The sequence below is a fragment of the Dorea sp. AM13-35 genome (assembly GCF_003473885.1).
GTDB lineage: Bacteria > Bacillota > Clostridia > Lachnospirales > Lachnospiraceae > Dorea_D > Dorea_D hominis.
Genome location: NZ_QUCZ01000010.1, coordinates 57,672 through 114,690, shown reverse-complemented (window position 1 = coordinate 114,690; position 57,019 = coordinate 57,672). Strand labels below are relative to the sequence as shown.

General features: G+C 38.8%; 46 protein-coding genes (1 of these 46 running past the window's edge). All 46 read right to left on the bottom strand.

Annotated elements, in window-relative coordinates; translation table 11 throughout:
• Positions 1-361 precede the first annotated feature (361 nt).
• Complete coding sequence (locus tag DW152_RS11765; protein ID WP_118288696.1) at positions 362-1,843, bottom strand: ATP-binding protein; 1,482 nt, start codon at positions 1,841-1,843, stop codon at positions 362-364.
• A gap of 53 nt (positions 1,844-1,896) precedes the next feature.
• Positions 1,897-2,247, bottom strand: a complete 351-nt coding sequence (locus DW152_RS11760) for an arsenate reductase family protein (protein ID WP_118288698.1) — start codon at positions 2,245-2,247, stop codon at positions 1,897-1,899.
• 3,434 nt (positions 2,248-5,681) lie between these two features.
• Complete coding sequence (locus tag DW152_RS11755; protein ID WP_118288695.1) at positions 5,682-6,890, bottom strand: Wadjet anti-phage system protein JetD domain-containing protein; 1,209 nt, start codon at positions 6,888-6,890, stop codon at positions 5,682-5,684.
• 40 nt (positions 6,891-6,930) lie between these two features.
• Positions 6,931-10,245 carry an ATP-binding protein gene (locus tag DW152_RS11750; RefSeq protein ID WP_118288694.1) on the bottom strand — a complete coding sequence of 1,105 codons (3,315 nt, stop codon included), beginning with the start codon at positions 10,243-10,245 and terminating at the stop codon, positions 6,931-6,933.
• Entirely contained in the window at positions 10,238-10,819 is a 582-nt protein-coding gene (locus DW152_RS11745) for a DUF4194 domain-containing protein (RefSeq protein ID WP_118288693.1), read from the bottom strand. Before DW152_RS11745 ends, DW152_RS11750 begins: the two co-directional genes overlap by 8 nt.
• 2 nt (positions 10,820-10,821) lie before the next feature.
• Complete coding sequence (locus tag DW152_RS11740) at positions 10,822-12,231, bottom strand: Wadjet anti-phage system protein JetA family protein (RefSeq protein ID WP_118288692.1); 1,410 nt, start codon at positions 12,229-12,231, stop codon at positions 10,822-10,824.
• Positions 12,232-12,260: 29 nt separating this feature from the next.
• Complete coding sequence (locus tag DW152_RS11735) at positions 12,261-14,069, bottom strand: P-loop NTPase fold protein (RefSeq protein WP_118288691.1); 1,809 nt, start codon at positions 14,067-14,069, stop codon at positions 12,261-12,263.
• A 37-nt stretch (positions 14,070-14,106) separates the two neighbouring features.
• A complete protein-coding gene (locus tag DW152_RS11730) occupies positions 14,107-16,224 on the bottom strand; it encodes an N-6 DNA methylase (RefSeq protein ID WP_118288690.1) in 2,118 nt (705 codons plus the stop codon).
• A gap of 1 nt (position 16,225) precedes the next feature.
• On the bottom strand, positions 16,226-17,509 hold the full coding sequence (locus DW152_RS11725) for a type I restriction-modification enzyme R subunit C-terminal domain-containing protein (protein ID WP_243059932.1): 1,284 nt from the start codon (positions 17,507-17,509) through the stop codon (positions 16,226-16,228).
• 403 nt (positions 17,510-17,912) lie between these two features.
• Positions 17,913-18,656, bottom strand: a complete 744-nt coding sequence (locus tag DW152_RS11720) for a hypothetical protein (protein WP_006426953.1) — start codon at positions 18,654-18,656, stop codon at positions 17,913-17,915.
• A 140-nt stretch (positions 18,657-18,796) separates the two neighbouring features.
• On the bottom strand, positions 18,797-19,180 hold the full coding sequence (locus DW152_RS11715; RefSeq protein WP_015513361.1) for a DUF6262 family protein: 384 nt from the start codon (positions 19,178-19,180) through the stop codon (positions 18,797-18,799).
• Positions 19,155-20,522 carry a tyrosine-type recombinase/integrase gene (locus DW152_RS11710; RefSeq protein WP_226853055.1) on the bottom strand — a complete coding sequence of 456 codons (1,368 nt, stop codon included), beginning with the start codon at positions 20,520-20,522 and terminating at the stop codon, positions 19,155-19,157. The genes DW152_RS11715 and DW152_RS11710 overlap by 26 nt, the downstream gene beginning before the upstream one ends.
• Positions 20,523-20,643: 121 nt before the next feature.
• On the bottom strand, positions 20,644-22,374 hold the full coding sequence (locus DW152_RS11705; RefSeq protein ID WP_007886448.1) for a tyrosine-type recombinase/integrase: 1,731 nt from the start codon (positions 22,372-22,374) through the stop codon (positions 20,644-20,646).
• A gap of 28 nt (positions 22,375-22,402) precedes the next feature.
• Positions 22,403-23,527, bottom strand: a complete 1,125-nt coding sequence (locus DW152_RS11700; protein WP_006426957.1) for a tyrosine-type recombinase/integrase — start codon at positions 23,525-23,527, stop codon at positions 22,403-22,405.
• Between the two features lie 155 nt (positions 23,528-23,682).
• Positions 23,683-25,650, bottom strand: coding sequence for an ATP-dependent DNA helicase (locus DW152_RS11695; protein ID WP_101885229.1), 1,968 nt, complete (start codon positions 25,648-25,650; stop codon positions 23,683-23,685).
• A 534-nt stretch (positions 25,651-26,184) separates the two neighbouring features.
• On the bottom strand, positions 26,185-26,619 hold the full coding sequence (locus DW152_RS11690; protein ID WP_007886453.1) for a helix-turn-helix transcriptional regulator: 435 nt from the start codon (positions 26,617-26,619) through the stop codon (positions 26,185-26,187).
• A gap of 327 nt (positions 26,620-26,946) precedes the next feature.
• Positions 26,947-27,573 carry a hypothetical protein gene (locus DW152_RS11685; protein ID WP_007884654.1) on the bottom strand — a complete coding sequence of 209 codons (627 nt, stop codon included), beginning with the start codon at positions 27,571-27,573 and terminating at the stop codon, positions 26,947-26,949.
• A gap of 17 nt (positions 27,574-27,590) precedes the next feature.
• Positions 27,591-28,451, bottom strand: coding sequence for a contact-dependent growth inhibition system immunity protein (locus DW152_RS13360; RefSeq protein WP_007884653.1), 861 nt, complete (start codon positions 28,449-28,451; stop codon positions 27,591-27,593).
• Positions 28,452-28,517: 66 nt separating this feature from the next.
• Positions 28,518-30,029 (bottom strand): RHS repeat-associated core domain-containing protein, encoded by a 1,512-nt coding sequence (locus DW152_RS11675; protein ID WP_242972160.1) that lies wholly within the window; start codon positions 30,027-30,029, stop codon positions 28,518-28,520.
• Between the two features lie 266 nt (positions 30,030-30,295).
• Positions 30,296-30,478 (bottom strand): hypothetical protein, encoded by a 183-nt coding sequence (locus DW152_RS11670; RefSeq protein WP_225877016.1) that lies wholly within the window; start codon positions 30,476-30,478, stop codon positions 30,296-30,298.
• A gap of 403 nt (positions 30,479-30,881) precedes the next feature.
• Positions 30,882-31,442: a hypothetical protein gene (locus DW152_RS11665; RefSeq protein ID WP_006426967.1), complete on the bottom strand. Its 561-nt coding sequence runs from the start codon at positions 31,440-31,442 to the stop codon at positions 30,882-30,884.
• A gap of 80 nt (positions 31,443-31,522) precedes the next feature.
• The gene (locus DW152_RS11660; RefSeq protein ID WP_007884642.1) at positions 31,523-33,784 is read right to left on the bottom strand and encodes a glycoside hydrolase domain-containing protein; all 2,262 of its coding nucleotides are present in this window, start codon (positions 33,782-33,784) and stop codon (positions 31,523-31,525) included.
• A gap of 170 nt (positions 33,785-33,954) precedes the next feature.
• Entirely contained in the window at positions 33,955-35,646 is a 1,692-nt protein-coding gene (locus DW152_RS11655) for a lysozyme family protein (protein WP_117482323.1), read from the bottom strand.
• A 29-nt stretch (positions 35,647-35,675) separates the two neighbouring features.
• The gene (locus DW152_RS11650; RefSeq protein WP_117482322.1) at positions 35,676-36,026 is read right to left on the bottom strand and encodes a hypothetical protein; all 351 of its coding nucleotides are present in this window, start codon (positions 36,024-36,026) and stop codon (positions 35,676-35,678) included.
• The gene (locus DW152_RS11645; RefSeq protein WP_199596345.1) at positions 36,026-38,356 is read right to left on the bottom strand and encodes a VirB4-like conjugal transfer ATPase, CD1110 family; all 2,331 of its coding nucleotides are present in this window, start codon (positions 38,354-38,356) and stop codon (positions 36,026-36,028) included. Before DW152_RS11645 ends, DW152_RS11650 begins: the two co-directional genes overlap by 1 nt.
• Positions 38,349-38,789 carry a PrgI family protein gene (locus DW152_RS11640; RefSeq protein ID WP_007884640.1) on the bottom strand — a complete coding sequence of 147 codons (441 nt, stop codon included), beginning with the start codon at positions 38,787-38,789 and terminating at the stop codon, positions 38,349-38,351. The genes DW152_RS11645 and DW152_RS11640 overlap by 8 nt, the downstream gene beginning before the upstream one ends.
• Before the next feature lie 3 nt (positions 38,790-38,792).
• Entirely contained in the window at positions 38,793-39,224 is a 432-nt protein-coding gene (locus tag DW152_RS11635) for a DUF4313 domain-containing protein (protein WP_007884639.1), read from the bottom strand.
• A gap of 4 nt (positions 39,225-39,228) precedes the next feature.
• A complete protein-coding gene (locus DW152_RS11630; protein WP_172590441.1) occupies positions 39,229-40,071 on the bottom strand; it encodes a hypothetical protein in 843 nt (280 codons plus the stop codon).
• Between the two features lie 87 nt (positions 40,072-40,158).
• On the bottom strand, positions 40,159-40,476 hold the full coding sequence (locus DW152_RS11625) for a glutamyl-tRNA amidotransferase (protein WP_044927371.1): 318 nt from the start codon (positions 40,474-40,476) through the stop codon (positions 40,159-40,161).
• Positions 40,477-40,563: 87 nt separating this feature from the next.
• The gene (locus DW152_RS11620) at positions 40,564-42,288 is read right to left on the bottom strand and encodes a VirD4-like conjugal transfer protein, CD1115 family (RefSeq protein ID WP_154301185.1); all 1,725 of its coding nucleotides are present in this window, start codon (positions 42,286-42,288) and stop codon (positions 40,564-40,566) included.
• Positions 42,289-42,311: 23 nt separating this feature from the next.
• Complete coding sequence (locus tag DW152_RS11615; RefSeq protein ID WP_024852684.1) at positions 42,312-42,590, bottom strand: DUF4314 domain-containing protein; 279 nt, start codon at positions 42,588-42,590, stop codon at positions 42,312-42,314.
• A gap of 16 nt (positions 42,591-42,606) precedes the next feature.
• Entirely contained in the window at positions 42,607-42,951 is a 345-nt protein-coding gene (locus DW152_RS11610; protein ID WP_007884627.1) for a hypothetical protein, read from the bottom strand.
• Positions 42,952-43,000: 49 nt separating this feature from the next.
• Positions 43,001-43,975, bottom strand: coding sequence for an ArdC family protein (locus DW152_RS11605; protein ID WP_044927355.1), 975 nt, complete (start codon positions 43,973-43,975; stop codon positions 43,001-43,003).
• 5 nt (positions 43,976-43,980) lie between these two features.
• On the bottom strand, positions 43,981-44,787 hold the full coding sequence (locus DW152_RS11600; protein WP_007884625.1) for a PcfB family protein: 807 nt from the start codon (positions 44,785-44,787) through the stop codon (positions 43,981-43,983).
• A 2-nt stretch (positions 44,788-44,789) separates the two neighbouring features.
• Positions 44,790-46,079, bottom strand: coding sequence for a relaxase/mobilization nuclease domain-containing protein (locus DW152_RS11595; protein ID WP_007884624.1), 1,290 nt, complete (start codon positions 46,077-46,079; stop codon positions 44,790-44,792).
• A gap of 6 nt (positions 46,080-46,085) precedes the next feature.
• A complete protein-coding gene (locus DW152_RS11590; protein WP_015513332.1) occupies positions 46,086-46,394 on the bottom strand; it encodes a plasmid mobilization protein in 309 nt (102 codons plus the stop codon).
• Positions 46,373-46,549, bottom strand: coding sequence for a DUF3789 domain-containing protein (locus DW152_RS11585; RefSeq protein WP_015513331.1), 177 nt, complete (start codon positions 46,547-46,549; stop codon positions 46,373-46,375). Before DW152_RS11585 ends, DW152_RS11590 begins: the two co-directional genes overlap by 22 nt.
• A 138-nt stretch (positions 46,550-46,687) precedes the next feature.
• Positions 46,688-47,011: a DUF7768 domain-containing protein gene (locus DW152_RS11580; RefSeq protein WP_015513330.1), complete on the bottom strand. Its 324-nt coding sequence runs from the start codon at positions 47,009-47,011 to the stop codon at positions 46,688-46,690.
• Between the two features lie 81 nt (positions 47,012-47,092).
• On the bottom strand, positions 47,093-47,896 hold the full coding sequence (locus DW152_RS11575) for a DNA-methyltransferase (RefSeq protein ID WP_330416781.1): 804 nt from the start codon (positions 47,894-47,896) through the stop codon (positions 47,093-47,095).
• Between the two features lie 20 nt (positions 47,897-47,916).
• Positions 47,917-48,663 carry a hypothetical protein gene (locus tag DW152_RS11570; protein WP_007884619.1) on the bottom strand — a complete coding sequence of 249 codons (747 nt, stop codon included), beginning with the start codon at positions 48,661-48,663 and terminating at the stop codon, positions 47,917-47,919.
• 6 nt (positions 48,664-48,669) lie between these two features.
• On the bottom strand, positions 48,670-49,647 hold the full coding sequence (locus DW152_RS11565; RefSeq protein ID WP_006426986.1) for a DUF3991 and TOPRIM domain-containing protein: 978 nt from the start codon (positions 49,645-49,647) through the stop codon (positions 48,670-48,672).
• Complete coding sequence (gene metK, locus DW152_RS11560; protein WP_199663848.1) at positions 49,647-50,807, bottom strand: methionine adenosyltransferase; 1,161 nt, start codon at positions 50,805-50,807, stop codon at positions 49,647-49,649. Before metK ends, DW152_RS11565 begins: the two co-directional genes overlap by 1 nt.
• A gap of 88 nt (positions 50,808-50,895) precedes the next feature.
• Positions 50,896-55,272, bottom strand: coding sequence for a SpaA isopeptide-forming pilin-related protein (locus DW152_RS11555; protein ID WP_118288697.1), 4,377 nt, complete (start codon positions 55,270-55,272; stop codon positions 50,896-50,898).
• Positions 55,273-55,345: 73 nt separating this feature from the next.
• Positions 55,346-55,828 carry a gamma-glutamylcyclotransferase family protein gene (locus tag DW152_RS11550; RefSeq protein WP_006426989.1) on the bottom strand — a complete coding sequence of 161 codons (483 nt, stop codon included), beginning with the start codon at positions 55,826-55,828 and terminating at the stop codon, positions 55,346-55,348.
• Between the two features lie 12 nt (positions 55,829-55,840).
• Positions 55,841-56,797 (bottom strand): amidoligase family protein, encoded by a 957-nt coding sequence (locus DW152_RS11545; RefSeq protein WP_006426990.1) that lies wholly within the window; start codon positions 56,795-56,797, stop codon positions 55,841-55,843.
• 2 nt (positions 56,798-56,799) lie between these two features.
• On the bottom strand, positions 56,800-57,019 hold the end of the coding sequence (gene dcm / locus DW152_RS11540) for a DNA (cytosine-5-)-methyltransferase (RefSeq protein WP_055247004.1). It continues 1,076 nt past the right edge of the window; the window shows 220 of its 1,296 coding nt (coding positions 1,077-1,296); the start codon falls outside the window, past its right edge; the stop codon is at positions 56,800-56,802.

Here is a 57,019-nt window from a genome sequence, read left to right as displayed (position 1 = left end):
CAGGTGGCTCTCAAAGTCCGGACAGGTGGCTCAGAGAGCCCCGGAATAATCACTCCACCTTATGGTATAAGCACTCGAGATTGGCGCGGATACAACAACTAACTCGAATATCTCAAGTGTTATCGGTTCATGCTTGTACCCAGCTTGTTCCTGGCTTGTACCCCAGCTTGTTCACTCAGCCTGAGCCCTAGCTTGAGCCCAACTTGAGCACTAACCTGTGTCCTAACTTGTGTCCTGCAATAATCTTCGGCACTCTTCATGCGCGGTATCATGCGTGGTATCATGCGCGGTCACCACGCATGATAATTTTCCTATCAAATAATCTGCTGTTTTTTTCGCTGATTATTCTGCTGATTTTATTTTAATCTTCAGTAGCTAAACGGTATTTTCTATTTTTATTTGCACCTTCAACCACAACATCTGTCATATCAGATAGAAGCGCTCTTGTTCTAGCTGGACTCAATTCTATATATTCCGCAATTTCACTCGTTTTTGACAAGCCGTTCTGACGTAAGTATTCTCTAATTAATTCCTCTTTTTCCTGAGTTTTTCGTAGTTTATTTTTATCGCTTGTTTTTATCGCTTGTTTTTTATCGCTTGTTTTTATCGCTTGTTTCTTTGAAAATTCAAGCGATAAACGAGTTCTATCTGGATTATAACTTTCCTCTACAACCGGCATTGGCCATCCTTCATTTTCCCAAACTTGATAAATATCTGGGATGCCACTTCCGGCTCTTTCTCCAATACCAATCATGTTAAACATCTTCATTAATGTTTTATTTCTCGGATCTGAAATGCCACCACGAAGCATCTGCTTTTTACCGGTGCGGATACTGCCAGGATTCTCAATAACTAGCTTATCATCTTCCTTTTTGATCACCACTCCACAAGGTAAGAAATAATCCGTATTGACCAAGCAATTAACTAATGCTTCTCGAACTGCCTTATGAACTGGAGTATCATCAATTCTTGTAATGCCTTCCAACTTAAAAGGCTTCTTAATATCCTTTGCAATTTTGTTATTTACTCTAAAGAAGAAATCAAATACATTACCGCTCCAATCGCCAGAACTAGACTGTAAACGGTCTGTCCAACGTATTGTAGGGTCAAGCATTTCTCTGTAATCTAAGAAATACTCCGGAAACTCTCTGACAATATGATATTCCTCACCAAACATAAGCAAACCTGCTGTAGTAGGATGTAATTTACCATCCTCACCATATCCGGCTGCACCTATTCGCTCCAAGTACTCTTCATCCGGTAAATTGTTAAATACATGCTCTGGACGATAGCTTTTATGATGATTTCTGAATCCCTTTAAAGACTCTGTATCAATTGCAGAAATATCAAACTGTTCAACAATCTTCATATCCTCTGTTTCATCAGCAGCATCACGAAGCATACCTTTAATCTCTGCTTTAGAACAGTGATAATCACCTTCCCAATCTCTACGATAGCACCCACCGAATAAATCATTGTTAATATAAACCGGCTTCTGCTCTCGCTTAGCTCTTGGCACATAGATAACCAATATGGTATCTCCATTAACCTCGTAAGATTCCACATTTTTATCAGATAACAAATTAATGCTTACTTTCTTGGTATCATGAATTGTATTCCAAAAGTTTCTCTTTAACTTGTCTGCATTCTTTAATCCGGTAGTATACCAAGTTCCATCTTGGCGTTCACCAACACCAAGAATAATTACTCCACCATTAGAATTAGCAAATGAGGAATATGACTCCCATAATGCTATAGGCAATCCACCTTCTGCCTTTTTTACTTCTCGGCAGTTATCTTCTTTATATTTATCAAAGTTCGACAAATCAAATAAATCTGACATATGAGATTTTCAACTCCTTTCCTCTATACACATAAACGAATAGTCAACTATTATCAATTCAATTTTTCAGACCATTCCGCTTCCTTAAAACCAACTAGCACAGTATCGCCATTTACAATAAGTGGACGCTTTACCAACATTCCATTTGTTGCAAGCAATTGTAACTGTTCCTCTTCACTCATTGTAGAAAGCTTATCCTTAAGCTGCATTTCTTTATAAAGAAGTCCACTGGTATTAAAAAACTTCTTAAGAGGAAGTCCGCTCTTTCCATACCATTCTTTCAATTCATCATATGTAGGATTCGCATCTACAATATGACGCTCAGTATATTTAATATTATGCTCATCTAGCCACTTTTTAGCCTTCTGGCAGGTTGAACATTTTGGGTAACATATAAATAGCATTTCTTCATCTCCAATCAAATCCGAGTCATCTTCAATCCCATATTCTTCAAGCATATTTTTTAACCATTCCATATCATATTCTGGTGATTCATTTTGGCTAGTTTCTATAACATTTGCATGCGGACAATTATCACACAACGGATTGCTAACTCTGTTATAACTACCATGTCCACCATCATTCCGTATCTCTTTTATAATCTGACCATCTTTAATTTCAAAATGCAAAGATGTTTCATCTGCATATCCTGTTTCGGGAATAAGCCTTTCTGCAAAAGCAAAATATTTAATACAATGTGATTTGGCATATTTATCAAAGTAGTCTTTACGGATAAAAGCTGTTCCACCAATTGGATCTCTATAATATGAATTCCTATTGTTGTTACATAATATAATCTTTTCTTTATCTTCTGTTTCCCATGACAGGTCAGAAACATTCAATCGCAAATCAAAAAATTTTATAATTTCTGATGGTGGCAATACTAGTGATGTTTCTTCAAAAATATCAGATTGACTTGCTATATTCTTAACACTTTTGCATAACCACGGCTTTTCTTTATTTTCTGGATATGCCTTAAGTTCCCCTAAATATTCCTCTAATTCAATAGTAAGATACCTTGCATTGCCATCATCATCTATTGCCTCTTTATCAGAAGAACAACACCATATATCGTACGTATCTCGCCATTTTGTATCGTGTTTTCCTTCTTCGTGCAATGATATTCTTCCTGCAATCATCACCCACTCTTGTTTCTTTACTTTGACTGTTTCCATAAGATGCAAAATGTTTCGTCTCGTCAATTCAACATCTTTCACCCAATTTATATCTCTAGGTATCGGTTGCTCTAAGGCATTGATTACATAATCTCCAAGTCTTTCTATATAATCTTGGAATGTTGGAATTGGTGCTGTAATTATAACCTCTTCACCATATTCCAATGGGTCATATACTTCATACCCTATGCTATTCTGATAATTATTATATGTTGCAAACTGATTAGTATAATGATTACACATCAAACTTCCATAATATAAACCTGTTGCAATATCCACACACTTCATATAAACAGAATGAATAAAATCTTCTTCTCGCATATTCATTGATTTTCTATCAGCCGAAGTTTCATAATATTCAAAGACATATCTAAAAACTTGCTCAAAACACTGCAAAAAAGAAGTCATATCAACCGTTTCAATCTCTGCCATAGGTTCTATTTCCGGTATAATTCTATTTTCGAATGCCATCCATCCACTGCATTCACCACCACAAACACAAGCATATTTATTGCTGAGATAATCATTTATTCTTTTGATTTCAAACTTCTCATTGGCGAGAAATTTCGTATACATATCAATATGGTCTTTTCCCCAATATCTAAATGGTAGAAAATCTTTATTCATCAAATCCACAGAAAATAATATGTCACTCAAATAATCTGAAACTTGTGCATTTTTATTATACTTATATAAGTCTTTTCTATTCCATGTAATAAATGCATATGGTTTCCCCAGATATGTAGCTATTCTACGAATACTTTTTGCTGACAAATCTTCATGTGAACTAATAATATCATTATAGAAAGCTATAATTGTTTCATTACCTTGATGCATCTGGCTGAGTACATAAATAACAGATTCCTGAATATATAAATCTAAAATCTTATCGTATTCAGAAATAAGTTTATCAATATATCCATCATTTTTTGATGCCACTTCATAAAGAAGTTTCGTTGCTAAACATCTAACATCTTTATTCGGTGCAGCGCAACATAGCAATGCAAAATAAAAAGCCTCTTCATCTCTCCTGTCATCTCTGTCATTCAATGTTGTAAAATACAAAACATTTTTCAACCTATTCTTTATTTCATTTTGAAAATGATATCCCGCTAATACATGGGAAAGCTCTGTTATCCTTCCACGTTCCTCGCAATAGTAATCAAATAAGTAGTTACAACTATTAAACGGTTTATCTGTAAATCCACCCATTGCTATTAGCAATTCACTATGCTCAACGGGTCTAAAGTTTTCTTGAAATAATTTAATATTATTTTGCTTAAAATGGGCCTTAACTAATGTCCTAAAACCAAGGCTCCCTATCAATTCTGTATCCACTAAAAGCTTTTTAATCTCCCTGTAATCCGGTGACATATTATCAAATATTGCAATTATCAAAGCTTCATCAAGACTGTACAGTGTGTCCATTTTAGTTTTAATAGTATCAACTTGCTTCTGATAATCTTTTCCGCTAATATCTTCAAACAAAGATCTGGCAATTAAAAAATCCGTTAATGAATCAATCACAAAATAATATCTTTTTTCACCATTCCTCTCATAACCATCCATGAACCCCATCTGTATCATAGAAGGGAGATAATTGTCTCCCGTATTTATCACCGATAGCAAGCTTTTCTCATCAATTTGTTTCTCGCCATTCATATACATCCATTTAGCAACTCTTTTGGTATCTTTCCAAATGTCTATACCCTGACAGGATATATTATTCTTGAAAACCTTACCTATGGTCGTCTTTATGTAATGCTCCAAAATGAATGTAACAGATGCTACTCCATTTTCAGTTTCATCAACAATTTTCTCTGATGACAAAACATCACACAGCATACTCAACAATAATGCGTTATTGGAGTACAATATATCTTCATATAAATATACGTCTGGAACAGACAATTTAAGTATTTCATCAAGAGCAGACTCAAATGAAACTCCAGGAAATTTATATTCATACTCCGATAATTCTTGATATTGCTGAAGAATCATTTCGTCCATTGAATTTGTTCTATATGTTATTACAATTCGTATTCTGGGATTATTCTTTAATTGTTTTAATATATTCAGTAAACTTTGCTGTCCAGCCTCTGACATCTCATTAATTGCGTCACAAATAAAAACGAATCCCTTTTCACTAGCATTGATGATCTCATTGATATCAATTCTTGATGTATCTTTTTCAAATTTTCCATATAAGCACAAATGCTCTATACAGTTTTTTTCTAGTTTTTCTTCAAAGCATTTTATGAAAAAACTTTTACCAATTCCTCCCTCACCAGAAATCAAACAAAAATCATGTATTTTTAAATACCGTTCTATTTCATATATATTTAATCCATACCAAGAATCATTTTTTTCCTGGATTAACGCAATTATATTCTTTATTTCGTTAAGAAATTTTTCCTTTTGAGATAGGAAAGAGTCATATGTTGACATTACCCTTTCAAGCTTAATTAATTCACCTGCAACGTCCTTATCTTCTTGAGTTTTTCTTATTCTAGGAAGTCCTCCTAACAAGTAACCCATGAATTCTGGATTTTCCCATTCCATAGTATAGGAATGTGAACTAATTTGTTTCATTCTATCTTTTTGATTCTTGTTCAATTCTTTATATTTCATACGGACCTCCTTTCCAAATAGTATTTATTTTTCTACTCCATCAACTCCAAAGCCTTGATAGACTCTTGTTCCACCTTACAGTTTTTATCAAGCATAAACTGAAGTACATCTACATATGCAGCAAGCTTTGTATTCTTTTTTTCTTCAATTACTTTTACATCTGATACCGTCAATTCTTTATAAAGCCCGGCCTTATAAAATCGTTCAATTGTCGCAACATCCATCATAAGTGGTCTAAATGGAATACCTGTTTTCTCCTTCAAATTCTCCAATATCAAAAATCCATAAACGTCCAAATCACCCTTATGGAAATAATCTCTAGATTTATTATCAGCATAAATCTTCTCAAGTAATAACTGCTTTGAATAGTTATGATATCCACCAAGATAGATATGAACAGCATCATCTTCATCTGAATCATGATATGTTGTCAGATTTTCTACGGTTATGACCTTATTCGCTTTTACCGTAACAGCCCTGATTTTTTCAAGCGAAGCATTTGACAATGCAATTCCATCTGGCATCTCTGAAACATCAATTACAGATGTATCAAGCTGTATAACAACATTTCCCTTTACCATTACATATGTTGGATTTTCATATAAATTATAAAATCCAAGAATATCATCTTTTTCTACAACCTCATCGGTGTAGTCAAACAAAATAGTTTCAACGGTACTACGAAATTCTTTTTGAAATCTTTTGGAATCCTTAAACAGTGCTGTAGAAAAATTACGGATATAAGTTTCACTATTTAACTTGGATACCGCTTGCAATACTCGAATTATCTCGCTTGCCCGTTTACCATCATACTTCAAGTCATATGGTAACTTTTTATATTCTTCCAAACACTGGCACCAATCTTTTATAACCGCCTGAACTATCTGTGACTCACTATTTCGATACTCTGTAAGACTCTTTTTTACTTTTTCACACTGTTCTGGAATGCTTGTTCTTTTTAATTTTCTATAACATTCCGAAACACCGGCAATATTTAGTCTTACTTTTGAATATTGACCAGCACTGTTTTTCTCAGCAAAAACAAATTCTTCTACGCAAAGTTTTTCTATTGCAACATTGATATCTTTATAAGCTTCATGATTGTAACGATCCACATATGCTGGATAAACTTTCTTTACTTCAATCTGGATGGCACGCAAAGAGGACGCATCTTTATCAAATGCACCTCTTCTTTCATACATATCTATTAGTCGATTTAGTATGTCTTTGCCGTAATCCATTCAGTTCCATCCTTTCATATTCACAGTTTTCCAATCATCTTTATATCTTCTCGAATGACCGTATAGCATTTCGATTACCTGATTTTACAATCGAGTATGTAATATCACAGTATGGCAAAATAGATGTTGCTTTCTCAGCAGTTGCTATGAGTACCAATTGAAGATTTAATTTCTTAAACATATTCATCATTGGTTCAATTCGATCACTTGTCATATTATTAAAGGCTTCATCAAGCAAGATAAGTCTCATACAGCCATCTGGGTTCTGTTCATATATCTGCAAAAGTGAAGCACATATGGCAACATAAAACGGTGCTTGGTTCTCACCACCACTTCCTTCACCACTTACTTTAGAAAGAGGTACTTCAATGTCTGTAACAGAATTTTTAACAATAATGTCATAATCCAGATATGTTCTGTAATCAACATACATACCCATGCTCTTTGCTCCAGAACGTGTGCCTGTCAGATTCTCTTTTGCATGTTCTTCAACATCCATCATGATTCTGCTCATAAAATCTTCAATCTGACTTTCAAAAATCTCTGATTTATTAGCCTCTGCTAAAAATGCCATAATCTCATTATCTTGGTCTATCTGCTGATTATCTTTATCCATAATAATGTCATAGAAAATCCCAAGTTCTTTATCTTTACTCTTATCAATTCCAAATCGATAGCACTCTTCACCATATTCTAGATTTTCCATAACACGATTAATCTGCTTAAATTGCTGTCTAGCGCGAAGAATATCATCCTTCATTCTAAACAACACTTCCTTACGAAATCTATCCTTACAACGTACCTGTGCCTGAGCTAATTCTTCTTTGTGACGTTCCAATTCAATATTTTGTAAAGACAGATATTCCTGCTGATATCTACTAGCTCCATCAATACCTTCAGGGTAATCACAAGTATATGTTGCTGTATATTTTTGCTGCAACGGTATCAATTGCTGGTTCAAGTAATTATCGAATGCAATAGTATCCTGAGTCGCACGGTTGCCAAAATTATATGCTATGGATGATGCCTTTTTAGTTCTTCTCTCATCCTGATACTTCTTTTCAACATCACTTGCATGTTCAGGATATTCTCTTACAATATTTTCATATGCCATTTTCAGCTCATCAATAGTAGTTTCAAGCTTAGCAATCTCCTGCTCCGCCTCCTTTACTCCAGTTTCAAGATTTTGCTTTTTAGCTTTAATATCCGTAATTTCACCTTGTATCTCGACAACACTCTTCTCACATTCACTCACGCGATCATACATAGCAAGTAAAATTGGATTCTTCTTAAATTCCAAAATCTGTGTATTTATCTCATCAATTCTTATACCTATCGCTTTTGCTTGACGTCCCGAATCTATATATTTTTCTAAAAAAGCAAAATTATTTCCTGCAGTGAATTTATTATATTCACCATACATTTCATCAAAAGATTTTTTCTCATCATCCATCTCATTTAGTTGTTTTTGAATGCTAACAAGTTCTTTTCTGGCGCTAATCAATTGTTTTTCTATAGCATCAACGCCGATAAAATGTTCTTTCTTTCCCATTCTCTGTAAACAGAAATTCTGAAAACGCAAGCGGTCTTTTGTAACACTTTTCTGATGTTGTTCAAGAGAATCTGGCGTTTCACAACACACTACATCTCGCATAACAAATCTTGCATAACGTTTTGCATAAATATTTTCGGACTCAACCTTATCTCCAAGAAAGCTTACTCCATCTTCACAATAATGAATGTCTCCAATTTTTCTTGTGTCAATAAGTCCAATACCTTTTACTTTATCTCCCAAAGAAATAAAAACCTTCTTTGCAACAAGATAATTATCTGGTGCGACAATAATATTAAATCTCTGAGTATTAAGATAACTTTCAACAGCGTCCTGCCAGCTATCATCTGTCATATAGAGCAGCTCACACAAAAGTTTGGCATCCGCTTTCTTACTCTGCTCCCCTAATTCCTCATTAATCTTATTTCTAACAAAGGTTGCCTCTTCTGGATAGCACATTACACCAGCTTCCAGACTCTTAATTTTATCCTCAAGTAATTTAGCCTTATTCGATAGAGTTGTTATTTCCGTTCTTATCTTTGCATCATGATTTTTTATTATCTCTTCTAGGTCGGCTAGTATTCCCGCAGCTTTTTTAATTTCTAAAATACGCTCGTCAACATTTTTTTCCAAAGTTTCATCGCCTAGATTTAAGACACAAGAAAAACCAATGCGGTTTAATTTCTTTTTAAGGGATAACAGTTTTTCTGAAATCTCTGTAAATATAGCCGCTTCGTTTTTTAATCTCTCGTATTCTTTTTCATTTTCTTTGTTCTCTTGCTCTAGAGAAAGCATCTCTTTATTTTCAGTATTATCCTCAGCAGCTCTTCTTGCCTCATATAATAAATCTGATGCTTTTCTTTCCTTTTCAGACAATTCAACCAATTTATCTGTTAAGATATCGATACTAGCAGTCCATTCCGATATAAGACGCTTCTTCTCCTGTTGTTCTTCAACATTTCCTTGATAATTAGCATATGCAACAAGTATCTCATTAACTTTAACTTTAAATAAGCGTGCTTTTGCCTCTATAATTCTTTCATTAATCTCTGCAAGCAGCACTTCTCTATCCTGTGCTTCCTGCAAAATCTCCTGCAGTCTTTCAAGTTCACGCATGTCTTTCTGCAAGAAATCTATATTCACCTCGGGTTCCGGCAAAATGTATGTATAGATGAATTCACGAATGTCTTTTATATCCTCAAGGCTAGTACCCATATGAAATACTTCATTGAACTTTTTACCAATTGGTGAATCTGCTTCTCCAATACCCAGCATACGACAGATTCTTCTTCTAGCATCAGCCTGATTCGAAGCCCTATCCATTCCCTTATTTTCAAGTTTAAAAGCATCCCTTGATGTGGGTTTTCTTCCACCTTTCACCTGTGTAAAAAATGGAATATCCTCAAGTGAATATCCTGGTTTTGTAATATACCAGTCCTGGTATACACCTTTTAAATCCTGCTTTGGCGTTTCAGATTCCACACGAACTGTAATTACAAAATTTTTATTTATATTTTCATCTAAAAACTCAATTCCAATATATGAAACTGTATGCCCTGGACGCAGATAACTATCCTCTGCTCTCTGCTTCTGATGAACAGATCCCAATAATGTTCTGCCGCTCTTTTTATTACCGGCTGTATTAAAATCCTTATTAGTTGTAAGACAATATCTTATAGCATCCATAATCGTTGTCTTGCCCACAGCATTTACACCCAATAAATAAGTTATATTCTTAAAGTCAATAATATCATCCTGGAAATTATGCCAGTTTATCAGATGGAGTCTGGTCATTCTAATCATCGTTTTCTTCCTCCTCATCTGAATTTACATATTGCGCTAACAACTTGCTCGTCTGCTCATATGCTGTAGAAATAGTTGTGTCTGGCATAGCAAGCATTACAGATGCATATATCTGTATTTTTGCATCCATATCAAGCAATTTATCTAAGGGCTGCACAAGATTATATCTTTTAATATTTCTAAGTGAGTCTTCCAATAACACTTTGTCAAATTTTCTTGGAAGATTTAATTTCTCGTATTCATTTTTTATTTCTTCAACAGTTACAACTACTTTATCTTCACTTGTAGACGGACTTTCCCTTTTTTCCACATACAAAAGTCTAAATATAAGGAGCATAATGCTTTCATATTTCTTAATCGCCAATCTACCTGTCCCATGATTATTAATAAGCTGAACCACTCGCAGATTTCTATGAATAACCAATGTATAACCAATTGGCTGAAATAATTGCCTAAAACTTTCCTCATGGTTAATAACGTAATAATATTTTTCTCTGGTCGAATCCACATTTCCGATTAGGAAGCAGTTATTCAACAAATAATTAGCGATTTCTTCTTTGATATCAATAGCCATCTTTAACCCTTCCTTTCTTCAACAATAAATTCTTTAAATCGAACGCCATTACACTCTACAAATGTGTCCTTTAGCCTGATTTCATATTCTCGCTCTGGTGTTTGTGAATATGTATACAAGCCAATGACTTTTGTTAATATTTCCGGATTATCCTTAAATACACTACTAATAGAAATTGCTGTCTTTCCTTGTAAAATATCTTTCGCAAAAGAATTCACATTTTCCGACGTTAACGCATTTCTTATATAATCCATCATCTTACGATTTTTCTCTTCTACTAATTCCATATCAAGTTCATCTATAACAGACATAAGTTCAATCGGTGATGAACATCTCTTTTTCACCGGTGTTGCAAGCGATGCACTATCAAAGAAATTTTGTCCAAATATCTGAAATACATTTTGACAGACGGTTTCATCATCCTCGTACAAATCTTCTTTTGTTTTTATCTGACTAGCATAATACTGAAGCATATTATTAATTTTGCTTTTAACGCTTCCATCAGATAATAATAAGAATTGCGCTCTTTGTACTGCTCTGGTTCTATATATAATGTGCCTATCGTCAATGGTTCTCATGATAGCTTCCATCTCTTCAATATCCATGCGAACCTTGGTAATCAATTCTTTTATTTTTACAGTAGCCTCCGCTTTATCTACTCGCTCTGCATCCATATAATCAGTTACAAGTGCATCCATCAAAGCGCCTTCACATTTATCAAGACTCTCATACAGGCTGGTTCTGTAATAGAAAAGATTATCGTTTGTCTTAAACCTATGATAGGAACCTACTACAATCTTTTCCTCATACTTTTCAAAAAACTCTAATACTTCTTCTGGCTTTTTACCTTGTGTAAGATTATTAATATGATCCTCAATAGATGCAGAAAGGATTCTAAGTGCCTGATTTAAATTATCAAAATCCTCCGAAGCTTCCTTTAATACGCCTTCATAAGGACTTCCCTGTTCAGAAATATGTTCAAACATGGAATAAATCTTAAACAATTTACCCTTATATGTAATGATTGTCGGACTAATAATCTCTTGAAATGATTTAAGTAGTGGCACCACCTTATAGTTAATGGCCAACTTGGATTCCTCTTCGTACTCGCCTTCCTTTTCAGTGAGCCAACCTGTCTCCTTAAGCCTTCTAATAAATCCACCTGCGATTACACGTGTATCTGCAATATTACCATCTGTTTCTGCTTGTTCTTCTAAATCAAGTTCCACCTGTTCATCAAGTCCATAGAAATAGTCCTCAACCATATCAAAGGTTGTACTTTTCTCTATGGCATACATTGGCATGCGTTTACACTTATCCCAAATGAGAGTAAGAATATCAACATATTTTCTTTTATTTATTCCTGTTAATGGGCGAAATAAATTCTCGTCCACTTCATCAAAAATGTTCATGTTCTCACTCCTTTCATTCCTTCCAACAATTATGACATTTGCTGTATAAACTGATTCAAATTGGATTTTAACCAATTAATCTGCATCATTTGAATTTTATCCCAATCATTTTCTTCATTACATTTTTCTTCAACAAGTCCAAGTAACTGTTTCATCGCTTCGATATCTTTCTCATCAAACTCACTTTTTACTGCATATCGATATACCGCAAATAATATACCTCTAAAATCACCTAATTGTTCAGAAGAAGATTTTGCCAACATCTCTATAATTTTATCCGGTTCATACTTACTCAAAAAACGATGCCCTATAGTGTATTTGTCTGTATTTCTACATACATCATTATATAATTCTTCAATGTCTTGAGGATTATAATCAAATTCCTTTTGTTTGGTGTCAAAAGAAAGTGCATCTGATAGCTTGCCAATAAATTCTTCGTATTCTTGTTTAAGCGCAGGCTCTTCTATGCTATATGTATGTGAAAAATAGATTTCTGCATCTGTATTAGTCCTCGTTCCAACACCCTTTGCATTTTTTATCATTAATTCACAGGACTTTTTGTAATCAAATCCCACGACTGAACCAAGATAAATCATATAATATGCTAATTTACAATAAGCATGAATTCCTATTGCATCGGCTGTATGCAGTTTTTTCTCAATATTAACTAACGCGGAATATACATGTTCTTCTGTCTCTTCCGCATAATTACCTAATATTCTTAAATCTGGGTCTTTATATTCAGCATGCCTTTCAAAGAAGCGAAAATCTTTATATGCTTCATATGTCTTTTCGACTAATTGAGCATCAAATGTCTGCCATCTCGTATAGTCATATGCAAAACGCATCAATGGCATATCATTAGAGCCTAGCTTTGTTGAAAGGTAATCGTTACCCTCCCATTTAGGGAACTCATCAGCTTTTATATTTGCAGATAGACAAATCACTCCCTTTAATAGACATTCATAAAAATCGTCCTCGTATTCATTTGCGTTCATTTTATCTATAATATCTGTTGTCTTCTGTATCGCAAATATAAAAGTCCGCAGATTTTTCTTGCAAATATTACAAACAATTCCGGATAAATTCCTATACTCCTCCTCGTTTCGTTCAAAAATGTTATTAAGCTTGCAATTATCAAATTCTCTAATTATTTGAATTACTGCCTGTTCATAATCACTATTAAACTGAATTGTATCGCTTATTGTTTTCTCTTTTATTCGAAGATACTTTTTCACCTCTTCTGGAACTTTGATTTCCTGTTTCTTTTCATCCTTTTTTTCATGAACTTTGGCAAAGTCAAAATTGAATTTATTATCATTTTTTCTCAGAATTTCATTTTCATTAGCAACTAGTAAAACCTTTACTCCGTCTCTTTCTACTAAACCATTCACATAACCAAGTAAATTGGTGATATTGATATTACTTCTTTCAACATCCTCTAGAATGAGCAATTTATCTTTTAGATTAACCGATTCATACAATTCACTTAAATCATCGTCAGATAATCCCAAGTTAATACCAGCTAGACCTGTGATATTTTTTATTACATTTTTTGCAATCACTTTTCCTGTAGTCACCGTTTCCGAATGTTTTCCACCTAAAGTATGCATTCTTAACTCCATGTATATACTTTTACTAATCATGGAAATATCATCTAGCCCATATAGTGACACTACAACAGAAGTTGCATTATGCTCCTTCAAAAAAGGAACCAATTTATTTTCAATATAGTAGGTCTTCCCAGATCCCCATTCACCAGTAAGCATAATGGCGGTCCCAGTCTTATCTTTTAATAAATAGTGTAATATATAATTATTTAACCCATTAATTGTCATATTCCCACCTTACCTTTATAACTTCCTAAAGCAAAAACTAAATTAATTGCAATAATTCTTCGATGCGAGCAGCTATACGTTTTTGTTCGGCAATTGGTGGCAACGGAATCACAGCTGACGCAACCTTATCTTTATTAAGATTGTCTACAGTAGCACCAGACGCTTTTTGTGAAAACTGGTCAAATGCATATTTTGATGATAATAACCAATATAAGTAATCTAAATCAAAAACTTCTTTTGTATTCCTGAGTAGTAACCAACCATCGTGTATGCAACCTTCAATTTGTGATATATATGGTCTACCAAAACTCATAGAATTAGTTAACAAAAAATCTCCTGGATATACTTTTCTGCTTTTTCTTTCCCCTTCAGGTTTGATTTTTTCCTTTGTTTGTACTATATATTTTCCATCCTTAGCAACATCACCTATTTTAATCCAGTTTATGCCGTCTTCTGCATCAGTTAAAAATGCCTTTATTGGTCTTGGCGACCCTCCCCGCTCGATTTCCATAGCCCATCCTAATCTAATCCATCTCCAATTTTTAGGAATGGATAAAGTTTTTTCTTTATCCGTTATTTTTTCATCCCCAACTAATTCTTCTGCAATTCCATCTTCTGGTAACTGTGATGTTAATTTACCTTGAATTCCTTCATCAATTATTTTGTTTCTAAACAATTCACAATCTGATATAAGTTTTTCTTGTAATTGTTTTATTGAAACCGAATACACATTTTCACTAAATTGATTGTTTATCAAAGCCTTTCTGATTACCGATACAGCTTCTACTATCCCCTCTGATTCTTCTTGGATATCTTCTAGCACTTCAGTTATATTCCTTTCATCTTTTTCTTCAAGATTTATCCACTTAAAATCAAGATTGCTCGCAGCTTTTATTTCTTTTTCTGAAAAGCATCTCCACCTTCCATTTGGATTTGTAACCTCATCGTATGAAGCAACTCTATCATTTTCATGTCCAGAGCAATAAGAATCCACGAAATCTTGCAAATGAGCCCTAGTCATAGGTTTTGTCACTAATGTATGTTTAACTCCTGTTCTATAGTCATATACCCAAATATCTTTTGTGGGCTCACCTTTCTCAAAAAATAACACATTAGTTTTTACACCATTTGCATAAAAAATTCCTGTTGGCAATCTAAGAATAGTATGTAAATTAAAATCTTTAAGAAGCTTTTCTCTTACTTTTTCAGTTGCATTTCCATCTGCTAAAACACTATCCGGCAGAACCACTCCCACTCGTCCACCTGTTTTTACTATCGACATGATATGTTGCAAAAAATTAACCTGATTATCTGGTGTTTTCACAAAATCCGGACGATTTGTTGACACCTCAACACTACCCTGTGGTCTTGTTCCAAATGGTGGATTAGCCAGAATAACCTGGTACATCTTATCTGATGTATCGATAAGCGAATCCTGATATGCGATAGGGCTCTTATTTACACCGATGTCATGAAGATACAGATTCATAGATGCAAGTGTTACAACTAATGCTGTATTATCCGCACCGAATAAAGCATGATTCTTTAGGAACTTCTGTTTTTCCATATCCTTGCTCTGACCTTTCATATGGTCATATGCAGCAAGAAGGAAACCACCAGTTCCACAAGCAGGATCTGCTACTGTCTCATCAATTTTTGGATCTACCACTTCGACAATCGCTTGAATAAGTGCTCTTGGTGTAAAATACTGTCCAGCACCGCTCTTCTTATCCTGTCCATTTTTCTCTAAAATAGATTCATAGATTGCACCCTTTAAGTCGCCTTCCATCATGTACCAGTCTTCACCAGCCACCATTTCGATAACCTTTGCAAGCATAACCGGTCTATCAATCTTATTACTTGCTCTTGTGAAGATAGTTCCAATAAGACCTTCGTCCTTTGAAAGTTCATCAAGAATTTCCTCATATTTGTCAACAAGGTCTGTACCACTTAAGTCACACAAATCTTTCCATTTGTAGCCTTCCGGGATTGAACTTCCAAGTCCTAATTCTTCTTTTTCGTTATCCATTTTCAGGAATAAAATATATGTAAGCTGTGTGATATAGTCTGTGAATCCAACACCTGCTGCCGCCATAACATTTGCTATATCTCCAACCTTTTTAATTAATGCTGCTTCGCTTTTTTGATTTGCCATACTATGCCACCTTTAATATAAATTTTGAAAGCGTCTGAATCTCACTAGCCAATGTAGCACCACCAAAACTCTTAACTGCTCTCTTCCATAATTCTGTATCAGTTTCATTAAGTTCCATAACAGTAATTGCACCATCATTAATGATGTATTCTGCAATTTGCTGCATAATATCCTTCTGGTCTTCTGTAAGTACACGCTGCGCGCGACCACAATACAAGCTGAATCTCTGTGCATATCCATTGATAAGACTTGTGAGTTTCTGATTTTTCTTATACGCATAACGCACTATCTGAATAAGATTTGTAAGTGCATTTACATTAGCCTTGCCATCAAGTGCTTCTACATCTCCTTGTTCATCCAGAAGCTTATAGTTCTTCCATATCTGATATGCTCCATACTGTCTGCTTTCAGCTAACAACCTATCCTGCAATTCCATAAGCATTTCATGTGTGATAAGCGTATCCTCTGAATTATAAATAATACGTAGAGCTTCAATACTATCTTTATTATCATCAAGGTATTTTTCAAAATTCTCGATATATGTCTTTGCAGATTCCTTTGAGAAACCAGCATAAAGTACCTTGTCATCATCACCAGATTTCACCATATAACCACGCTGCATTTCAAGTAACTTATTTCTCGCCTGAAGATTTCCAATCAAACAATAGATAAGTGCCATTCTTGCAGTATTGTCATGGGATGGACTAATATACTCAACCAATGTTCCCTCTGCAAATGCAGTATTAATATCATTTGCAAGCTTTCTTGGTGCGAAACCATAACTTGTAATAAAGTAATCAAGGTGTCTTCCAAAGAGAACGCTTTCTTCATAACGTCTGTTAATAGTTGAACAATAATCCCTAAGAAGCATAAGGTTATCATCGCTTACTTCGTTGTGTGCAAGTCTTTCTAATAAGTGTTCCAATGATAAGGGTCTCTTTGGTCCAGGTCCTACTCCCGGCTTTGGAATATGCTTTTCAGACTCCGTTACTCCTACTGCATCCACTATGTAATAGCATTCCTTCGTATCTGCATTTGGAGTAACTTCCTTTAACTTATCATCGCTGATAATACGGCATCCTCTACCCTTCATCTGTGTATAAAGAACATCAGAATGAACATCCTTCATAAAGAGAACCACTTCCAAAGGCTTAACATCTGTACCGGTTGCAACCAATGTAACGGTAACTGCAATTCGGAAATCCTTTGTAGTTCTTAAATCCGTTATCAATGCATCTGAATCCCCTGCTGTATATGTGATTTTCTGAACATAATTCTTAGGCAAGGTATTGTTCTCAAATTCCGTCTTAAATACATCCTCTGCAATCTCTACAATTTCAGCTGCGTGGTTATCATCCTTCGCAAATATAAGAGTTTTAGGTATGAATTCCCACTTCTTGTCACGCTCTGGATATAAATCTTCATAAATAGCCTTTTTATAAGCGAGTAATACTTCTCTAATCTGATTTTTATTAACTACAGACCTATCAAGTTCTGATGAACCATATTCAACTGTAATTGGAGCTGCATGTGTTTCTGATTTTCCAGTTCTTTTCGCTGTTTCAACAACTTTAGCTCCCTGTTCAATCGTTCCACCATGTGGGAAATTAAAATGTAGCCAGTTCCCCTCATGCGTTGATTTTACTGGGTTTAACTGTATACAAAACTGTGTTTACTGTTACTATCTTTCATTCTTTTCCAAAATAGCTTTGAAGCATAGGCCACATTATTTTCATATATGACACAAAGCTCAGCTCTACTTGTGCTTCATTAAACCATCCAACCATAAAGCTATTTATCTCTTCAAATAATACTTTTGAAAGTTTCTGAATAATAATTGTGTTATCCACTTCTTCAGTATAATCTTTCGCATACATTTTACATATAGAACGCACTCCAAAATAATTATATAGCACACCTACCGTTGTTTTTAATGCTTCAATATCTCTTGGAAAATCTGTTCTATTCATCATATTCACTACTAATTGATGTCTTGAGTTTAGGTAATTCCTAACTGTACTATTACCTATTTCAACATCAACTGTAAATGAAAAATCTTGAGTTTGTATACTATCTGCTCCTAACATTATCATCAATTCAACTTGTGCTGCATGATATTCTGTATAACCAGACAAAGCCATATATTTCCAAGAATCTTGCTTTGCATACATTTCCGTATCTAAAATATGCGTAAATTCATGAAACACAATATACCTTGGTATTTCCGAACTTTTGCATATCCTTAATATATGTTCATCTGTTTTCGTATTATAGTAAGCTTGGGCGGCTGAAGCGAATCCTGCTGCATCGCTTTCCTCAACATTAATTTCAAAAAAATCTATCTTATACTGTGGTAATTTCTCAATTTCCATAAACTCAATATATTCTTTTTCATATTCTTTAATTAAATTTTTAATTTGTATTTCTGTCATATTGTTTTATACCTCATATCAAAGTTAGCATTTCACTTTTAGTATACCATAAAACAATCCCATTCTCATTCTATATATTTTATCCTCAACGATGAAAAGATGTGTCTGCACACATCTCTTCCATCTTATTATTTTCAATGTTATAAGTTCTTAATAAAATTCAAATCCTGTTTCCGTAATGCCTTCTGTAACTTTTCGTTCTTTCTCTTCAGTTCCTTATTTTCTCTGCTCAGAGCTGCCACCTTCTGGTTCAACAGTTCAATCTGTTTTTCCATCGCCATGTTCAGAATTTCTCTTCTTGGATCTATCATTCCGGCCTGTTGCTCTACTGCTTGGTTCAATGTATCCCGGACGGTTGGATTTTTATAAAAGAATCCTCTCGACAATCCAGTTTTCTTCATCAGCTTTGGAACGCTGATACGTTCTTTATTTGCCAGCATATCTTGTATTGCTTGCAATGCCAGTTCAATTTTCTCTTTACTTTTTCTCTGATTTTCCTCAATCATCTTGTCGTATTTGCTCATATTCTTCACCCCATCTTGCCAGACTCATATATATGATGTCACTCATCCTCTGTCTTACTTCTCTGGTTTCGTCTGCCATTCTTTGATTGCTCATTTTCCGGTAATGCTGTACATTATTCAGTCTTTTATGCCCCAATAGTCTCGCTATCGTCCAGTCATCCAGATGCATTTCTGTAAGTTTGACGCCATAGTAGTGCCGGAACATGTGCGTTCCAAACCCGAATAATTCGCCATGATCATCTTTCAACTGCTTTTCCTGTATCATGGACATGACTTTTGTTTTTATAGCCATATACTGCATCGGGCGGTCAGGTTCTTTTTCATTAACAAATATGTATTCTGTATCACCGAACTTTTCCTGTGTATATTCAATAGAACTCTGTAACAGTTTTGCAAGTTCTTTACTGATCGGTTTTTTATATCTTTTAGTTTTAACTTGATATATTTCAATCATATCTTGGCCATTTTCTCTCGTCAGACAATCTGGTCTCAGTGTAAGGGTATCTGATATCCTAGTTCCAAGCATCTGATGTATCAGAAGACATCTTGCAATCTGTACATCCATCTGTGTAATTTCCGCATTCAGTCGTTTCATTTCATCATCAGAATACACTCTAAATTCTGCATTTACTTCCGGTGGAATATCCGTATTAATAAATAAATGCTCCAATCTTTCATAGCTGTAAATTTTTCCGATTGTCTCTAACTGTCGTCTTAATGAAATTACATAAGAACTATTCGCACTATGGGAAGTATCTTTTGTTGACAGATGTATCAAAAATTCTTCCAACACTTCTCTGTCTATTTCACTGCAGCTTTTTATTTTGGAATACTCTTTTTGGAGATATTCTGAGAATATCCTCATTATTGTCAATTCTCCCTGTACAGTTCCTATTGCTTCATACTGCAGATTCATATAAACAGCTTTCTTACATTCTTCCCTGATATCTGGCTGATATATTTTTCTGAAATCCAGTGTTTTTACATTATAAATTGGATTGGATCTGATTTTAATATCCAGATTTTTTAGTTCCCAAACATCTTTTTCTATCTCATCCCGTAAATCTTCTGGCCCTAAAAATTTCAGTACGTTTCTGAAATATAATATCGTCACTGCTTCGCCATAGCTTACTGTACCATACACACTCTTCTTTTCTTTTACAATAGTTATTCCCTGTTCTAACATCCAGCCTTTTAAAAGTGATATCCATTTTTCTGGATTTCTATCTCCAAGGCTTTTGATTCTCCGATTTATTCTGCTGTTCAAAAACTTTGCAATATGATTATAAGCTGTTCGATCCTGAATCAATGCTCTAAACGTTCCGTTTTTGCAGCGATACATAATATAACCTCGAAACTCTTCCTTTAATTCTTGCGTTGGAAGCAACGTTAAATCAAATTTTCCATTATCCTTACGTGTCCCTGTTTCTTGTAAATTGGGGAAATCGCTGAAGTATATAATATCATTTTCCATCTTTTTCCTCTTTCTTTAGCCATGATGCTAAACTACTTCCTTGCATTTCAAAGAACTCATCATTTGCTTTTGCAATCCTTTGCGGCATATAATCAATATACTGTCTTGTCATCTCTTCATAAGTATGTCCAAGATAATCCCTGATACTTTGCAGTGATACATGACTGTCATAAAACATAGTTGCTACTGTATGTCGATAATCGTGTGATTGAAATAAATATTCTCCATTTGCAATCTTATTTTCCCGGCACGCTTCTATCATCTGAGTTCGGAATGTACCATATAGACAAGCACCACCTCTGCTGTTTTTAAAAATGAATTCTTCAGGCTGAATTTCATGTTTTTTCAAGTATACTTTCATAATCTGATAAAGTGCCTGTGGGATTGGAATCCTTTTATAATTCTTCATTTTGACCTGATACACCTGAATCCAATAATCCTCGCCCTGCTGATAATAAGCATTTCCTTTCAATGTACACACTTCACTCGCCCGTAATCCTAGACACCACAGATGTAGGAACATACATCGTAATCGCTCTGGAAAAAGATATAATTTTTTCAAAATTTCCATATATACTGTTTCCTCAACGCTACGATCATGATGTACTATTACTTCTTTTTGTTGGAAATATTCAATTCGGAATGGCATTCTTGTAATATACTGTTTAACTTCCATGAATTTATAAAAATGACCGATACCGAAAATTCTTTCATTAAATCCCTTTGCCTGTATTCCCCGTTCTCGCAAGCCGTCTGCATACTTTTTTACTTCTGCGACAGTTGCATGAATCGCCAGTATCTTTTCTTGTTCCAGCAGTTCAATAAAATTTCTAATACATACAAATCTTCGTACAATCGTGCTGACTGCCTGTCCAGTAATTCCCAGTTCATATTTCATGTATGCCTGTAAAATTTCTCGATTCTGTATTTCCTTGACTTCCATAAAAGAAATGCTAATTAAGGATTTACTTTCGTCTATCCGATGTTTTCCAAGATGTAATCGTTCCAGATACCATACATTTGCTTCCCATTGGATCTGTTCCTGCTGCATAAACGCATCTCTTCTGCATTCACCTAAAATACTTCGTTGACTCGTTTCGGGAAAATTCTTTAAAATAGTTTCCACTTGTTCCATTTCCAGCAATCCAATATCCGTAATATTTAACTGAACACAAGAATCATAAAGAAGTTTTAAGGATTTTAACCTGACATTTCTATAAGCCTTAGACATTGAAGTATTGGCAATGATACGACTCAACGTATAAAAAATTTGTTTCTTTAAAACTTCTGAACAATTTTGTGTAAAATCCCACACCAATAGGTTTGTTTTATAAGAAGTTTCAAAGGTCTCAGCTATTTCCTTTTCCGGATAATACTTCAGAAAATAAATTTTATTTTGATATTTCCATTCATATATCCGCTTTCCATTTAGCGTCTGCATTTGTTGATAGATATGTTGTTGTTTTACCGTATCATATATTTTCAAATAGAAAGATACAATTTGTGATCGTATCTGTCCTCTTAAATATTGTTCATACGAATTTCGCAAAGGATAATCCATTTCTTCCAGATGCCAGATTTTTCTATCTGCCAAGAACTTTTTCAATTTGTTAATTCTTGAATCGCTTTTTATTCCAAGTGCATCAATTTCTGAATATAGTTCCTGCTTTTTCTTCTCAATATCTACTTCAGATTCTGTTATGTGTTCTGCCTGTTGCAATAAATATATAGGTATTTCTCACACCTCCCTACTCCAGCAGACGTTCCGCCCCATAAATAGCAGTGTGTTGTGCATAAAACTCATTACTTGCTTCTATCAGTTCATCATCCAGCCAGTCCAGATACTTTATAGTCGTATCCAAATGTTTATGCCCCAATGCCTGACTGATCATTTCCAGTTCCCATCCTGCCTGCTTTCGCATATTTGCAAAATAGTGACGTAACATGTGGGGTGTGATTTTAACTCCGGTTTTCTTTTCCATTCGGTCCAACATATCATATACACTGTCCACTCTTAATGGCTTTCCAATGTTCTCACCCATGATATTCACAAACAGGTAATCCTGATGTTGCAGGATTTTCCGATATTTTGCCAGATAATCCATGAGAAATTCAAACGTATCATTACTTATCTTGGCACTTCTGTATTCCGCATTTTTGGCTCTCGCTTCATTTTCATTATCTTCCCGGAAGCATACCCTTATCATGTGATTCCTATAATCAATATCTTTGACATATTTTACTCCCAGTAGTTCCCCAATTCTGTATCCGGTTTCTGCTAACATAAGTAACAGAAGCTGATCTCTTCGGTTCGTACAGGCCTGTAAAATTGTAATAATCTGATTTTCTTTTGCTGTTCTCCCACGATGTTCCTCTTCCTTCAGATAGGCTTTAAAAGAATGATTCCGCAGTACCTTTTTTACTCCCACCTGATTAACCGCTATAATCTGGTTATACGATAAGGTTTTGAGACTTCCGTACTGTTCATATTCTGCCTCTATAAATAAATAGAACCTGAACACATCTTTTAAGTATGCGTTGCAGGTTCCTTCATTCGGACACTTCTTTTCTCCAGCCGTTTGCTCTGTATGGTTTCCGGCTTTAAGCCAGTATAAAAATTCCACAAAGTGTTCTGTCTGTTTTTCATAATCTAACTGATAGACTTCTGTGAGTTCCATTTCTTTCTCTGCCATATATTTCATATAATAGCAGATTGAAAATGCTGTGCGTTTCACTGTATTTGGTGAACGTTTACATTTAATCTTATGCATTAGATATTTACTTGGCAGTTCTTCAATACTCATTGTTTCCAGATTTCTGATGAAAAAATATTTTTCTGTTCCATCTTTTATCGTTTCCACCTTGTATATCATAAGCTGCCTCCTTTCCTCTAACGCTATACACAGTATACCCACTTCATGCCGAAATAGCTATTCATCAATACCAACAATCCCACCGAAAACGCCCTTGAAATACCACCAAACTTTTCGTGCAAAATCTGCTTTTTCTGTAGCAGAACCACGAACGGTTACAGGTAGTATTCCACGCCTTTCCGGTTTCGAATAAAGTGCTGGACATCCTTGATATCTTTTGCCATCTTGCAGCTCGGAAGCGCACACATTACTTCCTCATGATACCTGCCACCTTCTCCTGCACGCTCGTCTAAAATGGACACGACACAAGTATCTGTCTCGGTGCGGAGAGCACGTCCGAATCCCTGTCTTAGTTTTTTCTGCATGTCTGGAACAATCACTGCCTGAATATAATCTTTCAGGCTGGCATATTCCTTCTTCTGTGCTTCACTGATGGGATCAGGAACAGCAAAGGGCAGTTTTACTATAATCAGCGAAGATACCATATCTCCAGGGAAGTCTACTCCTTCCCAACAGGAGCCGGCTGCAAAAAGGACAGCATTGTCCATCTGTTTAAATCTTGTGATCTCTTCCGGTGAATGTCTCCACACCTCTATCATCGGGAACGGAATTTCATCCCTTAACATCTGGTAAACGTTTCCCATCAAATGATAAGATGTAAACAGCACTAGCGTATGCCCGTAAGTCGAACAGATCAGTGAATGGATATGGCCTGCTATCATCTCTGCCTCTTCCTGACTTTCTCTTCTGCATGTCTTCAAATTCTTTGGCAGATATAACAGACAGTTCTTCTGATATTCAAACGGGGAGTCTGCCACATATTCCCGGGCTCTCCGCACTCTCTGTAATCCTGTCATTTTCCGAATGTGGGAAAATCCCTGTCCGGTTTTTAAAGTTCCGCTTGTCAGAATCGCTCCCATTCCTCTGCTCCATAACATCTGGTCCAGATACTGTGGAATCCGTCTGCTGGATGCACACAATATAATCCGGTGGTCATGGTCCTGCTTCAGATGCAGCACATACTTCTTATCCTGATGGAAAAAGCATTCCAGCACACTTTTGGTTTCTTCCAGCTTGTTTCTGATCCACTTTGGAATCTTCTTTTCTAATTTTTCTATGATCTTATTCATGGTCTGTATCCCCTCATATAAATACATTGCACACTCTTCTGTCATGTGGAATTCTTCTTTTATCCCATATCTGGTTCTGTGGTTTTCTCCTATGATGTCCAGCACCATCCGGATCGTCCCGGACAGTTTTCTTATCTCCGGGCCTTGGTACTCATTCCCAAGATAAAAGCAGATTTCTCGGATATCGTCATAACAGAGGCTCTTCCCAAACATCTGCTTTGCCGCATCCGGCAGCTTATGTGCTTCATCGACAATCAATGCTCGGTAGTCTTTTAATAACGGGCGGTAATCCTGCAGCCTGTGATAACCATCAGCCAGCAGATAATTGTGATTACAGATCTGAATGAACATTTCATGATCTCTGGAACGCTCCAGATACTGCTGATACCTGCATGAGCCTCTTTTCGGGCAGTCTCCCGAACAGAACTTCGGTACACTCACCATCCTTCTGTCAAACCCACTTAAGTTGGACACTTCGTCCATATCATAATGTTCTTTCAACGACAGCAGAGCTTCTTTCTGCAACGCATTTTTGTTTTTTTCTTCGATTGCAACGATTCGGTGCTCCAACCTCTCATCGCAGACAAAATGCTCTTTCCCTTTTCGTATCACAGCTTTAATAGGGGCCTGAATCGTCCCGTTCTCCTGAAGAATCCGGGAGAGAAAAGGGATATATTCTGTAAGAATTGCTTTCTGGAGTGCAATGCTGGAAGTGGATATCACGACCGGACGCTGCTCATAAGGGGAACATCCTTCTGCAAGGAGGGAATATTTTCTCATCAGAACACAGGCCACCAGATAGGCATACGTCTTGCCGATACCGACACCCGCGTCACACAGTGCTATGTTTCTTCCCAGCAGGTTATCCAGCATTTTGTGGCATAACATAATCTGTTCTTCCCTTACTGCCATTCCATGTTCCGGGAACAGCACTCGGAAAATAGTATCAATTTCTCGATGCGCTCTATTGAGATATTCTCTTGTGTAATACATAATTTGTTACCTGATATGCGTGCTGATATCACATCAATACGGCTGTAAAGGATTTCTCCCTACAGCCGTATGTATCTGATATCAACGACACATTCTTCCTTGATTTCTTATACTTTTGATTTTTGGCGTTGTATTTGTCCTCGACTCCCCCATTGCCTTACGGGAACATTACAGGCGGATGCTTGGCATTGCACCGCTCACGGATTTTCTAAAAGTCTTGCTGATTACAACCCAAAGTCCATCCTCTGCTCACTGGCAGTTCCTATGTATCATTATCCCCTCGTAAGTGATCCTCGCAAAAGACCGCCACGGTCCTGTTTCAGTTAAAGATGATTCGCTCGAAACGAAAACGCCACAAAAGAACTCTGCCTCTCACTTTCTGGTCTAATTTCTTCCATGCCCTTTTCATCTGTCCTCGCGTCTTCCTGCCACGCTTCTACTTACGGGAACGTACCTGTAATGCTGGTATGAGGTTGTCAAAGTACACTGGCAAAATTTACCTGCCTATTAAATAGCCGACGAAAAACGCCATAATTATTCAATTTTTGATAAATTTTTTAATTTTTTTCTCAAACGGTTTCTTTTGGTATAAATCGTCTGTTCTGCCATTCCCATAATCTTAGCAACTTCTCTTCCAGAATATCCCCATGTACTGAGTAAGAGGATTTCCAGTGTCTGATGCTCCGTTTCTTTCAATAGTTCATAGATTCGCTTATCACCTATGTGATCCAGAAGCTCCTTTACATCCCTTGCAAACAGCTCGCTGTCCTTTTCTTTTATGGAATCCATATCCTGCATCGTTTCATCCAGATGTTCCCGGTATCTGCGCTCTTCCAGAAAGTCTTCCCTGTCCATCTGGCGCAGCTTTTGGATCTTCTCTTCTTCCATTCCCAGTTCACGCAATTTCTTTTCTTCCTGTTCTTTCCAATAATTCCACTTTCGTTCTTCACTTGTCTTGTTATAAGCCATTTATCTTTCCTCCGATCTGATTTTTGATATAGAAATCAAATCGGAGCATGGCGGTGACCGGATAGGTACGTTATAATGTTCGAAAAATGTCGAAGAAAAAAATGCTGCAACCTCTTCGATTACAGCACTTTTTTCCATCTTACGTGAATATTTCTTGTTGGTTCATAGGAGATTCCTTCTTTTTCTCATAATGAATAAAAGACTCTTGTCATCCATTATTTATTATAATTTTTCTACTATTACAATAGCTTTTTTAACAAGTTTTCTTGTCTTGGAGTTTAAAAGAAAGCTACCAGTTTTTTTCCTCTGATAGCTTTCCATTCATTCTTATTCTGTTGGGAACATCGCTGCTTCCAACTTATTCATCTCTGTATCCAAAAGACCATATTTTCCTGAGTTATCTTTTTCCACGGATACGTTTACAGTAACAGCTTTTCCATATCTGTTCTTTTCAAGACTCTTCTGGACACTTTCTGTTAATACAGCTGCAAAGACTTCCGGATCATTTCCATCCAATCCCTGCTTTATTTTTTCATTGCTTACCTCTGTAGAGCTTTGTTGCAATGTCTGAAATACATTGGATGGTTCAACTTGTACACTTACTGTATAGACTCCATCCTCTTCTTTCACATCTTGTACTTTGTATTTTGCCAGTTTCTTTACTTCTGTCAGTTTTTCCGCATAATCAGCAATTCCTTTATCCGTAATGTTATCGGAATCATCAAATTGCTGTTGGATACTCTCATTAAAATCCTCTTCGATTTCTTTCTTGGCATCTTTTTCCGAGATTTCTAACAGATTCGCATAGTCCTTATATTCTCCATGATAGTGTGCATCAAGAGAACTTTGGACGTAGGATTTGGCATCAAAGTCTGGTTGTCTGGAGCAAGCTGATAACAATATACATACTATAATTCCTATACTTATGCACAAAACACAATTCTTCTTTTGCATATTCTCTCCTTCACGCTTTATTTATCTTCAATTTTTATCGAAAATAACATTTTTAAATACTGTTCTATTGACTCCTTTTGAACTTTTCTTTCAATATTATATGGAATGCACATAAAAAACTCCACATAACCATTATCAATAAAACTCAGCAATACTTCTCCATTTTCTGTTAAAAAATGTACATATTTTTTATTACATTTACTTTCAAATTTAATATTCGACATTTGCTTGTATATTTTTTTGTAATGATTTTTTATGCTTACTTCATCTGTACAATCAGTTCCATCACCTATCAAAAAAGAAATATACAACTTATCATAATCTTCATTTCTATATGTCATATAAGAATCTGTATGACCATCACCAATATTTTTATAATGCTCATTTGGAATCGAATAACTAATTATTTTCCCCTCTAATGTTTCAAATCTTTCTGTTTCATCAATTCTAATTTCACATGGTTCAAACATTTTTTTTATAAACAAGCCCAATTCATAATCCGACATTTCTATAAAATTAATATAATCTTTTTCTTCCGTTTTTCGCGAATATCCCCCTCTATTATTCCGTTCCCATCTTCTAATTTCTAATTCATCTCCATTTTGTTTCAAATCAATTCTTTGATAATTCTTGGAAAATGTTGGAAAACTTTTATATTTTGTTTGTTTCCAAAAATTGTTTAATTGAGATTCGTCTACTTTTGGGGAACTTTCTGCAATTTTTATTCCTTTTCTAATTGCACAGCCTATCTTATCTATTGTTTCTTCAGCCATAATTTCAATTGTAGGTTCGATAGAAATATAACATCCCATAAACCTTTCAATGGCATTAGGCACAATTAAGAAACCATATTTTTGATTATAATATACAGAAATCATATCCGTTTTCTCCTCTCTATTACTTAAGGGGAATAAAATATTCCCCTTAAGCTATTTACTTTGCTATTATTTTCCTACTGTAATAATGAGTTTAACACCTTTATCAATACCATGTTTTGTAGCATTATTAACTGCATTTATCTGAGCTTCGCTTAATGTTACATTTGGAACAACTACTTGTAATTGTCTACCCACTATTTCTTCCGCATTAACAAATTTACCATTAAATGTTTCTCCTATAAATCCTGAAACTTTATTAATGTCCTTGACAATTACCTTTTCCAATTTATTACCATTTTGATAAGTCTTTGCACCTAAGTCTCGGCTTTTAACACTAGTCACAACACCATTTTCTACTTTATCTATGGTCGGGAAATTGTGTCCCAAGTTATTTCCCATAGCTTTGTCAATAATATCTCCTCGCTCTAATGGTGGTTTTTCCCAAGTGCCTTCTGGCAATTTTGTTTCGGTTACTTCTGCAACTAATTTTTTAAACGATTTATCAATCCCATCATTATGGGTACTTCCTGCACTCCTTACTACATTCAAAAGTTTCCCAGCCCCATAACTAAGGCCACCCATAACGCCACCTGTCACTGCTCCTGCAATACCACCGACTAACGTATCTTTTGCTACTTGTTTCAGACTATTTCCAGACAAACCTGAATTCACTGCACTATATGAAGCTCCACCAATAGCTCCAATAACTGCTCCTGAAACCATCGCCGTTCCTAAGCCACCCATTGCTGGCAATGCTGCCAGAACTGCTCCTGCAGCCAAACCGCCTGTTGCAGCAACTACAAGACCAGAAACTGTAACCGCAGTTATACCAATGGCTACTTTTTTCACCGCATTCCAGTCTACTTTTCCAAGCTTATCTGTAATACGATTTGTTGTCGTACACATATGTCGTACCACTTCTGAGCGGATTTCTGCCGTTCTTTCTGAAACATAGGATTTGAAAGATGTATAAGTTTTTCCAATTTTCTGTACCCCATTGCTTACAGAACGAATAAACTGACTTCCTCTGGATGTGATCTTTTGATATGTACTGCTACTGGTTACACGATTTTTCACAGATTGATATGTCTGTTTTGCATGTTTAGCTGCATTTTTGGCAGTTTTTGCTACCCCCTTCACTGTGTTAACAATAGTTTTTGCTGCTTTCTTAGCTGTATTTACTACTGTTTTGACTACCTTTTTCGCAGTATTAACGATTTTCTTGCCGACACTCTTGACTGCTTTCGCTGCTTTTTTAGCTGTACTCTTAATCCTGCTCCACAATGAATGTCCTGTCGGATCACTGTAATTCAGCGGATTATTGGTCGTATAATCGTAGCGGTTTCTGGTCAATGGATTTTCTGTCGTTCCAAGGTCACTATCTTCAGTTGTAAAGGTTCCGTTCTCTGCGTTATAGTATCTTGCCCGCAGATACTGAAGTCCTGTTTTTACATTTGTGGACTCCCCATTGTAACCGTAGTAATTGACACCGTCTGCTGTTCCTGATGTAAGGTTACCGTATGAATCATACTGATAACTGTTCGTCAGATTAGCTGTTTCGGTCAGGATTCCGGTCACGCTGTTTCTTCCGTCATATAAATAATAACTGCTTTCTTCCGATTTATCAACGCTTACCCGTTCTCCGATTCCACTTTCTCCATAAGTATAAGCCTGACGTACTTTCTCGTCTGCTCCATACTCTGCAAGGACTTCTGTATTCTCGCGATTGATATCGTTGATATACTCTGTCAGTGTGTATCCTTTGGCATTGGAACCGCCTTTTACCAGAGAGGCAAGCTGCTCTTTCGGGCTGTTTCCATCTTCGGTACGCTGGTTCGCCGGGATCAGGACTTATCAAGGAATAACATATCGTAGGATTCTTCTTCCAGCCTGTTAAGAAGCTGCTCCGCAGAATAGTATATTTCTATAGATATCTGACAGTCATTCGCTTTCCCATAATGGAGCAGCTTCTGTTCTAACCAATTACATAGGATGATGTCATCATCACAGATTGCAAGTTCTAGCATATTTTCTTACCCTCAGTCTTTCGTAACACGACAAATGGGGAAAAGAATCCCCTTCAATTCTTTTCCCGAATGGACATCACTAATTTTGTGTCATTTTTCCGATGCAACAGCACCACTTCCTTTGCTGTCTTATTTTGTCCTCTATATAATAAACACTTGAACAAGAAAAAACTGTCGCCATTTTATAATTTATTTATATTTTTTATGTTTTATTTATATTTTATCCAAATATTACAGCGATAACTAATAATGTCACCCCCTGCATTATTCTTTTTATTTTTAGCGTCATTTGATAAAACATCAACGTTTTTGATGGCAAAAAGGGAACCTGCAAAACCAGATTCCCTTTAAAATACATGCTCTTCTCTAAAAGGATGATAAATCCACCATCCTCTGCTTATTTTTAAAAACTTTTTCCTTTTTTACAATACTTATAAATATTAAATGGTTTTTCTTTTTTTTCAAATAAAATCCCTGTTGTTTTAATAATTTTTATAAGTTCATCCGACTCCATATCTGTCGTTTTAAATATAAATATTTTCTTTTCATTTGTTATGAAAAAAAAGAAGTTTTTATATAAGAACATTCTATCAATATTTTTAAATTCATAAATTTGATCTTCATCTATTTTAATTGCGTTTTCATCGATATCCACCGTTTCATATCCTGATCTACCCCAGACAAATTCATGAACATTTTTTTCAAAATTTTTACCAATCATTTGATACCAAATAATCCAAGCCACACAAGCCACACAAGTTCCAATCCCTATTCCAAACATCAAATAACTTTCCGACAGATAACAATTAATCGACAGTAAAAATTCTACAGGTGTAAAAATATAGATAATCATTCTACTTTTCTGTCTTGTTTTAAATAATTGATTAGGAATTATAAACCCAAGCGAAAGCATTCTTTCTAATTCTTCCCTATCCTCATCTGACACAATTGATTTAATATGCATTCTTCTTAATCCCCCTTTTGCCAGAGGTCCTCTTTATAAAATCGAACCTCTGGCCATTGTCTCTTTTATTCTTTTACAATTTACAGCGCTTGAATCAACAAACCAAAAACAGTACCTGCTCCAGCTGAAAATAAAGCAATAATTGACGGAATTGCATTTACAACTAATGCACCCGCAAGAACTAATATTACGGCTCCTGCCAGTATATTACTATGCTCTTTTGTGAATTCTACAACATTAAATTCAAGACCACTATTAGAATTTAATGTCATTGTAAAAATCAAAGCAACCGATATTGTCCACTCTTTTTCCTCTTCTGGCAGCAAATCTGATGTACTAAATACAATGGAAAACTCTACACTATTGGCAAAAACATTATTTATTTCAAAAGCAATATTACCAGATTTAACCGATAAAGCAATTTTTTCTATCGTATTTCCAAAGTTATCTGCTCCCTCTATACCTGTATCTGATAAATTTGATGAAATCTCCATAATTTGATTTTTGCAAGTTTGTGTCAATTCTCCATCATTTCCTATATCCACTTTTATATTATAAATTTTACCAGTTGAACTTTCAAGCGATGTGGATATTTTAGTAGAAATATCAATTGCTCCTTGAGGACTCATCATTGTTCCCAGTGAAATTTCCTTATCATACTCCACACCCACATCCATAATTTTATTCAGATAACCAAGCGGCTCCATTACATTATAGACATATTGATTTCGTGCTATTTTTACCTTTGCCCGAAGATTTTCTTGCGCTATTTCCTCATCTGTTTTTGTCGATACGGCATCGAACTTTTTAAATCCAGTATCTCTCCCTGAATATGCATCTTTATCCAGTGGGAACGAAGGTGATGAAGAAAATGAGTTCAACTCACAAAATTGATCAAATGCCCAGTTCTTCGGCATCGAATATCCCAAATTACAGCTAAATCCAGTTGACATATCTGCCACAAATGATTTACTTGCCAATCCTGCTTCATAAACTTTAGTACATACATATCTTGGTGCATAAATGCCGACTTTATAATTTTTATCATTTGTCGAACTGAAAAAGATCATGTGAATCTGTTCAAAATAAGGTATAATAAATGTATCAATCTGATATGAATAACAATCAAAATCCACTGCAAAGTATATAGTCGTTCCACTTGGTATACCGATTCTCTCGGCTGCTAAAATTGCTGTCTGTGCATCAACACTTCCCTGGGACGGATCCTTAAAATAGTTTAATTCATATCCTCCATCCTGATATATCGGGAATACCGATAATCCTGCATTTTCAATGTTTTTCACTTCTGTTGATGTCAAATATTTCGGTGTATGTTCTTTTCCAACAGAACCTGTCAGATAACGTCCTACATGAGTATACCCTGCATTTTTTATATCTAATGCCTGTTGTTTATTTAATACTGTTGCACAGTCACACGCTTTTGCTGCCCTGTTTGTATCGCCTTTACTCGTAAGCAATGATTTCATAGTAGAAACATTTACTTTTCCTTTTGTTACAAGTCCAATTCCTGTCAGACCATAAAACTCCTGAAATTCTGACACCTTTGACTCTGTAGTCGAATCAAACACGCCATCGAATCTTCCCGGATTATATCCGTTAAAATATAGTCCGTATTGAGCAATCTTATTAAATGGAACATATTTCGTCGAGTTCTGTCCGTTCTGTAATGTACCCGGAAACGCATTTGTTGTTGCATCGCCAAAATTAACTGAATTCAAATCTGTAATTAATTCAGTTGTAACTCCTTCAGCCGCCTGCAATGCACCAACTAAAGACAAAATTGTCTGTCTTGAGGCAATTCCATCACAAGGTCCAACACCAATAACATCTGACCAGTCACTATTTAATTGCTGTTGAATAAGAACAATATTGGAATCCCCACCAGAAACCTTTGTAAACCAGTTTAGGGATAACAATCCAGACCAAACTTTCCAATCAATTTTGCCCGTAACTTCCAGTCCTGCATTTTCCTGCATCTTTTTAACTGCATTTACTCCTGATGTATAATAAATTCCAGTAATTCCTCCAGCAGCATATCCTTTGCAAAACAGAGCACACTGAATCAAGCATACATTAACCTGCGGAGTATCATTCGGATCCATTTTTGTAATAATGGCTAACTTCTTCATGGTATTAATAGTAAGTGGTCCAACCGTTCCTGTAATCGTTGAGATTCCATTCTGAATCTGAAATGCACGAATGATTCCCTGCATCACGGCTGTTCCGGTCTTTCCATCTTCATCCAGTTTTACCCAATCCTTATGTCCACCAAACATCGCATTTAAATATTTTTGTGCTGCTTTTACATTCTGATCACTCATATTCACTACCTCCTAATTCAAGTCAATTATAAAGATTTCTAACTCTTTATATGTCTATCACTAAAAGTTACAATAACAATTTATCAATCAACTGTGACTATTTTGTGACTATTTTCCAAAGGATTCATTAACTCCCTTATAAAATCCTTAACAAATTATGAAAGAAACCATCAATTTATCACCCCATATCCCATTATAGAACTGTAATCTACTGCATAATTTCTCTGCCGTACCTGATCACTGGAATTTCCCTCAATCGTGTAAACTCTTCCACCTTCACACTTTTCTACTATTCCTACATGATCCGATGTTCCATCATGATCCCAGTCAAAAAAGATGATCATTCCAGCTGTCGGAGTTGTTCCGCCACTCTGCCACTTATTCTTTCCCTGAAACCAGGACACTCCATCACTGCACAATGAGAATTTAGGAACATTCCCACTTGCAATCAGACCGCTCTGATCCGCACACCAGCTTACAAAACAGGCACACCATTCTACCCGACTGTCAAATCCGTACCAGCTCCAGAACTTCTGACCGCCACTGTTTCCAAGCTGCCCCATTGCAACCGACACAATCTGCTGATTACCAAACAAACCAGCAAACAGGCTGCCACCGGAATAATACCGCATCACATGGGGAACGTATTGGGGATCTCCGTAACTGCTCCATCCATGCGAAGCTGCCTGTTCCTGTGAAAACTGCAATGCATTGGCTTCTGTATAACCGCCTCTTTGCAATGCCCATCCTATGTAGCCATTTCCATAGTTATATCCCTGCCATGCAAGTTTCAGCTTGTCCAGATCCTGTGGACTGCTGCATCCTGCCTGTCTGATACAGTCTGCAAAGGTCTGTACTCCAACCTCTATCGAATAATCCGGATCAGTAATAGAACCAGGAGTGTGTGGGAATCTTGTATTATATGGACTTTCCGAACACTGCATCGGGTCTGTTCCCCTGCCTCCAGATTCCTGCATCATGATGGCCTGTATCGCAGACACATATTCCGGAATGCCGTATTGGGATGCATACTGCTGTATCACAGAAGTATACGCAAGCACTTCTTCACTTAGGGATTCGGAGCTTTCCGAATTACTGCTGAAAGCTGCTCCTGCAATGATTCCCACAATCAGAATAAATACCAGAAGAAATGCACTACCTCCGGCAGCAATCCATTTTCCCATTTTTTCAAGAGCTACTACCCCTTTTTGAATCGCTGCTGTAATTCCCTGTACGGATAACTTTGAACCCTTTCCAGTTACCTGAAGGACTGCTTTTCCACTTTCTGCCGATGCCTGTGCTGACTTTCTTGCCATCTGGGCTGCTCTTGCTTTCTGCATCGCCTGAAGACTTTTTTCCATCTGCTGTTTCTGCATGGATGCCTGTGTCTTTATTTTTTCTTGAGACAGACCGGATACTTTTACCACTCTCGGTGCTGCTTTCACCTGCCGTTTACCATTCTCCTTGGCAAGTGCTGCCTGCTCCGGTTTCAACTTGATTAATTTCTTTCCGCTTTCTGCCCCCTGCTCCATTGCTTCTTCGGCAGCTTTCGCTTCTTCCTGTCTGCTTTTTCTTTCTTTTATCTTCCTGTAGGTCACTCCGGCAAGTTTTTTCCCACCTCGATATGTGGTTTTCCCTATGGTTTTTCCTGTCACACTCGCCGCCCTGTACTGTACGGATTCTATTTTTTCAATGCCATACTGTGTTGGAGAGTCTGACTGACCACTGCTTTTCTCATGTAGTTCCCTTGGCTTTTCTTTTGCTTCCAGTACAGCCGAGCGAATCAGTTCTTTCGGAAGCCGGGCAGCCGGATTTCGAATCTTCGGATTCTTATCCCTTACCCGTTCCTTGATATCTTTCATCCGGTCACCCTCTTTCCGTAGTTTTTATCTCATCGGGCAACATCCCGATGTTTCTTTTTTTCCTGCTGTTTCTGTAACTTTTCCAACTGTCTGATTGCTTCATTTACCAACGGATGCTCGTTGTAATATGGCACAAGTTCCAAATCCCCCCTGTCTTTGGATGACAACGGCAATGGATATTCCATATCCGAATAAATAGAGTCCGGATCATGGATAGAAAATTCAATAGCCGGACACATATTGGCAGATGTTCTACAATACTTCTGGTACTTTTTATATGCCTCTTCCAGCGTTCTGCATTTTGTATATTCTCCTAAATCATGGAACTCACCGCACTCTGCAGCATAAAAAGTTATCGTTACTTCTTCTTTTTTCTTCATTATGATTCTCCCGGTTTTGTTGTCATTAGTTTATAAAGGTCTGTATTCTTTGGGAACGTATTCTCAAATGGTACGATATTTCCAGAGCAACGGATCAGACCACTGCCAACCGATACATTTGTAATATAGGACAGTTGGTTTTCGGAAATATTCAAAAGAGCTGCCAATTCTTCCCTGTCTGTACTTGCCTGATTCAAAAGAATCAAAAACTCACTGTTTGCCAACATCAGTCTTGCAGTGTCCGATTTCAGAAGTTCCTCAACATTTTGGGTTAAACCTGTCACGAATCCATTGTATTTTCTGATTCTCTTGTACAGTCGGTAGAAGAAATTTGCACTGTATTCATAGCGGAATAACAGATAGAACTCATCAGCAAATATCCATGTCGTTTTTCCTTCTTTCCAGTTCTGAATTACCCTGTTGAAAATACTGTCTAAGGTAACCAGCATTCCCAGTGGCATAAGCTGTTCCCCCAGTTCCCGGATATCATAATCCATGATCCTGTTCTTCTTATTCACATTGGTCGGCTGTGCAAAGGTGTTCAGGCTTCCATTGATAAAAAGTTCGGATGATAATGCCAGTCCTCTTGCCTCTTCTTCCGGCTGTAACATCAGCTGTCGGTACATATCTTTCAATGTCGGAACTTCTCCGGTATAACCACTTCGGATATAATCCCGGTACACATCTGCAGCACAGCGGTCCAGGATTGACTTTTCTTTTGCTGACAGGTTTCCTGCTCCAACCAACTGTTCAAATACAGACAGAATAAACTCCGATTTTTCAATCAGTGGATTCTTTTCATTGCCGTAGGCTGCGTCCATATCCATTGCATTCAGGTGATTGTCTGATGTCGCAGATACTTTTACAACCTGTCCACCCAGAGCCTCTACTAATTTTGTGAATTCGGACTCCGGATCAAGAATCAGGATATCGTCATCGGTACTCAATGCCAGATGCACAATCTCTTCTTTTGCCGAAAAGCTCTTTCCTGATCCACTGACGCCCAACCGGAAACTGTTTCCATTCATCAGTTTCTTCCGGTCGGCTACCAGAAGGTTCTTGCTGACTGCATTCTGCCCATAATAGATACCGCCCGGCTGCAGGATTTCCTGTGTATGGAACGGGATTAAAACAGCCGTTGATTCCGTTGTCAATGTACGCAGGGCATTGATCTTTCGCAGTCCGTAAGGAAGCACTGTATTGAGTCCGTCCACTTGCTGCCACTTTAATGTTGCCATCTGGCACAGATGCTTTCTTGCTATCGACAATAATAATTCCGTATCGGAATCCAACTGTTTTTTACTGTCTGCCAGATGTACCATTGTCAAAATTCCGAACATCATACGCTGGTCTCTGGTTGTCAGATCATCGAGCATTTCCTTGGTTTCTTTTCTCTGAAGTTCCATATCGTATGGTACGATTGCCGAGAAGTTATTATTAGCGTTCTGCCTTCTCTGCCAGTTGGTCACGTTGGTTTCCACACCAAGCAGTCGGTTCTGGATTTCCCTTACCGCTTCATCCGTAGGGACTGGCAGGATATCAATCGACAATATCAGATTCCGGCTGAAGTCACACAGTTCTGAAATCATGTCATCTTTAACATAACTTGCATAATCCTGCATATACAGGACTCTTCCGTACCTGTCACCGATTTTAAAATGGTCACGTTCAAATTCCATAGAATCCGGACACATCCAGTCCTTGAAACTTGTTCCCTTCTTGGCAAATTGTTTCAGATCAAACGGAAATGCCTGTGGGACATCTCCCTTGAAGAAGTCCCTGAAAATCTGGAGCCGGCTCTCTGCGTCCAGTCCTTCTGCTGTGGACGATAACTTTGCCAGATGTGTTACGATGTCTGTTCCGATACGTGCAAAATAGGTTCTTGCATCGTCAATCGATCTTTTATGTACACTGACAGTCAGATACCGTTCCTGATAGATGCTGTTGTTTGTTCCTGTAATCTTAGACAGGAGCATTTCGTTGTATTCTTCCCGGTAGTGGTCCAGTCCATCTTCCTTCATTGGAAGCAGGATTGATTTTTCAAATTCTTCTTTATTGATTCTCCGGTTATTGATGGTAATTTTGGCAGAAATGCCGGAATCCAGTGAATTTAAGAGTTCGGAATAATCCAGAAACATTTCTGTCTTATTGTCCTTACTCGCAATATAATAGTTGATATCTGTAAAACGATATGTTTTTGAGAATTTCGTTCCCTGTTGAAAAATTCCATCCGGCCAGATTCGCTGGATGGGAATTGCCTGTTGGACTGATTTCGGAACTTTGAAGCGTTCCTTATCCATCCGAAGTGCCTGACTTAAGGTTTTAATCAAAGGCATCACTCCTTCCCTTGCGTTTCTTTCTCTGTTTTGCTTCTGCTCTTTGCTCCCGCTCTTTTATGATTTCCGCTCCATCCTTTTGATTCTTTTCTCCCAGCGAGATGGTCTCCTGCATGCAGGAGTAGTGGATATCTTCCGACTGAAACACCAGTTTCTTCGGATACAGCAATTCGGATTTGATCACTGCCCATAAAAACTGTTCGGCTGTCATACCATGATATTTGAAAAAGCCACAGGCAGCAAATGGAGTAGCACCAAGCACACACAGCCATCCGGTTATTTCCTGTCCGGTAATTTCACGCATTCCAAAGTAAATTCCGATTGCTGTAAGAATCGCAAGAACAGAACACACACATTGTCTCAGGTCCAGTCCCATAAACATGGATTCCTGATAGTCCCGGATTTCTTTATTCATCTTGACTTCCATAACTTATCGCTCCTTTCCTCTGCTTTGTTTCTTCGTTTTCTGTGGTTTTTCTTTCGGTACTTCTATCCCGGCAAATCTACAGTGTTCTGCAACGCCTTCCGGATCAAATTCCGCAAGTCTTGCTAGATCAAACGCTACCTTCTGATAGGTTGCATATCCTGATCTTCCTGTTTCATTCAACACTTTTCCTAGTTTATGTTCCTTGATAAAATGAAGCATATCCTTGGTAAAATCTCCTGTTATAAAAGCCTCATTTGGCTCTAAGAACTGATAGGGCAGATTAATGGTTACATCTCCAAAATCTTCCCATTCTCTCCCTTCCTTATGGCAGAGTCCTACATATAAATTTCCATTGTTCCGATAAGAGCTCACTCGTATTGCTACTGTCTCACGTCCAAATTCCCAGTTATATCTTAATGTTTTCTTTATATCCATATTTTTAACCTCCAAGTCCCATCATTTCTCTGACAATACGGTCAGATGCCTTAATTGCTCCAACCAGCACCAGTAAATTAAATACCAGTTCTCCGACATAGTTCCACACGATTGTAACTGCACTCAACTCCGTATCTCCGACAGCCGGAGGGCTTGCTGCATAAGCAGAAAAGATAATACATGCCAGTGCAATAATTGCCCCTTCCAGACATACGCCTACATAAGAACGGATAAAGTTCTTTCCAATGGACTGCGTGGGTTCTCCTGCAAATGAGGAAATCGGAATCGGGGCGATTGCCGTATACATATAGATTTTGAACATTCTGCCATACACTGTCAGGATCATTACAAATGACAATACAGTGATCAGCAGACTGCCAAGCAGTGTAACAATCCACAGCGGAATAGATTCCAGCATTCCCACGCTCTCAATCTTATCTACAATCTCCGTTGGCAGTTCCGTCACGCTTCCTGCCATACTGGAGCCACTCATTACGGTTGTCACGATTCCCTGCACAATGGAAAACAGTGCCTGCATAAGTTCCATCCCGTATGTAATTGCTCCCTGAGCAAGTGCAAACCGGATAAATGCTTTTAGCACATGTTCCGGCTTTTTCAGATCTGTAAAACTGCCACACGTTTTAATGATTCCGGCTGCGAAAAATAATACCAGTAATCCATAAGCAATGGCTGTCAGTGCATCATTAATATTTACCATAATCCGCCAGATGCCGCCGCCCTTAAAAGTTGCCGGATTTTCGGTCAGCAGAGTCCACAGTTCTGCCATCTTTTCACTCCATGTGGATAGTGCTGAGTTTAGATTCTGTACAATCCAGTTATCACTCAAAAACTCTCACCTCCTTAAACATATTTTTGAATACAGGAGTACCTTCCGGCACTCCTGCTGTTTCCTGATATATTTTTTCAAAGAGGCTTACGCCATAATCAAATCGAGGATTTCTTTGGCGAACGTAATAATTACCCCTCCGGCCAGTGTCAGAAATCCATTTGCCCTCTGGCTTGGATCATGGCTTTTTAAAGACAGACCAACCTGCACAACACCAAATCCAAGCAAAATCAAACCGATCGCACGAATCAGAGAAAAAATAAAGGTAGACAGGTTATTGATAACGGACAACGGATCTCCGGCTGCGAATGCGGTCGTTGCTCCAACCGTTACGGTCAGTACCAGTGCCATATAAAGGCTCATCCACTTTTTCTGTTTTCTCCCCATCGGCATCGGGGTTATCATTTTTTCAGTTGTATTCTTTTTTGTTCTATTTTTTTCTCCTGTGAGAAGTTTCTTCAATACACATCACTCCAATCCATCAAAAAACTGCTATTCACCAAGGATGTCCTCGGTAGACAGCAGTTCGTAATCGTCTAATCTGTTAATGTCAATCTTTAGGTCGTCGTGAGCCAGTGGTGTTTTCGCATAATCATAAGGCGATGCACCACCGTCCTCTGTGTATCTGAAATTCACATGCTTTTTTAAATCATATTTATCGTCCATGATCGGACGCTCCCCACGAATAAACAAAATCGCTTTGCGGTTATCTAAAAGCCGTATTTCATCCGGTGTTAAAAGTTCCCTTCCTGTCTGCTGATAATTCACCGAATAGCTGCCGCTACGCCCTTTTGTCTGTCCGTAGGTATTGGTATCCAATGTCTCTTTTCCCAATAATTCCGAGACATACTTATGTCCTTCTTTTTCATTTCCACCCAGATATAAAAATTCATCGCAGTTGCCGATCAGACTCTCATACGAGTCTTTAAATAAGGCTTTCATCTGTGCAATGTTCTGGATGATGATACTGCAGGAAATCCCTCTGGAACGCATGGTTGCCAGAATCTTGTCAAAATCATCCGGCAAGGCTACGTTTGGCCATTCATCCATAATGCAGTGTACCGGAATCGGAAGCCTTCCTCCGTACTTCCGATCTGCCACATAATACAGTGTCTGAAACAGATTACTGTAAATCATGCCGACCAGATAATTCATGCTGGTGTCTGCATCCGGAATACAGCAAAACAGTGCTACTTTTTTCTCCCCAATACTGTATAAGTCCAGTTCGTCCGTACAGGTCAGGTTGGCGATTTGTTTCAGATTGAACGCTGCCAGACGGACACCAACCGATATCAAAATAGACTTTGCGGTCTTTCCGGCCGCCTGCTTATAAATGGCATACTGCTTGACCGCAATACTCTCTGGGTCCCGCATTTCCAGTCTTTCAAACAAAATGTCCAATGGTGACTGGTAATCCTCATCATCTTCTTTGACCTGTGCGCTTCCAAGCATTTCCATAATCATCGGGAAGTTCTGTTCTTCCGGTGGAGCTTCATGCAGTAAATACAGCATAAGTGCCTGTAAAAGTGCAGTCTCTGACTTTTCCCAGAACGGGTCCGAGCTTTGTGCACCTTTCGGTGTCGTGTTGCGGATCAGGTTGTTAATTAGTTTCAGCACATCCTTGTCATCCCGGACATACGCAAACGGATTATAACACCAGGAAGTCTCCGGATTGATCAAATCAAAAACCCGGACTTCATATCCATTCCGTTCCAGAACACCTCCTGTTTTGCGCAGAAGTTCCGCTTTCGGATCTGTGATCACCATCGAGCAGTTGCACTGCATGATGTTCGGAATCGCATAGGTCCGGCTCTTTCCTGCCCCGGAACCTCCGACTACCAGCACATTTAAATTTCGTTTATGCTTATATCCATCCAGTCCCATGCGGAAATGCTGTGTCAGAAGCAGATTATTCGTGTACTGCTTTTCGCAGTAACGTCTGCAGATTTCGGACACGTTGCCCCATTTTGCGGAACCATGTTCCACGCCTCTTCTATAATTTCTTTTTTGGGATTCATAAATACCAATGCCTAAGAAATAGGCTGCTGTGAATATCAGAATACATTTGAACGTATACGGTGTATACGTGATAAAAAACGGCTGTTCGAGTTTTTCGCTCAGCGTTTCTAAGATTTGAATAAAATTCTTATCCGGTGTAATGGCACAAGCGGTAATCGCTGCCGCCCACCAGACAAATGGCAGAAAGACAAGATACAGAACCCAGTCCTGCTTTTTTGTACTTATCTCTGCAAGTCAGATTCTCTTTTCTTGCGTGGCTTTTCTTCTGGATGTCCCTGTCCTTCTTTCTTATGAAAGGAATCCACTCCCGGTATCAGTGAGAGACTTCTGCCGTTGTCCCACTTAACACCAAGCTGGCCTGCATCATCCACATACTGCACAGTTCCTTCCAGTCCCTGCGGCATACCCGCTTCTCCATCCATCGAATTCAGACAGATTCTTGTTCCTGCCGGATACTGTTCTCTAAGTCTTGCCACTTTTTCTCTTGAATAAATGACCAATCAACCACTCCTTTCTCTACCAGAACATGTGTCTGCTAGTATTCGGTTTTGCAACCTGAATAATAACTTTATCTATTCCATCACTGTATCTTCCGGCTGCAAGATATTTACTTCTGAGTCTGTTCAGTGCCTTACGGATCTGCCTTTGTTCCCCGGCTGTAATCTGCAGTCGTTTCTGAGCGAGGTCGTATTCACTTACTTTTTTCAGAAGAGCTTTCGTTTCTTCCAAACATTCATCCTGCTCACTCTGCGCCTGTAGCTCATCATTCAGTGCCACCACGAACATATTTTTCATAATGTTATCCATCTTCAAATAGTATTTTGTCATCTGGCTGACCTCCTTTTTTGTTACACCAACCATATCACAAGACCTCCGTAATAGCTACTCCAACCGTCCAACTTTTTCACTTTTATCGTTCCGGCTGGTTCTTTGCTTTTTTCTCTTTTCCAGATGCTTTTTCATCCTTGGTTTCCGGTGTTTTTACAGGGTCTCCGATTGCGAACTCATCGGTTACATACTCCTGTTCCTTTGCACCAAAATTCCGTTCGATATGGTTTCGGATACTATAGGAAGCCTGACGGACATCATTTAAAAAGTCTCTCAGTTCCTGTGGATCTTTCTTTCCACATTCATTTCTCTGTGCAATATACTCCAGATTGAATCCGGTAACATCCACACCATAACGTTTCGCAATCACATAGGCTGCACAATAAGCCTGTGCACTGACTTTCTGTCGGCTGTAGGTTCCGGTATGCTGGTCCAGTGCTGCACACGCCAGTTCTCTGTTCAGTGCATGGAATGTCGTTACTTCACTCATTCCGTTGCGGATATAAATGGTACGGTATCTCGGATTGTACTGGGCCTGCACTTTGTCTGGCAGATCATCCTCAATCTGCACACGTACCGACTGGTCTTTTAAGACAGTTCCTATCAGTTCTGTCAGACTTCGCTGAGGGCGTTCTTCCAATGGCTTTCCAGACATCTGACTGATGTCAAATCCTTTTCCAATCGTATACCCTCTCCGCATTTCTCCGTCTTTTTCGTATTCAGTGGAAATCATATAAGTAATGCCATGTTCCCCGACTTTGACCGAACGGTGTTCTTCTCTCCAGCGTTCATAAGACCTTACCACCTTAAAATCTGGATGCTGTCCGTAAATCAAAAGCAGATTCGGTGTTCTCTGGGTATTACACTCTGCCATAAAGTCCAGAAAGCCTTTCAGTTTTTCTCCATCCTGAAAAACTCCCTGTGCCTGTGAATCTACTTCAGCCCATACCTCTTCTCTTTCCTGCTGTTTTTTGGCTGCATATTCTTCTTTCGTCAATTTCTGTTCAGGAACCTGCTGTTCTTCCGTTCCCCCTGAAATCATATCTGTTAAATCCATATACATTACCTGCCTTTCGTTTTCATATTCTTACGTTTCTTCCGGCTCTCTCTGGCATTTTTCCGTCTGTCCGGCCTCTTACGTTTCTCTTCCTGTTCCTTGCGGATATCTCCGAGTTCTTTCCGCACAGATGGTTTTTCATTCTTTTCTTTCCAGCTAATTTCCCGATCGGAAGAAGTATTTCTGTTGCGCGAGAAAGGTTCGGATGGATTCTTTTCTTCCCCCTCCTGCGCCTGTGTAAAATTTCCTTCCGGGAAAGCCTCATCCCCGATCTGGAACATTTCTTCCGCATCGTCCAGTTCAAATTCTATCTTGCCTTCCGGCAGGACAACGGTCTCTGTCCGTACATTCTCCCCGGTTTCTTTTTCCATCTGGTTTTCTGCCTTTTCCGGTGCAGTCTCTTTTTCCACTGCTTCCGTAACCATAGAGCCTGATTCTGCTTTTACAAAATCCAGATTCATCCGGTCTAATACCCGATTCATCTTCGCTGCATCATCTGCAAATACCATGACCTCTGTCTGGTCCGGATTCACCTTATCTTTGATGACTACATATAAGATACCTCTCGCCTTGGCTTCTTTTGCAAATTCTTTTAAACGGTCACCCGGAACGGTAAAAAATTTCATCGGGCGCTGTTCCTTTAACATTCTGGTAAGTCTTGTTTTCCCTCTTGTCTTTTTCTGGTCCTTCAAGGCGGCAGCAATAAAGACTGCCACATGCTTTGCTACATTCCCGGTGATCTTCAGCGAATACTCCATCCCTTCCAGACTGTACCGTACCACCTGATCTGCCGGTTCTGCTCCGTAATTCATACTTATCTCACCTCCTGACTTTTCTGCATTCTTTCTTTATCTTCCACACGTTTTTCATTCTGGCTCTGTTCTTCCGCTTCCTGAAGTCTCGCTTCGATTTCCAAGGAATGTTTCTCAATCTGAACGGTCATACGAACTTCCTTACGGAGTCGCTTCAATTCCTCATTGATTTCGGACAATCGTTCTTCCCCAGTCTCCCTGCCCCCATTCCGATACAATCTTCTGCGTTCTTTCATAAGTTCCGCAATCTGCTTTTGCAATGGCTCTCGGTACGCGGCAAGCTGCTCTCTGGTTATGATGTCATGTTTCAGTAGAAATTCAATCTGTTCAATCCTGCGGTCCAGTTTCCGGATATCCTCTCTGACAGCGTATGGACTCCTTTTCGGTCTTTTTGGCAGTACCCCCATTTGATATAAATAGGAATAATACAGTGCCTGAATCCCGGTCAGTTTCTTTTTGGGATGAATCTGTACTGCCTTTTGATAGACTCGTTTCACCTTTGGCTGTAGTATCTGCCCACGTATTTCCTCTTCGGAATAGTTTTTTCCGAGAGAACGCAGACGGATATACCGCTCCATTCCCGGAGCTTTTAAAGAAATGTATTTCCTGTTCAGTTTCCATGTATAACCCCGCTTTTCCATCTCTTTTAGGAATTGTAACCAGGAGTAGCTTTCCTGTACCGATTCCCTGATATCCAAACGGATCGCCATTCTCCATGTCGGTTTTCCTTCCTGTTCTGCTTTCCACTGTACATAAGGGATTGATTTTTTCTGATTGGATTCAATGATAGACAGACCATATTTTCTGCACAAGTCATCGGAAATCTTACGGATCTCCGTATAATAACTCTTAGCATTACTATGGTACTTATGTCCGTCCACCATGCTTACAGAATTCCAGACAATATGATTATGATAGTGTCTGGTATTAAGATGTGTTGTTATGACTACTTCAAACTGTCCTTTTAAGAGCCGGTCTGCCAGTTCCTGCCCGATGAGATGTGCCAGTTCCGGTGTCACCTCACCTTCTGCAAAACTCTGTACCAGATGGTATCCTTCCACACCGCCCATCTTATGGAATCTCTTTTTCGTTGTCAGCATATCTTCATACGCATTTTCATTGGTGCATCCGATGGTATCTTCGAAGACCGCTTGTTCCGTCTTGGTCCGATTCATGGCATAATCGATGGCAGCCTCCAGAGAGTCCGCTTTCTGTGTGGTTTTTTCTTTATCTTTCACATATTCGATAGAACGGTCCAGGCGGTGGACGGGGATAACACTTGTATAAGCCATCCGGCATTACCACTCTTCCTTTACCAGATGCCATGTTTCTTTGGTAAGCCGCAGCATTTCCTGAATACTCTGCTCGCTTGCCATACCAGAAGCATTGGCAACATGGGCAAGCTGATTGGCATTGTTGCATAAGCCTGCAATCTTTCGGAGCAATTCGGGATGATGCTCACAGGGTTTTGCATGAACCTGCGCTCCTAAAATCAACGAACGCATAAACTCTTCCCGGCTCAGACCGCTTCTTTCGACCTGCTCATTCAGTTCCCTGACTTCCCTTGCATTAAGCCGTACCGGGATCACATGGTTTCGTTTTCGCATTGCATCACCGTCCCTTCTTTTTTCTCTTCCTCTTTCATCATACCGCCAAGATCCTCATCGGATTTTTTCGCTGCAACCATGCAACAGGTCACTATCACTCCTATAAATCCTCCGCTCATCAATGCGATTACAATCATTACTCCATTTCTTAACATGACTTGATCCTTCCTTTCCATTTCCGTCTGTGTCCGGGGGATTGGGGTTCTCCCCAAAGTGCGTTTGGATATCCAAACGCTATGCTTGCAAAACGAGTACCGCCAGTTTCTGTAGCACCGGATTGACTCGATTCTGATTTATTTTGATTCTTTTATCTGTACCAGTCCATCAAGTGTCGTACAAATGATATGGAGTCTGTCTGCCATACTGATTTCGGTATTCATTGTTCCTGTCACTTCTTTCCCACATACGACTACCATCCGGCATCTCCGTAAAAGGATATGGGACATTCTTCCATATCCCTGCATATCTTCTGCATCAGACTCTTCCAAGAATGGTGAGAATACAAATCTCGGACAGATTGGTACATACCCAAGTTCATAGATTTTTCTGCAATATTTCTGCACCTTTACCCGGCTTTCTTCTGCTGAACAGCACACATAAGCCAGAGCCTGTTCCATACGCTCCATCTCCTTCCTGCATCCAGTTGGATGCCACTCATTTTCTCTATAAAAAACAAGATGTCCAATTGGACATCCCGGCTACTTTTCATCCTCTTTCTGCTCTGCTTCTAATGCAATTTTCACTCTGTCACTTCCCAGTTTGTAGTAGGCATCTGTTACCTCAATTCCCACTGCACGATAACCTGTCATAACCGCTGCAAGGACAGTTGTTCCTGCTCCGGCAAACGGGTCCAGGATCAGCCCTCCCGGTTCACAAATCTGGATAACATCTTTCATAAGCTGCAACGGTTTCTCTGTCACATGAATCCGGTTCTGCGGATTGCCATATCGGAAGACGCCCGGCAGACAAGATACCGGACGGTTGATCGGCATCGGTCCGTTACTGCCCCACACAATATATTCAGCCTGCTGGCGGAAACGGCCTTTCTGTGGACGGGAGTTTCCCTTATCCCACACCGCTGTTCCTCGCCAGATCCATCCTGCCCACTGCAATGCATCGGTAATCGATGGATACTGACGCCAGTCAATGAACAGACAGATCGGAGCACCTTTCTTGCAGGCTTTCCGCACATCATAGAGCCATTCAGCCATCCAGTGCGTCCAAGATCTCTGGTCTTTGTTATCCCCATCGAAATCCGGAAGTGCATTGGCAGCACTCATACTGCTGTATTTCTGATTTGTAGTACGATTTCTTTCATTCTGTTTTGTTCCACCGGATGCATACGGCGGATCGGTAATAACTGCATCAAAGATTCCCGGCTGGAATGCTTTGACCAGTTTTAATGTATCTCCATGTAATATTTTCCAGTTTTCCCCTTCAGTATATTCCTCCGGGTATGTTCCCTCTTTCATAAGTTCTTCCAAACTCAGGCCATTTGTCATAGGCATCATCCTTTCTTTTCTCAGCGTTCCGGCTGATTTTTCTTCTTTGTCTTTTTATTTTCTTTGGGCGGCGGACTCAACTCAGTTTCTACATATTCGCTGATAATCAAAAGTGCTTTGTAATAGTCCCCACTTTCCAATACCCTTTTACGCATTTCTTTTGCTTCTGCTGTCTGTTTATTCTTTTTCAAAAGAGTTGAGGCATCGCCCATAATGGAAAAAATATTCCCATCATGTCCAAGGAGCTGTAACTTGGGACGTTGTTTCTCAGGCTTTGTCGGAATCTGCTCTGTTTTCTTTTCATACATTTTCGGCTGTTCCATATTAGGATGCCAAAAATGCACATTCATCGTTCCACCATCTACCTTGATATCCCTCTGTTCAAATCCTTCACCCCACCCGTCACTGTACTGCCCTGTAATGTATTCGGTGAATTCCTGTAGTTCTTCCTGACTTAAAAATTCATTTAATTCCAGTTTGGTACAGCCGTACAGGATTCCGTCTTTGTTTTCTATCGTAACAACTGCACTTTGTATCTTTTCCTGAATGGACTCACTTCCGTCAAAATACTGCATGAGATCATCTTCCCCATAGCGTTCCAGTTCTTCTCGGATGACTTCTTCATAATCGGCAAGTTCTGTTCCATCTAATGGCATTCCATATTCATCACTCTCCGACCACTCTTCTTCCCATTCGGATTCTTCTGAATAAAGATTTCCAGTCAGCTCCGTCAACAGATGTACGTGCATCGTTCCTTTTTCTTCCATTCTCTATCACCTTCTTTCTAATGGTCTGTCCCTGCATTTATTTGTCTGCTTTTTTTCTTTCGCAAGGTCTGCATAATCTGCCCCTTCTTTTTCCGGCAGATTGCAAATAATCTGATACGTTCCCTCGTAATGTTTTTTCATCTGTTCTTTCGCCCATCTCCCGGCAAAGTCATTATCGGTGCAGATTTCAATTTCTTTGATTTCCGGATGGTTCTTCAGAAACTCTTCCAGTGCATCCGGCAGCTTTTTAAAACGTTCACTCTGTATCTGTGTGTTTTCTTTCGGAGCAGCGATTCCTCCAAGGGAAAGACGATATTTATCCCTCTTTCCTTCTTCCAGTGTCATGTGGGCCAGTGCATCAATACACGCTTCATATACGACAACTCGTTTTGTTTCTCTTTCAGGTGGAATACAAAAGCTGTACTTTTTTTCACTCCCGGTCTGCTCCATCTTGAATCCTTTCCCGTTTTTTTCATAGATTCCTCGCAGGAATGCATATCTTGCTTTTCCGGATTCATCTTTTCCAACAAAAACAGCGTTATGGTACGGGACACTTTCATAAAGGATTTCATGCGAAATGCAATATGTGATCACTTCATCGCTGATTCCTCTGTGGTTTAAATAAGCCCTGATTCGTCTGCAATTACAATATCTCTCCGGCAGCTTAAAGGGTGGTTTTTCCTTTTTCGCAGACTGTGTCGGAATAAAAGACGGACTCTCTTCGCACAACAGTTTTACGGCATCTGTAAATTTCATTCCATCTACTTCAATCAGGAACCGCAGTGCGGACACGCCACCGATATCTCTGGATTTCCAATGCCATTTGCTGGACAGTTCATTGATTTTAAAACTGTCATGGTCCGTCAACTGCCATTCATTTCTGGTTCTTGTCTTTTGCAACCGCTGTGCCTGATGCGTCCGCAAATACTCATACGCAGTCATATTTTTTGCTGCCTGAATCTCTTCTTCCGTTACCCAGGGCATTACAGAATTGCATCCTGAAGAGCCAGTACCTTATCCGTCCGCTCCCAAGGAAACTCCTTTCTTCCAAAATGACCAAAAACTGCCGTCTGCCGGAAAATCGGACGGTTCAGTCGAAGGGATTCCATGATCTGAACAGGTGTCACTCCAAACACCAGTGGGATTGCTGCCGCCAGACAATCATCCGCACACACTTTCCCTGTACCAAAGGTATCCACCTCAATCATAACCGGCTCTGCTACTCCGATTGCATAAGCCAGAGACACCTGACACTTGCTTGCAAACTCAGCAGCTACTATATTTTTTGCGATATACCTTGCCATATAAGCTGCCGAACGGTCTACTTTCGAACAGTCCTTTCCTGAAAATGCACCGCCGCCATGCGGAACCATACTTCCATAAGTATCCACCATCAGCTTTCTTCCGGTCAGTCCGGTATCTGCATCAAACCCTCCACACACAAATTTTCCTGACGGATTGATCAGAATCTTCGTATCCTCATCCGGCGGCAGTAATCTGAGTGCTGAGCGAAGCACTTTCTCTCTGATTTCGGCATCTAACTTCTTCAGGCTCTTTTCTGCACCATGCTGGCAGGAAACAACAACACTTTCCAGTCTCACTGGCTTTCCATCTTCATATTCTACGGTTACCTGTGCTTTTCCATCCGAAAAGATATCTTTGATATATCCGCTTCTTCTGCAAGCCGAAAGTTCACGTGTGATCCGGTGTGCCAGAACAGTCGGCATTGGCATAAGCTGCGGAGTATCATCACACGCATATCCGACCATAACACCCTGATCTCCAGCTCCCCTGCTTCTATCTCTTAATTTTGCGCCGATATTATCCCGAAATTCTTTCGACACACTCACTGCTTTCGCAATATCTGGACTCTGCTGGTGTACAAACGTATCCATTTCTATCCCATCTGTACAATATCCACACTCTTCTAAAACTTTTCGGATCACATCAAACACTGGTGGTTCATATCCGCTGGTGATTTCTCCTGCTACAAACACATTTCCTCTTGTAGCAAGGACTTCACACGCCACTCTCGAAGATGGATCGTAACGCAGACATTCATCTAAGATTGCATCTGCTATCTGATCGCATACTTTGTCTGGGTGTCCTTCTGTTACTGATTCTGCTGTATAAAAACGTCTCATCATTCTTCTCCTTATATACAGACAGGGCAGAAGCTGCTTTATGCACATCTCCTGCCCTGTCAGATTGGTTTATCCTGTAATTCTTATTTTATTTTTCTTCTGTTTCTTTTTTGTTGTCTGTCATTTTTGACTTCTTTCTGCGGTATACAGTCACTCCTGTAGCTGTTCCAGCAGATGCCAGTGCAAGCAGAACAAACGCCCATATTTTCTGGTTATCACCTGTTTTTGGTGCATTTGTTTTTTCTGTTGTTTTCTCCGGTGTTCTGGCATCTTTCATTTCTACTTTCTGGACTTCCATTGTATCTTTCAATGTAAATGTGACATCTTCCGCAATCTCGTAACCATCCGGTGCTGTGATCTCACGCAGAGTAAGTTCTTCATTGACTGGGAGTTTTTCAACGGAATGTGGTTTTCCATCTGTAATCCACTCTTCCAGAACAGTTCCGTCTTTGCGGATAATCTGAAGCTTTGCCCCTTCCAGTTCTTTTCCGGTTGTAAGGTCTGTTTTTGAAATTTCCACTTTGGAATATTCATCTTTCATCTCAACCTTTGTCACACTGCCATCTTCTTTGACTTCAAACATCACATCGCTGGCAGACACATAGCCATCTTCATAAGGAGCCAGTTCCTCATGTAAGGTATAACTTCCTTCCGGCAGTCCGTAAATGACATGTTCTTCCTTACTGCTTACCCATTCTTCCACAACATTTCCGTCTTTATCAATGACCTGCAGTTTGGCTCCTTCCAGCTCATTTCCGGTAGTTGCATCTGTTTTTGTAATGCGTGTTTCTGTCGGCTGATTCTCAACTTCTTTGTTCAGTTCAATCTTTGCAAGATTCTGATTTTCGTAAGTTGCATCTACATTCCATACTTCCTCATTTGGAAGATATCCAGCTTTTCTGACTTCCTCTTTGACATAGTATTTTCCATGTGGAAGATCACTGTCGAAAGTAAGTGTTCCCTTTGCATCCGTTGCTTTCTTTTCCAGCAAGGTATCTTTCTCTACGAGAACCTCTCCCTGATTAGAAAGAATATCTTCTGCAGCATACAGTCCAAAAATAACACCTTCCAGCTTTTCGCCTGTGACAGAATCTTTCTTTTCTACTGATACGAAAACTTTCTGTCTTTCATTTTTATAGGTAACGCCTTCATAAACAACTGCCTGTGTATCATCCTCTGCTGTCAGGGTAAATTCTTTCTGTTCTGTATTTAGGACAAAATTCTCTCCTGCTACAACCTCTTTCAGATAATACGTTCCCAGTGGCAGATTGTAGATAACTGCTGTTCCATTTTCATCTGTAGTCAGTTTGGCTACCAGGTCATCTTTCTCATAACGGACAACTGGATTTCCTTCTTCGTCCTTTGCTCCGTCCGGTGAATAGATGGTATCTTTGGCATATACTTCGAATTCAGCACCTTCTACTCCGGTTTCTTCATATTTAAAGCCTTTATAAATACATGTTTCTTCTTTACCAGATACAGCATTTCTTACTTTAGAGACCAGTGCTTTTACTTTTGCCAGAACAGAATCTCCTGTTACTTCGGTAAGCTGTTCTCCCTTTTTCGTCAGGAGCAGGCTTCCTACCTGTTCATCGTTTTTCTGTTCTACCTCTACAATCGCTGCTCCTGTATCTGGATCAATCTGATGTGCAATGTTTGAGGATACTGTAATTACAATACCGCTCTGTGGATTTTCTTTATATGTTCCTTTTGTAGTCTGCTCTAATGGTGAAATAATCGTTGTTCCATCATACAGGGACTCTTCGCTTCCCTGTCTTACAAATCCTTCCGGTGCTTTCACTTCTTCGATTCGATAGGTAGAACACTTCAGTTCCTGCGGTGTGATCAGATATCCTTCCTCGTTTGTTTCGAATACACTGATCTTTTCTTTCTTCGGATACTGAACAACCTGTTCCACATATTTCTTATTTGTCACATCGTAAATCTTATAAGAAGCACCAGCCTTTAAAACCGTATTTCCAGTCTGTGCATCCTTCTTTACAATTTTCAACAAGAATTCAAACGGACGGTCATCAAATACTCTCCACTGCATTGGCTCTCTGCTGTCATTTTCCACATTTACAACAAATGGATCAATGGTTTTCAAATTCTCAGGGGTAGTACTTTCCACTACAACATAACTTCCATACGGCAGTTCCGGGCTGACTGCATATCCTTTTGTATCAGTGATCAGTTCTGGTACTGGCACGGCTGTTCCATTCTCGTAAGTAACTGCAACCTGCTCTTTGCTGAAGTCATAATTTTTGAAATCGCTTGCTGTATAGCTTTCTCCATTGGCTGGCTTCAGTTTTCCATTTTTTACCTGTGTCAGGTCGCTGATCAGATATACCTTAAATCCTGCTCCTGCAACCAGGTCTGTTTCTGTCTGCTCTCCATCTTCACTGATTTTGATTAACTGGAATGCCTGTTTCTTTACCTGCTCTTTTACCGTAAGGTCTCTTGTCACTTCGGCAACATCCTGACCTTCATAAGTTACTGATACCTCGTATTTGGTAGTATCCAGTGTATATCCTTCCGGTGGAGTGATCTCTTTTACATACATTTCTCCAAGGTATAATTCTGAAAATTCCAGTGTTCCGTCATCTCCGATGACTCCCTGTGCAATCAGGCTGTCCTGTTTATACAGAACCCCTGTTGTGCCATCCGGATGCACGATGTCCTCTTTTGCATACAGACCATACACAGCACCACGAAGAACACTGTCCCCCTGCGCTTTAAATGCAAGTGTTTCTTTATCGATCTTTGCGATTTTCACCTTTCCGGTGACTCTCTCATCTGTTGCTGTTACAGTCATTGTCTTTCCGGCAGTAACAGCCACTTTATATACTTCTGTATTCAGTTTGTATCCTGTCGGAGCAGTGATCTCTTTCACGTACACTGTTTTCAGTGCAGAATCAAAATAATCGCTGACTGCTTTTCCGTCTGTTCCGGTTGCTGACATTGTCATCAGCAGATTTTCACACTTCTTATCAGTATAAATACCATAAACTGCTCCTGACAGTGGATTCTGTGTATTGACATCTTTCTTCATAAGTTCAATGCGTGTCATATTCAGCCACTGTACACTGAAGCTTACCGGCGCTGCTGTTTCGCTTTCAAATACACCGATATCCTGCTTGGAATCTCCGGTTGTCAACACCAGTGTTCTCCATGTCTTTCCGACAGAACCATATAAGTTGCCGGAAGCATAACTGCCTGTCAGTAATAAATCTGCGGACAGATAGAATGTATCTCCACCATAAATCTGGATTTTTCCATTTGTAACACTTGTTCCTTTGGAAAGATTATGTGCTGTCACATTTTCTGGTACACTCAGTGTCACATAGTTTCTGTGATCTCCAGACAGTGTGATATTTGGTGTTTTCTGGATGTTTCCATCCCGTACTGCATTCAGCTTTGTGCTTGAAAGGCTCAGTTCACCTTTTGGCGGTTCTTCCTGTCCAAACAGATAATTGATATATGCGATAACCCCTGCATTTACAAGGTCATTATAATTACACCCTGTAAATCCGGCTTCTCCTGCATAAGCATAGCTGGCTGCAATGTGTGTATACACATACTTTTCATCTTCCGTTTTTCCAGACAGATAACTTCCTGTCAGATCTCCTGCCCCGCCATAACCATAATAAAGGACTTTCTGCAGATTTTTATTGCTGTCCAGTACCTGTGCTACATAACTTCCACTCGGTGGGGATGCTTTCTGGGACTGAAGGCAGTATGCAATTTTTCCATTGACTGTAAACAGGCAAGTAAGATAATTTCCAATATAACTTGGATAATAAATAGTTCTCCCCTTTGTCAATGTAACTGTGGAACCGCTGCTTGTAGCTCTTTCAGCCGCAGACAATACCATCACATTTCCCTCTTCGATGTCCTCTTTCAGTTCTTTGATTGCCTGTGCAGATGCATCTTCTTCGGATGTTTCAATTTCTACATCTGTGTAGTTCTGCACAGGCGAATCCGAATCATCTTCAGATTCTGTATCTGACTTCTGTTTCTCTCCACCATTTTCTTCGGAATGTGCCTGTCCTTCGGTATCCGTCAGAGTCACTTTACGGGTGATGGTATAGCTGTCACTCTTATCTTTTGGAACGACCATATAAGTGGCAATATATGTTCCTGCTTTGTCTGAATGATACTCTCCACCATTCTCATCTTTGATACTTACAAGCGTAACATCTTCTTTTTCTGCATCATAATGGATTCCTTCCATACTGGTTTCCACTGCAAATGTATCATCTGAAACTGCTTTTGTGATATCATCTGCTGTAACTGATGTATCTTTCTGGCTTGTTACCGCCTGTTCAGATGCCTGTACTTCCGTCTGCTGTTCCGAGCCTGTCTGTTCGGCCGCAAACGCATTCGCACTGCTCAAGGTACTGATGCCCATCAGGACAGCCAGTCCAAAAGCAGCAATTCTGGTCTTTAATTTTCTAACCTTCATGTGCTTTTCCTTCCTATTATAAATAGATTTTTTCAGTAAAATACCGCAGAAGATGTTTCCTCTGCGGTACGTTTTATCTTGCATATCGATTTTTTTCTTTTTTTACTTCCTGTCTGGTACGTTTTACCGCTTCCATGACAGACTCCGTTGGAATCTGGTTATCCTTACATCCTTCCAGAATTCCATCCAGATAAAATTTCGATGGCTTTGCCGGAACATCTTTGTGCGGAGCGTTCATCATATATACAAACACTTCTTTCTCCACACCATCCTGATTTTTTACCCGAATCGATTCTTTCCCATAAAAACTTGGGAATCCTTCATAAAAATCCAGACTCTTCTCACACGCTTCTGTGATTTTCCATAAGACTCCTTCGACATAGCTTCCTTTTTCCGGCAGAACCGTTGCTACCCCATTGCCCGGAGCCCTTCCCCGAAATGCCAGCCGATAATTTTCAAGCCGGACGTTTTCCACAACTTCCGCAGCCGGACACCTGTACTTCATCTGCTCCAGATTCATGTTGCTGCCATAAGCGAAGTAATATCTATCTTTCATTTTTTCTCACCTCTATCTGACTCCTTCTGTCCTTTGATTTTTCTTCAGACACTCATACGTGCTTTTATCATATCTCCACGCAAGATCACCATCCAGATTTGCCAGCAGATGTTTTCGAACATTTTTATATTCGTCTCCAATTAACCCAAGTCTCAATAAAAATGTACGAAATGTAAATGCCGGGTTTTCTGATATCAGTGTCTTTTTCATCTGTGTCGATCTCTGATTGATTGCCTGTGCGGAAATGGCTAATGCCAGTGTAATATTTGCTCTCACCTTTCCTGCATGTAGTGTGCTTTCAAAACAACGCCATTCCAAAGTTCCCTTGGAAAACACAGCATGAAGATTCAGAGCATAATAACGGGTATGATCATAATGGGTATGACTTCCATCCCTGCCTCCATACCAGACATTTCTTACTCGGTCCATTGTGATTGATTTATTTGGTATTTTTCGGATTTTCTCCAATACCTCCGGTCGCACCCTCTGACAATAACTATTTGCTCTTCTCTCCTGCACTTTCAGTGCTTTGAACAGGATATCTTCCTTTGCATACATAATTGTCAGTGCATTTTTCAGACTCTGCGGTGTATGATTCGATGCATCTACATGAACATGCTGACCACAGGACTCATTTACAAAACCTCCATGCTGTCGCAGACATCGTACTACTTCCTGTAACTTTCCCATTTCATCATAGGATAATTTCGGTGATACCATTTCTGTTGAATATTCTCCACCTGCGTCTACAATTCGACCGTATACTTTCCGTTGTGTATAAATGCTCCCATCAGACATAAATTTCCACTTTTTTCCTTCCAGATCTATCACTGACCAGACTCCATAAGTAGTGCCGTCATAATATGCTTCTGTTCCAAACATTTCAGCAACAACTTCTGCAGCACGTTGTCTGGTAATCCCTGTCATTTCGATTTCTGTGCCAAAGTATTGGTCTTTTATTCCGATCATGCCTAATGGATTCCTTTCTCAGACACTTTCTGTGTGTTAAGTTCGGAGTCTGCCTTTTGTAACAATCTGCCAATTGCCTCGATAACATTGACAGTTACTCCGTTTCCAGCCTGTTTATAAAGCTGTGCGTCAGAAGTGCTGTCTATGATCTTATCAATCTGCCAGTCGTAATAACCCTGCAGTCGCAGACATTCCCTCGGAACTAACCTTCTTATTCTGCCG

Excerpts from the sequence above, each read along its gene's own strand:
- DW152_RS11765 (WP_118288696.1), bottom strand. The coding sequence starts at position 1,843 with ATGTCAGATTTATTTGATTTGTCGAACTTTGATAAATATAAAGAAGAT.
- DW152_RS11760 (WP_118288698.1), bottom strand. The coding sequence starts at position 2,247 with ATGCTATTTATATGTTACCCAAAATGTTCAACCTGCCAGAAGGCTAAA.
- DW152_RS11755 (WP_118288695.1), bottom strand. The coding sequence starts at position 6,890 with ATGGATTACGGCAAAGACATACTAAATCGACTAATAGATATGTATGAA.
- DW152_RS11750 (WP_118288694.1), bottom strand. The coding sequence starts at position 10,245 with ATGATTAGAATGACCAGACTCCATCTGATAAACTGGCATAATTTCCAG.
- DW152_RS11745 (WP_118288693.1), bottom strand. The coding sequence starts at position 10,819 with ATGGCTATTGATATCAAAGAAGAAATCGCTAATTATTTGTTGAATAAC.
- DW152_RS11740 (WP_118288692.1), bottom strand. The coding sequence starts at position 12,231 with ATGAACATTTTTGATGAAGTGGACGAGAATTTATTTCGCCCATTAACA.
- DW152_RS11735 (WP_118288691.1), bottom strand. The coding sequence starts at position 14,069 with ATGACAATTAATGGGTTAAATAATTATATATTACACTATTTATTAAAA.
- DW152_RS11730 (WP_118288690.1), bottom strand. The coding sequence starts at position 16,224 with ATGGCAAATCAAAAAAGCGAAGCAGCATTAATTAAAAAGGTTGGAGAT.
- DW152_RS11720 (WP_006426953.1), bottom strand. The coding sequence starts at position 18,656 with ATGACAGAAATACAAATTAAAAATTTAATTAAAGAATATGAAAAAGAA.
- DW152_RS11715 (WP_015513361.1), bottom strand. The coding sequence starts at position 19,180 with ATGAGCAAATACGACAAGATGATTGAGGAAAATCAGAGAAAAAGTAAA.
- DW152_RS11710 (WP_226853055.1), bottom strand. The coding sequence starts at position 20,522 with ATGTATCGCTGCAAAAACGGAACGTTTAGAGCATTGATTCAGGATCGA.
- DW152_RS11700 (WP_006426957.1), bottom strand. The coding sequence starts at position 23,527 with ATGATATACAAGGTGGAAACGATAAAAGATGGAACAGAAAAATATTTT.
- DW152_RS11695 (WP_101885229.1), bottom strand. The coding sequence starts at position 25,650 with ATGTATTACACAAGAGAATATCTCAATAGAGCGCATCGAGAAATTGAT.
- DW152_RS11690 (WP_007886453.1), bottom strand. The coding sequence starts at position 26,619 with ATGGCTTATAACAAGACAAGTGAAGAACGAAAGTGGAATTATTGGAAA.
- DW152_RS11685 (WP_007884654.1), bottom strand. The coding sequence starts at position 27,573 with ATGCAAAAGAAGAATTGTGTTTTGTGCATAAGTATAGGAATTATAGTA.
- DW152_RS13360 (WP_007884653.1), bottom strand. The coding sequence starts at position 28,451 with ATGATTTCTGTATATTATAATCAAAAATATGGTTTCTTAATTGTGCCT.
- DW152_RS11670 (WP_225877016.1), bottom strand. The coding sequence starts at position 30,478 with ATGCTAGAACTTGCAATCTGTGATGATGACATCATCCTATGTAATTGG.
- DW152_RS11665 (WP_006426967.1), bottom strand. The coding sequence starts at position 31,442 with ATGCATATTAAATCAATTGTGTCAGATGAGGATAGGGAAGAATTAGAA.
- DW152_RS11660 (WP_007884642.1), bottom strand. The coding sequence starts at position 33,784 with ATGAGTGATCAGAATGTAAAAGCAGCACAAAAATATTTAAATGCGATG.
- DW152_RS11655 (WP_117482323.1), bottom strand. The coding sequence starts at position 35,646 with ATGAAAGATATCAAGGAACGGGTAAGGGATAAGAATCCGAAGATTCGA.
- DW152_RS11650 (WP_117482322.1), bottom strand. The coding sequence starts at position 36,026 with ATGAAGAAAAAAGAAGAAGTAACGATAACTTTTTATGCTGCAGAGTGC.
- DW152_RS11640 (WP_007884640.1), bottom strand. The coding sequence starts at position 38,789 with ATGGAAGTCAAGATGAATAAAGAAATCCGGGACTATCAGGAATCCATG.
- DW152_RS11635 (WP_007884639.1), bottom strand. The coding sequence starts at position 39,224 with ATGGATATAAAGAAAACATTAAGATATAACTGGGAATTTGGACGTGAG.
- DW152_RS11625 (WP_044927371.1), bottom strand. The coding sequence starts at position 40,476 with ATGATAACCCCGATGCCGATGGGGAGAAAACAGAAAAAGTGGATGAGC.
- DW152_RS11610 (WP_007884627.1), bottom strand. The coding sequence starts at position 42,951 with ATGGTTGGTGTAACAAAAAAGGAGGTCAGCCAGATGACAAAATACTAT.
- DW152_RS11605 (WP_044927355.1), bottom strand. The coding sequence starts at position 43,975 with ATGGATTTAACAGATATGATTTCAGGGGGAACGGAAGAACAGCAGGTT.
- DW152_RS11600 (WP_007884625.1), bottom strand. The coding sequence starts at position 44,787 with ATGAATTACGGAGCAGAACCGGCAGATCAGGTGGTACGGTACAGTCTG.
- DW152_RS11595 (WP_007884624.1), bottom strand. The coding sequence starts at position 46,079 with ATGGCTTATACAAGTGTTATCCCCGTCCACCGCCTGGACCGTTCTATC.
- DW152_RS11590 (WP_015513332.1), bottom strand. The coding sequence starts at position 46,394 with ATGCGAAAACGAAACCATGTGATCCCGGTACGGCTTAATGCAAGGGAA.
- DW152_RS11585 (WP_015513331.1), bottom strand. The coding sequence starts at position 46,549 with ATGTTAAGAAATGGAGTAATGATTGTAATCGCATTGATGAGCGGAGGA.
- DW152_RS11580 (WP_015513330.1), bottom strand. The coding sequence starts at position 47,011 with ATGGAACAGGCTCTGGCTTATGTGTGCTGTTCAGCAGAAGAAAGCCGG.
- DW152_RS11575 (WP_330416781.1), bottom strand. The coding sequence starts at position 47,896 with ATGACAAATGGCCTGAGTTTGGAAGAACTTATGAAAGAGGGAACATAC.
- DW152_RS11570 (WP_007884619.1), bottom strand. The coding sequence starts at position 48,663 with ATGGAAGAAAAAGGAACGATGCACGTACATCTGTTGACGGAGCTGACT.
- DW152_RS11565 (WP_006426986.1), bottom strand. The coding sequence starts at position 49,647 with ATGCCCTGGGTAACGGAAGAAGAGATTCAGGCAGCAAAAAATATGACT.
- metK (WP_199663848.1), bottom strand. The coding sequence starts at position 50,807 with ATGAGACGTTTTTATACAGCAGAATCAGTAACAGAAGGACACCCAGAC.
- DW152_RS11555 (WP_118288697.1), bottom strand. The coding sequence starts at position 55,272 with ATGAAGGTTAGAAAATTAAAGACCAGAATTGCTGCTTTTGGACTGGCT.
- DW152_RS11550 (WP_006426989.1), bottom strand. The coding sequence starts at position 55,828 with ATGAAAGATAGATATTACTTCGCTTATGGCAGCAACATGAATCTGGAG.
- DW152_RS11545 (WP_006426990.1), bottom strand. The coding sequence starts at position 56,797 with ATGATCGGAATAAAAGACCAATACTTTGGCACAGAAATCGAAATGACA.